Annotated in this window: 54 protein-coding genes (1 of these 54 running past the window's edge); 33 read left to right on the top strand and 21 right to left on the bottom strand. The window is 63.3% G+C overall.

Going from position 1 to position 55,844, the window contains the following annotated elements; genetic code table 11:
- Nucleotides 1-556: the 5' portion of a D-glycero-alpha-D-manno-heptose-1,7-bisphosphate 7-phosphatase gene (locus AC5E6W_RS09690; protein WP_491752087.1), read on the bottom strand. The gene continues 17 nt to the left of window position 1, outside the view; the window shows 556 of its 573 coding nt (coding positions 1-556); the start codon lies at nt 554-556; its stop codon lies off the left edge, out of view.
- 28 nt (nt 557-584) lie between these two features.
- Nucleotides 585-2,717, bottom strand: a complete 2,133-nt coding sequence (locus AC5E6W_RS09685) for an alpha/beta hydrolase family protein (protein WP_491752086.1) — start codon at nt 2,715-2,717, stop codon at nt 585-587.
- A 108-nt stretch (nt 2,718-2,825) separates the two neighbouring features.
- On the opposite strand from AC5E6W_RS09685, the gene AC5E6W_RS09680 reads away from it, so the two are divergent.
- A complete protein-coding gene (locus AC5E6W_RS09680) occupies nt 2,826-3,410 on the top strand; it encodes a thioredoxin family protein (RefSeq protein ID WP_491752085.1) in 585 nt (194 codons plus the stop codon).
- An 11-nt stretch (nt 3,411-3,421) separates the two neighbouring features.
- Nucleotides 3,422-4,078, top strand: a complete 657-nt coding sequence (locus AC5E6W_RS09675; protein ID WP_491752084.1) for a carbonic anhydrase — start codon at nt 3,422-3,424, stop codon at nt 4,076-4,078.
- Between the two features lie 57 nt (nt 4,079-4,135).
- On the opposite strand, the gene AC5E6W_RS09670 is transcribed toward AC5E6W_RS09675, so the two are convergent.
- A complete protein-coding gene (locus AC5E6W_RS09670; RefSeq protein WP_491752083.1) occupies nt 4,136-4,399 on the bottom strand; it encodes a hypothetical protein in 264 nt (87 codons plus the stop codon).
- Nucleotides 4,400-4,972: 573 nt separating this feature from the next.
- Between AC5E6W_RS09670 and hisI the strand changes: the two genes are divergently transcribed.
- The 13 genes from hisI (at nt 4,973) to AC5E6W_RS09605 (ending at nt 14,151) form a co-directional block, all read left to right on the top strand.
- A complete protein-coding gene (gene hisI, locus AC5E6W_RS09665; protein ID WP_491752082.1) occupies nt 4,973-5,344 on the top strand; it encodes a phosphoribosyl-AMP cyclohydrolase in 372 nt (123 codons plus the stop codon).
- Between the two features lie 170 nt (nt 5,345-5,514).
- The gene (gene hisG, locus AC5E6W_RS09660; protein WP_491752081.1) at nt 5,515-6,390 is read left to right on the top strand and encodes an ATP phosphoribosyltransferase; all 876 of its coding nucleotides are present in this window, start codon (nt 5,515-5,517) and stop codon (nt 6,388-6,390) included.
- Between the two features lie 39 nt (nt 6,391-6,429).
- The gene (locus AC5E6W_RS09655; RefSeq protein ID WP_491752080.1) at nt 6,430-6,903 is read left to right on the top strand and encodes a hypothetical protein; all 474 of its coding nucleotides are present in this window, start codon (nt 6,430-6,432) and stop codon (nt 6,901-6,903) included.
- A 19-nt stretch (nt 6,904-6,922) separates the two neighbouring features.
- Nucleotides 6,923-8,182, top strand: coding sequence for a histidinol dehydrogenase (gene hisD, locus AC5E6W_RS09650; RefSeq protein WP_491752079.1), 1,260 nt, complete (start codon nt 6,923-6,925; stop codon nt 8,180-8,182).
- Nucleotides 8,183-8,248: 66 nt separating this feature from the next.
- On the top strand, nt 8,249-9,391 hold the full coding sequence (locus AC5E6W_RS09645) for a pyridoxal phosphate-dependent aminotransferase (protein WP_491752078.1): 1,143 nt from the start codon (nt 8,249-8,251) through the stop codon (nt 9,389-9,391).
- The gene (locus tag AC5E6W_RS09640; RefSeq protein WP_491752077.1) at nt 9,384-9,641 is read left to right on the top strand and encodes a hypothetical protein; all 258 of its coding nucleotides are present in this window, start codon (nt 9,384-9,386) and stop codon (nt 9,639-9,641) included. The genes AC5E6W_RS09645 and AC5E6W_RS09640 overlap by 8 nt, the downstream gene beginning before the upstream one ends.
- Nucleotides 9,638-10,288 carry an imidazoleglycerol-phosphate dehydratase HisB gene (hisB, locus tag AC5E6W_RS09635; RefSeq protein ID WP_491752076.1) on the top strand — a complete coding sequence of 217 codons (651 nt, stop codon included), beginning with the start codon at nt 9,638-9,640 and terminating at the stop codon, nt 10,286-10,288. Before AC5E6W_RS09640 ends, hisB begins: the two co-directional genes overlap by 4 nt.
- 63 nt (nt 10,289-10,351) lie before the next feature.
- Nucleotides 10,352-10,612 carry a DUF2164 domain-containing protein gene (locus AC5E6W_RS09630; protein WP_491752075.1) on the top strand — a complete coding sequence of 87 codons (261 nt, stop codon included), beginning with the start codon at nt 10,352-10,354 and terminating at the stop codon, nt 10,610-10,612.
- Nucleotides 10,613-10,630: 18 nt separating this feature from the next.
- Nucleotides 10,631-11,242 (top strand): imidazole glycerol phosphate synthase subunit HisH, encoded by a 612-nt coding sequence (gene hisH, locus AC5E6W_RS09625; RefSeq protein ID WP_491752074.1) that lies wholly within the window; start codon nt 10,631-10,633, stop codon nt 11,240-11,242.
- Between the two features lie 18 nt (nt 11,243-11,260).
- Entirely contained in the window at nt 11,261-11,800 is a 540-nt protein-coding gene (locus tag AC5E6W_RS09620) for a YcxB family protein (RefSeq protein WP_491752073.1), read from the top strand.
- Nucleotides 11,790-12,569 (top strand): imidazole glycerol phosphate synthase subunit HisF, encoded by a 780-nt coding sequence (hisF, locus tag AC5E6W_RS09615; RefSeq protein ID WP_491752072.1) that lies wholly within the window; start codon nt 11,790-11,792, stop codon nt 12,567-12,569. The genes AC5E6W_RS09620 and hisF overlap by 11 nt, the downstream gene beginning before the upstream one ends.
- Before the next feature lie 579 nt (nt 12,570-13,148).
- On the top strand, nt 13,149-13,850 hold the full coding sequence (locus AC5E6W_RS09610; RefSeq protein WP_491752071.1) for a 1-(5-phosphoribosyl)-5-[(5-phosphoribosylamino)methylideneamino]imidazole-4-carboxamide isomerase: 702 nt from the start codon (nt 13,149-13,151) through the stop codon (nt 13,848-13,850).
- 136 nt (nt 13,851-13,986) lie between these two features.
- A complete protein-coding gene (locus AC5E6W_RS09605; protein ID WP_491752070.1) occupies nt 13,987-14,151 on the top strand; it encodes a hypothetical protein in 165 nt (54 codons plus the stop codon).
- 78 nt (nt 14,152-14,229) lie between these two features.
- Here the strand turns inward: AC5E6W_RS09605 and AC5E6W_RS09600 are convergent, their stop codons facing one another.
- Nucleotides 14,230-15,324 carry a VWA domain-containing protein gene (locus AC5E6W_RS09600; protein ID WP_491752069.1) on the bottom strand — a complete coding sequence of 365 codons (1,095 nt, stop codon included), beginning with the start codon at nt 15,322-15,324 and terminating at the stop codon, nt 14,230-14,232.
- 307 nt (nt 15,325-15,631) lie between these two features.
- On the opposite strand from AC5E6W_RS09600, the gene AC5E6W_RS09595 reads away from it, so the two are divergent.
- Together AC5E6W_RS09595 and AC5E6W_RS09590 are read left to right on the top strand one after the other, a co-directional pair.
- Entirely contained in the window at nt 15,632-16,984 is a 1,353-nt protein-coding gene (locus AC5E6W_RS09595; protein WP_491752068.1) for a VWA domain-containing protein, read from the top strand.
- Nucleotides 16,985-16,988: 4 nt separating this feature from the next.
- Nucleotides 16,989-17,915, top strand: coding sequence for a DMT family transporter (locus AC5E6W_RS09590; RefSeq protein ID WP_491752067.1), 927 nt, complete (start codon nt 16,989-16,991; stop codon nt 17,913-17,915).
- Nucleotides 17,916-17,926: 11 nt separating this feature from the next.
- Here the strand turns inward: AC5E6W_RS09590 and AC5E6W_RS09585 are convergent, their stop codons facing one another.
- From AC5E6W_RS09585 to AC5E6W_RS09570, 4 genes are all read right to left on the bottom strand, one after another.
- A complete protein-coding gene (locus AC5E6W_RS09585; protein ID WP_491752066.1) occupies nt 17,927-18,136 on the bottom strand; it encodes a hypothetical protein in 210 nt (69 codons plus the stop codon).
- A gap of 73 nt (nt 18,137-18,209) precedes the next feature.
- On the bottom strand, nt 18,210-18,923 hold the full coding sequence (locus AC5E6W_RS09580) for a YoaK family protein (RefSeq protein ID WP_491752065.1): 714 nt from the start codon (nt 18,921-18,923) through the stop codon (nt 18,210-18,212).
- Between the two features lie 102 nt (nt 18,924-19,025).
- Nucleotides 19,026-19,892, bottom strand: a complete 867-nt coding sequence (locus AC5E6W_RS09575) for a polyphosphate kinase 2 family protein (RefSeq protein WP_491752064.1) — start codon at nt 19,890-19,892, stop codon at nt 19,026-19,028.
- 263 nt (nt 19,893-20,155) lie between these two features.
- A complete protein-coding gene (locus tag AC5E6W_RS09570; protein WP_491752063.1) occupies nt 20,156-20,380 on the bottom strand; it encodes a Sec-independent protein translocase subunit TatA/TatB in 225 nt (74 codons plus the stop codon).
- A 282-nt stretch (nt 20,381-20,662) separates the two neighbouring features.
- On the opposite strand from AC5E6W_RS09570, the gene AC5E6W_RS09565 reads away from it, so the two are divergent.
- Complete coding sequence (locus tag AC5E6W_RS09565; RefSeq protein WP_491752062.1) at nt 20,663-21,481, top strand: hypothetical protein; 819 nt, start codon at nt 20,663-20,665, stop codon at nt 21,479-21,481.
- 99 nt (nt 21,482-21,580) lie between these two features.
- Here the strand turns inward: AC5E6W_RS09565 and AC5E6W_RS09560 are convergent, their stop codons facing one another.
- The 5 genes from AC5E6W_RS09560 to AC5E6W_RS09540 form a co-directional block, all read right to left on the bottom strand.
- Nucleotides 21,581-22,573 (bottom strand): GNAT family N-acetyltransferase, encoded by a 993-nt coding sequence (locus AC5E6W_RS09560; protein ID WP_491752061.1) that lies wholly within the window; start codon nt 22,571-22,573, stop codon nt 21,581-21,583.
- 68 nt (nt 22,574-22,641) lie between these two features.
- Entirely contained in the window at nt 22,642-24,381 is a 1,740-nt protein-coding gene (locus tag AC5E6W_RS09555; protein WP_491752060.1) for an ArnT family glycosyltransferase, read from the bottom strand.
- 185 nt (nt 24,382-24,566) lie between these two features.
- On the bottom strand, nt 24,567-25,571 hold the full coding sequence (locus AC5E6W_RS09550) for a DHH family phosphoesterase (protein ID WP_491752059.1): 1,005 nt from the start codon (nt 25,569-25,571) through the stop codon (nt 24,567-24,569).
- A gap of 22 nt (nt 25,572-25,593) precedes the next feature.
- The gene (rbfA, locus tag AC5E6W_RS09545; RefSeq protein ID WP_491752058.1) at nt 25,594-26,001 is read right to left on the bottom strand and encodes a 30S ribosome-binding factor RbfA; all 408 of its coding nucleotides are present in this window, start codon (nt 25,999-26,001) and stop codon (nt 25,594-25,596) included.
- Between the two features lie 195 nt (nt 26,002-26,196).
- Nucleotides 26,197-26,505 carry a DUF503 domain-containing protein gene (locus AC5E6W_RS09540; protein WP_491752057.1) on the bottom strand — a complete coding sequence of 103 codons (309 nt, stop codon included), beginning with the start codon at nt 26,503-26,505 and terminating at the stop codon, nt 26,197-26,199.
- Between the two features lie 64 nt (nt 26,506-26,569).
- Between AC5E6W_RS09540 and AC5E6W_RS09535 the strand changes: the two genes are divergently transcribed.
- From AC5E6W_RS09535 to AC5E6W_RS09525, 3 genes are all read left to right on the top strand, one after another.
- Entirely contained in the window at nt 26,570-28,432 is a 1,863-nt protein-coding gene (locus tag AC5E6W_RS09535; RefSeq protein WP_491752056.1) for a TonB-dependent receptor plug domain-containing protein, read from the top strand.
- Between the two features lie 60 nt (nt 28,433-28,492).
- On the top strand, nt 28,493-30,298 hold the full coding sequence (locus AC5E6W_RS09530) for an amidase (RefSeq protein WP_491752055.1): 1,806 nt from the start codon (nt 28,493-28,495) through the stop codon (nt 30,296-30,298).
- Nucleotides 30,299-30,391: 93 nt separating this feature from the next.
- A complete protein-coding gene (locus tag AC5E6W_RS09525; RefSeq protein WP_491752054.1) occupies nt 30,392-31,648 on the top strand; it encodes a glycoside hydrolase family 28 protein in 1,257 nt (418 codons plus the stop codon).
- Nucleotides 31,649-31,722: 74 nt separating this feature from the next.
- Here the strand turns inward: AC5E6W_RS09525 and AC5E6W_RS09520 are convergent, their stop codons facing one another.
- Entirely contained in the window at nt 31,723-33,018 is a 1,296-nt protein-coding gene (locus AC5E6W_RS09520) for an NAD(P)-binding domain-containing protein (RefSeq protein WP_491752053.1), read from the bottom strand.
- A gap of 229 nt (nt 33,019-33,247) precedes the next feature.
- On the opposite strand from AC5E6W_RS09520, the gene AC5E6W_RS09515 reads away from it, so the two are divergent.
- The gene (locus AC5E6W_RS09515) at nt 33,248-34,495 is read left to right on the top strand and encodes an ATP-binding protein (protein ID WP_491752052.1); all 1,248 of its coding nucleotides are present in this window, start codon (nt 33,248-33,250) and stop codon (nt 34,493-34,495) included.
- On the opposite strand, the gene AC5E6W_RS09510 is transcribed toward AC5E6W_RS09515, so the two are convergent.
- On the bottom strand, nt 34,492-36,042 hold the full coding sequence (locus AC5E6W_RS09510) for a sugar transferase (RefSeq protein WP_491752051.1): 1,551 nt from the start codon (nt 36,040-36,042) through the stop codon (nt 34,492-34,494). The genes AC5E6W_RS09515 and AC5E6W_RS09510 overlap by 4 nt on opposite strands.
- 354 nt (nt 36,043-36,396) lie before the next feature.
- Here AC5E6W_RS09510 and AC5E6W_RS09505 point away from each other — a divergent pair, with 354 nt between their 5' ends.
- From AC5E6W_RS09505 to AC5E6W_RS09470, 8 genes are all read left to right on the top strand, one after another.
- Nucleotides 36,397-38,601 (top strand): GumC family protein, encoded by a 2,205-nt coding sequence (locus AC5E6W_RS09505; protein WP_491752050.1) that lies wholly within the window; start codon nt 36,397-36,399, stop codon nt 38,599-38,601.
- Nucleotides 38,602-38,718: 117 nt separating this feature from the next.
- A complete protein-coding gene (locus AC5E6W_RS09500; RefSeq protein ID WP_491752049.1) occupies nt 38,719-39,018 on the top strand; it encodes a hypothetical protein in 300 nt (99 codons plus the stop codon).
- A 140-nt stretch (nt 39,019-39,158) separates the two neighbouring features.
- Nucleotides 39,159-39,893 carry a polysaccharide biosynthesis/export family protein gene (locus tag AC5E6W_RS09495; protein WP_491752048.1) on the top strand — a complete coding sequence of 245 codons (735 nt, stop codon included), beginning with the start codon at nt 39,159-39,161 and terminating at the stop codon, nt 39,891-39,893.
- A 27-nt stretch (nt 39,894-39,920) separates the two neighbouring features.
- Nucleotides 39,921-41,327 (top strand): glycosyltransferase family 4 protein, encoded by a 1,407-nt coding sequence (locus tag AC5E6W_RS09490; protein WP_491752047.1) that lies wholly within the window; start codon nt 39,921-39,923, stop codon nt 41,325-41,327.
- A 50-nt stretch (nt 41,328-41,377) separates the two neighbouring features.
- Nucleotides 41,378-42,694, top strand: coding sequence for a lipopolysaccharide biosynthesis protein (locus AC5E6W_RS09485; RefSeq protein ID WP_491752046.1), 1,317 nt, complete (start codon nt 41,378-41,380; stop codon nt 42,692-42,694).
- Nucleotides 42,691-44,151 carry an O-antigen ligase family protein gene (locus tag AC5E6W_RS09480; RefSeq protein ID WP_491752045.1) on the top strand — a complete coding sequence of 487 codons (1,461 nt, stop codon included), beginning with the start codon at nt 42,691-42,693 and terminating at the stop codon, nt 44,149-44,151. The genes AC5E6W_RS09485 and AC5E6W_RS09480 overlap by 4 nt, the downstream gene beginning before the upstream one ends.
- Nucleotides 44,148-45,179: a glycosyltransferase family 2 protein gene (locus AC5E6W_RS09475; RefSeq protein ID WP_491752044.1), complete on the top strand. Its 1,032-nt coding sequence runs from the start codon at nt 44,148-44,150 to the stop codon at nt 45,177-45,179. Before AC5E6W_RS09480 ends, AC5E6W_RS09475 begins: the two co-directional genes overlap by 4 nt.
- On the top strand, nt 45,176-46,309 hold the full coding sequence (locus AC5E6W_RS09470) for a glycoside hydrolase family 26 protein (RefSeq protein WP_491752043.1): 1,134 nt from the start codon (nt 45,176-45,178) through the stop codon (nt 46,307-46,309). Before AC5E6W_RS09475 ends, AC5E6W_RS09470 begins: the two co-directional genes overlap by 4 nt.
- A 15-nt stretch (nt 46,310-46,324) precedes the next feature.
- On the opposite strand, the gene AC5E6W_RS09465 is transcribed toward AC5E6W_RS09470, so the two are convergent.
- The 5 genes from AC5E6W_RS09465 to AC5E6W_RS09445 form a co-directional block, all read right to left on the bottom strand.
- Nucleotides 46,325-47,578 carry a BamA/TamA family outer membrane protein gene (locus tag AC5E6W_RS09465; RefSeq protein ID WP_491752042.1) on the bottom strand — a complete coding sequence of 418 codons (1,254 nt, stop codon included), beginning with the start codon at nt 47,576-47,578 and terminating at the stop codon, nt 46,325-46,327.
- A 105-nt stretch (nt 47,579-47,683) separates the two neighbouring features.
- Nucleotides 47,684-48,673: a tagatose 1,6-diphosphate aldolase gene (locus AC5E6W_RS09460; protein ID WP_491752041.1), complete on the bottom strand. Its 990-nt coding sequence runs from the start codon at nt 48,671-48,673 to the stop codon at nt 47,684-47,686.
- A 165-nt stretch (nt 48,674-48,838) separates the two neighbouring features.
- On the bottom strand, nt 48,839-49,333 hold the full coding sequence (locus AC5E6W_RS09455) for a hypothetical protein (protein ID WP_491752040.1): 495 nt from the start codon (nt 49,331-49,333) through the stop codon (nt 48,839-48,841).
- A gap of 83 nt (nt 49,334-49,416) precedes the next feature.
- A complete protein-coding gene (locus AC5E6W_RS09450) occupies nt 49,417-50,925 on the bottom strand; it encodes a sigma-54-dependent transcriptional regulator (protein ID WP_491752039.1) in 1,509 nt (502 codons plus the stop codon).
- Nucleotides 50,926-50,937: 12 nt separating this feature from the next.
- On the bottom strand, nt 50,938-51,876 hold the full coding sequence (locus AC5E6W_RS09445; protein ID WP_491752038.1) for an ATP-binding protein: 939 nt from the start codon (nt 51,874-51,876) through the stop codon (nt 50,938-50,940).
- Between the two features lie 536 nt (nt 51,877-52,412).
- Here AC5E6W_RS09445 and rph point away from each other — a divergent pair.
- Together rph and AC5E6W_RS09435 are read left to right on the top strand one after the other, a co-directional pair.
- Nucleotides 52,413-53,162 (top strand): ribonuclease PH, encoded by a 750-nt coding sequence (gene rph, locus AC5E6W_RS09440; protein ID WP_491752037.1) that lies wholly within the window; start codon nt 52,413-52,415, stop codon nt 53,160-53,162.
- Nucleotides 53,163-53,250: 88 nt separating this feature from the next.
- A complete protein-coding gene (locus AC5E6W_RS09435; protein WP_491752036.1) occupies nt 53,251-53,526 on the top strand; it encodes a UBP-type zinc finger domain-containing protein in 276 nt (91 codons plus the stop codon).
- A 77-nt stretch (nt 53,527-53,603) separates the two neighbouring features.
- Here the strand turns inward: AC5E6W_RS09435 and AC5E6W_RS09430 are convergent, their stop codons facing one another.
- Nucleotides 53,604-55,289, bottom strand: a complete 1,686-nt coding sequence (locus tag AC5E6W_RS09430; protein ID WP_491752035.1) for a M28 family peptidase — start codon at nt 55,287-55,289, stop codon at nt 53,604-53,606.
- A 275-nt stretch (nt 55,290-55,564) separates the two neighbouring features.
- On the opposite strand from AC5E6W_RS09430, the gene AC5E6W_RS09425 reads away from it, so the two are divergent.
- Nucleotides 55,565-55,810, top strand: a complete 246-nt coding sequence (locus AC5E6W_RS09425) for a CDGSH iron-sulfur domain-containing protein (RefSeq protein ID WP_491752034.1) — start codon at nt 55,565-55,567, stop codon at nt 55,808-55,810.
- Nucleotides 55,811-55,844 lie beyond the last annotated feature (34 nt).

Genomic DNA, 55,844 nt, shown 5'->3' with positions numbered 1-55,844 from the left:
TGGCCAGCAGCCATCGCTCGACTTCAGCGTGCGAGTCCACGGCGATATAGTCGCCTCCGCAGGGAGCGTCTTCGGTTCCGGAGATGAGGAATGCCTGGCGCACGCCTGCCGCGTTGGCTGCGGCGATGTCGGTGCAGCGGTCGCCGACCATCACGGATTGCGAGAGGTCGAGCGAGTGGTCCTGAGCGGCGCGACGCAGCATGCCGGGCGAGGGCTTACGGTCCTCATGCTCGCGGCGGTAGTGGCCGAGGCCGTGTTCGGGGTGGTAGGGCGAGTGATAGACGCCGGTGATCGCGACGCCCTGTGCGAGGAACTGCTCCCGCATCCACTGCATCAGCGTCTGAAACTGCTCTTCAGTGTAGAGGCCGCGGCCGATGCCCGCCTGGTTGGTGACGACGACGAGCTTGTATCCGAGGCGCGCGGCCGTGGCCGCGAGGGTGAAGATGCCGTCGACCCAGAACACATCCTCGATTTTGTGGAGATAGCCCCCTTCCTGGTTGATGACGCCGTCACGATCGAGGAAGAGGGCACGGTGGAGCTGTAATTCCTGGGGCACAGCTCAAGTCTAGCAATCGCCGCTTGTGCTACGGTGCGCTGGTCTTTCCGAGTCGCGCGCCGAGCGCTGTGCGCAGATCGTCGAGGTCGTAGTGCTTGAGCACGCCGGGAAGGATATCCTCCGGCGCGTCCTTGGGCAGAGGATCGTTGACCAACGCTCGATAGCTGCCTAGCTCGTCTGTGACGTGCACGGGATTGAGCCGCGCGTCGAGCACCGCGGCGTGCAGCAGCACCAGACTGTAGTGGCCGGATGCCTCCGCGCTGATGGTGAATTGCGGTCCATGTAGGGGCCTAACGTGCTGGCTCAGCGTGGTGGCGAGGTAGTTGGTGGCGACGATGGTGTCGTCGACGCGCAGGCCGATGATCGTGCGGCCTGTGAGTTCCGCGCGGAGCTCCGTGAGGTAGAAGTCGCCCAGCACGCCGGCCTTGGACTCCTCGACCCCTTGCGGCGAGGGACGCGGTTGCATCGCGAGGACAACGATGCCGTCCCTGCTGCGCTTCAAGATTTCTTCGCGGAGGGATGGCGTGGGCTCACCAGTCTTGTCGAAGTCGTTGGTGAGGAGCAGGAGGCCATTCGGTTCGGGCGATCCGTGATCCGCGAGCAACGCGTGGAAGCTGCTTCCTCCGGGATAGGTGAAGGTGAGTTCGACGAGGTCGGTCTCCGTATCGCCGTGGTCTTCGTAGTGAAGATCCTTCGCTGTCACGTGCAAGGTATTTCCATCACTGACCGCACACGTCGCGTCAAAGGTCTTCATCATGCACCGGCCAGGGATCGCACTGGCATGCGTTACTGCCCGCACCTCGCCCTGTAGCGCAGCCAGCGCCTTCGGATGCGGCGTGACGATCTTCTCCGCACGAGCTTTGTTCAGCGTGAAGACGGTCGCGGCGTCCGGGTAGGAGGTTGCGACCTGGCCGGTCGGCGTCACCTGCGTCAGCTTCGGATCGGGTGGCGTGAACTTCATCGCGGGAAGCTGCGTGGTGAAGGGATCGGTAATGGGCGGAAGATTCTTCGCATAGGCTGAATCGGGATGCAGGTGCGCGGTGAAGAATGCGAGGATCTGCGGAAGGATGGGCCGCAGGTTGCCATGATGGCCGGGGCCTTTGATCCAAGTCAGGTTTTTGTCGGCGCCGAAGCGGGCGTAGAACTTTCGCGCCTCGGCCTCGCTCGTCGTCGCTCCAGCGAACGGGAACATGTCTTCGGTGGTCGAGATGATGGCGTAAGGCCGCGGCGCGGCGAGTTCGACCCAGTCGGGTAGATCGAGGCCGCTGGCGATGAAGTTGGGGATGGACTGCTCGGCATCCTGCGGGCCGATGGAAGGCAGCAGGGCGTCGAAGCTGGTGATGTAGCAGGCTACGCCGATGGTGGCCACGCGCGTGTCGAGAGCGCCGAGCAGCGCTGTGTCCGTACCGCCGCCCGAGCATCCGAAGGCTCCGATGCGTTTCGCATCGACCTCGGGCAGGGAGGTGAGGTAGTCGACGGCGCGCATGCCGTCCCACAGCATGTACTGCGCGATGGCGTTGCCGATCAGCGTCGGTTGCAGTCCTGCTTCGCCGTGTTCGCCGGTCGGCGCCTTGGCCAGCGTCTTGCCCTCGTGCTCTGGGTCGGGATACTGCAAGCGCTCGCCCTGGCCGAACGGATCCCAGCTGAGCACCACGAAGCCTGCACGCGCAAAGGCCTCAGCGAACGCGACATCTCCGGCCTTGCCTGCGGGCGAGTGCCCGGGAGCCATGACCACTGCCGGAAACTTTGTCGCTGTATTGGCGCCGTTAGGGCGGTCCGGAACGTAGAGCAGCGCAGTCACGTAAAACTTCGGCTGCGACTCGTAGAGCACGCGATCGACGCGGAAGCCTTCGAGTTGCGTGGATCCTGTGACCCGGGCGTTGAGCGGCGTGCGTGCTGGCAGCGGGCCGAGCAGGCGGAGCATGCTCGCGCGTACCTGGAGTTGCCTGGCCTGCGCCGCAGTCCGGGTGGAAATGGCGCTGACCTTCGCGCGACGCGCGGCGGTCTCCTTCGCGGCGAGCGCGTTCAGGTCCTTGTTCAGCGACTCGCGGCCTGGGCTCGGCTCTGGCTTTGGGGCCTGCGCGCGGAGCGCAGGAACCAGCAGTAATGGCATCAGGAAAAGAGTGGCGATCCGGGCGTGCGGCGTAAACCTGTCTGACATGGCCCAGCCTTCATACATCCACGCGCGCACGGAATGCAAGGGCGTTCATGCAAACTCCACACTGACAGGAAGCGTGAACGCTATCATGACAAACGGAGGTCCGCCAGAATGTCGAGAACCGAATCCACCATGGTCGAACTGGGCACCGTTGCGCCACCGTTTGAGCTGCCCGATGTGGTCAGCGGCAAGGCGCTGAGCCGCGATGACATCTTCGCTGGCAAGAAGGGGCTTCTGCTCATGTTCGTGTGCGTGCACTGCCCGTACGTCAAGCATGTGGAGGAGGAGCTGGCGCGCATCGGCAAGGACTACTTCCAGGGGGGTGATGGCCCGATCGCGATGGCTGCGATCTCCTCGAACGACATCGTGCTGTATCCCGAGGATGGGCCAGACCATATGCGAGTGCAAGCTTCGCAGCTGGGTTGGGAGTTTCCGTATCTCTTTGACGAGACGCAGGAGGTTGCGCGTGAGTACAACGCCGCCTGCACGCCGGACTTCTTCCTCTTCGACGCCAACCTGCAGCTCGTCTATCGCGGCCAGCTGGACGACTCGCGCCCGCGCCGCAAGGACTTCGGCAACGACATTCCCGTGACTGGCAAGGATCTGCGCACGGCGCTTGACGCCGTGGTTGCAGGCAAGCGTCCGGACCCAAACCAGATCAGCAGCATCGGCTGCAACATCAAGTGGAAAGAGTAGGCACGCTGGCGATGGACGAGACGCTCGAGCAACTGAAGCAAGGCGTGCGCCGATTCCGCACGGAGATCTATCCCGAACGCGCCGAGCAGTTTGCGCAGGCGGCGAGTGTGCCGCAGCAGCCCCATACGCTGTTCATCACCTGCGCGGACTCGCGCATCGACCCGAACCTGATCACCAGCACGACAACCGGCGAGGTCTTCGTTACGCGCAACATCGGCAACATGGTTCCGGCCTATGGCGAGATGCTTGGCGGCGTAAGCGCCGTAGTAGAGTTTGCCGTCACCGGCCTGGGCGTGCACCACATCGTTATCTGCGGGCATTCGGACTGTGGCGCGATGAAGGCGCTGTTGGCGCCGGACGCCTCGGACAAGCTTCCTGCGGTAACAAACTGGCTCAAGAATGCTCATGCGGCGCTTAGTGTCGCCGAAACGCTGCACCATCGCGACGTGGAACAGGGGATCGACAAGCCGTTGATCGCGGAGCTAACGGAGCAGAACGTGCTGCTGCAGATGCAGCACCTGAAGACGCATCCCTCCGTCGCAGGCGCGATGGCGTTGGGCGAGCTGACGGTCAGCGGCTGGATCTACAACATCGGCACGGGCGAAGTGAGGGTGGTGGAAGACGGCGAGCGTGCCTTCCATGCCATTGGGACGGCTGAAGAGCAATAGGGGTCGTGTGCGGAAACTGGGGCGGCCCGGAAGATCCAGGCCGCCCCAATTCGTTCCCTAGCGCGCTTTCGCGTCGGAGCCATGCTGCTTGACCATCTTGTTGTAGATCCCAAGAAGCAGAAAGGGCGCGACCCATTGGCCGACGAAGAGGGCGGAGTTGGCCTTTTCTTTCTGGACGATCTGCAGGGTCACCGAGGCTGCGATCGAGGCGATCGCCAGGCCAAGATACGCGCTCGAAGGGACCTGCGAGGTGTACTTCTCAATGGCTGCGGTGACCTGGTCTTCCGAAGCTTCACCGGCTTGCACGCGATAGTCGCTCATTCTCAATCTCCTTGGCTCGAGGCATCGAGCACAGGTTGAAGAGATGCGTTGGGCGAGGTCCTCGCGGGAGTCCAGGCGATTCGGCCTTCACGAGGCCGAATCGCGAGCTTGAAATTGCAGTGGTGCCACTCGGCGTCCTATTTATGCACCGTTTCCAGGTCGGGCTGCCCTCTGCAAGCTTTGGCGGATAGGGATGAGAAGGCGCCCTCTGCACACACCGGCGCCCTCTGCTGCAGAAAATCAGCCCCGTTGCCGATTGACTTCCGGCCCGGCGGGCATCTACCCTTACAACAGATGATCGTTCGGCTGCACCATCACGGGCACCACCATCACCATGCGACGCGCGTGGCGGCGGTACTGTCCGGTCAAGAGAAGTAGTCGAAGCTCACCGGAAATGGACCAGGCCCGCTGCCGCGACACCGCGAGCGGGCTTTTTGCTGCGCGGTGACAGGGCCTCCCCGCAGCAGAAGCGAAACGACGGACAGGGCAGCGAGCAGCCCGGGACCGGAACACAGGACGATAGAACCAAGGATCGGCACCAGGATTTCCCGCAGGATACCCAGCAAGGACACCATGGCAGACCAGCAGACCCAGCCCACTCTCTCCACCGCCCCGAGCCCCGTCATCGATTTTGCCAAGACCGGCGGCCTCGTCGCCGGCATCGTCCAGGACGCCGCCACCGGCCAGGTGCTCATGCTCGGCTTTCTCAATGAGGAGAGTTACCAGCACACCCTGCGTGGCGGCTTTGTCACCTTCTGGTCACGCAGCCGGAACAAGCTTTGGATGAAGGGCGAGACCAGCGGCAACCGCCTGCGGGTGGTGGAGATGGCCACCGACTGCGACAACGATGCCCTGCTCTTCAGGGTCGTCGTCGAAGGCGACGGCCTGGTGTGCCACGAAGGCACGGTGAGCTGCTTCACCAAGCCGATCGAATTCAGAAGCTAGAGACGAGATTCGAGACGCGAGATGCGAAGGGTTCCTACAACCTCCATCTTGCCAGCCAGAAACGAAGGACGACACGGAGGGCATGGGGAAGCGATGAGCTTGATGACTTCGAGATGCGACCGCCTCTCGAATCTCGTACCTCGCATCTCCTGCCGGACGAAAGGATCAGAGTGGCGAACAAACTGAAGCTTGGAATTCCGAAGGGCAGTCTGCAGGACGCGACGTTGGCGCTATTTGCGCGCGCAGGCTGGAACATCTATGCGAGCGGCCGCAGCTACTTTCCGACGATCGACGACGCGGAGATTGAGTGCATGCTGGTGCGCGCGCAGGAGATGGCGCGCTACGTCGAACATGGCGCTCTCGATGCTGGATTGACCGGTAACGACTGGGTGCTCGAGAACCTGGCGGATGTGGAGCGCGTCACGTCGCTCACGTACTCCAAGCAGAGCAACACCCGCGTCAAGTGGGTGCTCGCGGTGCCTGAGGATTCGCCGTTCCAGAAGCCCGAAGACCTCGAAGGCAAGACCATCGCGACCGAGCTGGTGGAGTACACCAAGCGCTACTTCGCCGAGAAGAAGATCAACGTAAAGGTGGAGTTCAGCTGGGGCGCCACGGAAGTGAAGCCGCCGACGCTGGCTGACGCGATCGTCGAGGTCACCGAGACCGGAAGCTCGTTGCGCGCGAATCGCCTGCGCATCATCGAGACGTTGATGGAGTCCGAGACGCAGCTCATCGCGAACAAGAAAGCGTGGGCGGATGACTGGAAGCGCAAGAAGATTGAGACACTGAGCCTGATGCTGAACGGCGCGATGGCCGCGCAGAGCCAGGTAGGTCTGATGCTCAACGTGAAGAAGGCCGATCTCGAGGCTGTGCTCGCGGTGCTGCCCGCGCTGAACTCGCCGACGGTGAATCAACTGCATGACTCGAACTGGGTCGCGGTGAACACCATTCTCGAGCAGTCCACGGTGCGCGATGTGATTCCGCAGCTGAAGGCAGCTGGTGGTACGGGCATCGTGGAGTATCCGCTGTCGAAGGTTGTGCTGTAAGGATTGTGCTGTAGGGATCGATTGTAGGGAGAGATAGGTATGAAGAGTCCTTTGATCATTGCCCTGATCGTGGTGGCCGTGGTGGCTACCTTTGCCGCGGTGCGCTACTTCCTGGAGCGCGCGCGGCAGAAGAAGATCGACGCGACCGGTACGGTGGTCTATGCCACGCTGGTCTCGTCGGAGCCCGTCAAGGTCTTTGGCAAGCTGCAGGCTGACTTCGTGAAGATCAACATGCGCGTGCAGGAGCCCGGCACCACGGAGTCGCGCGATGTCTCGATGAGCACGCGGGTGCCTGCCAGCCAGCGGCTCGAGGTCGGGATGCGCATTCCGGTCGTACTCGATCCTAAGAACCCCAAGCGTGTGTATCCGGCGAGCGAGGCCTCGGCCAAGCGCGTCGTCATGACGGGCTCGCGTGACGAGCGCCGCATGATGCAGCAGCAACTGCGCACGCCAGGCCGTGCACCGCGCCAGCAACAGACCGGCTACATTCCGCCCAACATGCGCCGCCGCTAATGAGGACAATAACCACGCGATGAAGATCCTGAAGACTTACGGTGAGAGCGCAGGCGCTGCCGAGAATGCAATCCGGCAGGTGGAGCGCCGCGGCGCCACCAACACGGCGAAGATCGACGCTGTAGTGCGCGAGATCCTTGAAGCAGTGCGAACGCGTGGTGACAGCGCTCTGCGCGAGTACGCCGAGCGCTTCGACAGCCTCGCACCGGGACAGGCGTTGCGCGTCTCGCGCGAAGAGATGCAGTGCGCGTGGGAGTCAATGGGCGAGGAGCTCAAGGCTGCCATGCGGCTCGCGCAGGCTAACATCCGCATCTTCGCGGAGAAGCAGCTGCCGCGTGGCTTCAGCTTCCGCCCTAGTGAAGGCATGGAGGTTGGGCAGATCGTTCGACCGCTGAGCAGCGTTGGCTGTTACGTCCCCGGTGGGCGCTATCCGCTGCCTTCCACGTTGCTGATGACGGCAACCCCAGCGCAGGTGGCAGGAGTGGAGCGGATCGTTGTCTGCTCGCCGAAGCCCGCGCAGGAGACGCTTGCTGCAGCGCACCTTGCCGGCGTGACAGAGTTCTACCGCATCGGCGGGGCTCAGGCGATCGCAGCACTCGCTTACGGCACCGAGTCCGTTGAGTCCGTCGACAAGATTGTTGGCCCGGGCAACATCTACGTCACCGCGGCAAAGACGATCGTGAGCGCGTACTGTGGCATCGACATGCCGGCCGGTCCGACGGAGATCGTCGTCACCAGCGAGAGTGGTGATCCCGATGGCATTGCTGCGGATCTCGTCGCGCAGGCCGAGCATGATCCCGAAGCGCTGGCGATCCTCATCACGCCGAAGCTGGAGCTTGCGGAGGCCGTGGTGCTTGAAGTGAAGCGCCAGGCACAGGGCAATGAGATTGCGGAGCAGTCGATCGCCGCGCAGGGCTATGCGTTCGTCACGCAGAGCCCCGACGAAGCGCGTGAGCTGACCAACCGCCTCGCGCCCGAGCACCTTACGGTTGACACCGGCGCAGACCTGCGCTGGGTGAAGAATGCCGGCTCCGTCTTCGTGGGTCATCACACGCCGCAGTCGATGGGGGATTACATCAGCGGGCCGAACCATGTGCTGCCCACGGGCCGCAATGGCCGTGTGCGTGGAGGCCTCAGCGTGCTGGACTTCATCAAGGTCATCACGGTGCAGCAGTACACGCTTGACGCTCTGCGCGTCGTTGGGCCACATGCCATCACACTCGCCGAAGCGGAAGGCCTGAAGGGCCACGCGGAGAGCGTTCGCGTACGCATGCGGTAGCTGTTGTTGTTCTGGTTGTTATCCCCGCAGGGGATCTGCTGTTCGCACTCCGCTGGAAGGAACCTCATGGCTGCTGCCGCCGAAGACGTAACGCTCATCCAGCCGCGGGCCCGCGTGCTCGCCATGCCGGAGTATCACCCGCCGCTCGCGGGCCGCGACGCACTGCGGCTGGACTTCAACGAGAACACCTCAGCGCCCAGCCCGCGCGTCTTTGCGAAGCTGCAGCAGCTGACTGCGGAAGGCCTCACGATCTATCCCGAGCGCCATCCGGCAGAGCGCATCGTCGCCGCACACTTTGGGCTCGCGAACGAGCAGGTGCTGTTGACCAACGGGGTCGATGAGGCAATCCATCTCATCGCGTGCACGTTCCTTGAAGATGGCGACGAGGCCTTGGTGTGGGTGCCGAGCTTCTTCATGTACGACGTGTCGATCGGCCTAATGACGTCCGGCATCAAGCGCGTGCAGAGCGATGACTCGCTAGTCTTCCCGCGCGAGCGCTTCCTCGCCGGCATCACGCCGAAGACTAAGCTGATCGTCGTGGCTTCGCCGAACAATCCCACGGGAGCTACGGTCGCGCGCGAGGATCTGCTGGCGATTGCTGCAGCGGCACCGCACGCCGTATTGCTGGTGGATGAAGCCTACTTCCACTTCTTTGGCGAGACCATGCTCGAGGATGTGAAGAGCATTCCGAACCTGCTCGTCGCGCGCACGTTCTCCAAGGCATATGGCCTGGCGAACCTGCGCATTGGTATGGTTGTCGGTAACGAGCGCCTGATGGGCTACCTCCGAAAGGTAGCCTCACCGTACAACGTCAATGGCGTTGCTCTGGCGTTGCTCCCCGAGGCGCTCGGGGATGAGGACTATCTCAACTGGTACGTCGCGCAGATGCGCACGGGCCGAGACCGCGCGTTCTCTGAGCTTGCAAAGCTAGGCGTGCCGACGTGGCCTTCGGCGGCTAACTTCGTGCTGATGGACATAGGTCCGAAGCATAAACAGTTGATCGAAGCGATGCGTGAACGGGGTGTGCTGCTGCGCGATCGTTCGTCGGATCCCGGTTGCGATGGCTATGTGCGGCTCACGATCGGACTTGAAGACCAGATGACGCAGGGACTCGCCGCGTTGCGCGCATCGCTCGAAGCTATTGCCTGGACGCCTGCGGAGTCGCGCCACGCCCGTGGCACTTCGTCCGAGGAGCGCGAGTATGAGTAACGCTCCAACTAGCAAGGCAGGCTCCACGGGCAGCGCCAGAAGTGAAGAGCGCCGCAGGATCGTCATGATCAGTGGCCTTGTCGCCGCCGTGAGTTTCACCGCACTCTCCATCGGGCCCCGGCATGCGTTTGTCATCTGGATCTACGGAGCATTTCTTCTGGCGGCGATTTCGTACGTGGTCCTGCAGATGGTGAAGACCAAGCGTGCGGAGAAGCTTCGCAAGCAAGCGCGCAAGGAAGGAAGAGCATGAGCGATATCGTGAGTGAGCTGGGCGTTGCGCCCGCGACAACCTCCGCAGCGACGGAGCCCGTGCGCATAGGCACCATTGCTCGCAAGACGCTGGAGACCGACATCACGCTGCGGCTGAATGTGGATGGCTTGGGCACGTACAAGGTCTCCACCGGCATCCGCTTCTTCGATCACATGCTGGAGAGCTTCGCCAAGCACGGCGGCTTCGACCTCGAGCTCAAGTGCATTGGCGACCTCGACGTGGACCAGCACCACACCGTCGAGGACGTGGGCATCGCGCTAGGTGAGGCTTTCGCGGAGGCTCTCGGCGACAAGCGTGGCATCCTGCGTGCCGGCTACTTCGTGATGACGATGGACGAGACGCTGGCTGTAGCTGCCGTCGATCTCTCCGGCCGCGTGGCCTGCGTCGTTGACGACCAGCTCACCGCACCCGTTGTCGGCGACCTCGTGACCGAGCTTGTGCCAGACTTCTTCGATGGGTTCGCACGCGGAGCCAAGTGCAACGTCCACGTGAAGACGATGTACGGCCGCAACAACCATCACAAGATTGAGGCGATCTTCAAGGCCTTCGCGCGCGCGATGCGCGGAGCCTGCTCGCGCGATGAGCGCATGCGGGAGCTGCTGCCGAGCACGAAGGGATTGTTGTAAGGCTAGCTTCTAGCCGTTAGCTTCTAGCTCCTAGCAAGGACGGTACGGGGACGTGCGATGAGCATGGAATTGTCGAAAGAAAATCGCGCGGAGGCCATCGCCTCCATGCGGCAGTACGCGGATCGGAACCTGCCTGAGCCGATGGGAGAGCTGGCTGCGGGACTACTGCTTGACTACTTCCTCACAGAGATTGGGCCGCTGCTCTACAACCAGGGCGTTCGCGATGCCGCAACGCGCATGCATCAACGCATCGAAGATCTTGAGGGCGAGCTGAACGAAGATGCTTTCACGTACTGGGCGAAGCAAAAAATCAAGCGGCGGTAGCCGAGGCTCAAGGGTTCCATGATCGCGGTCATCGACTACAAAGCGGGCAATCTTACCAGCGTCGTGAAGGCGTTGCGATTCCTTGGTGCGGACGACATCGTCGTCACGCAGACGCCGGAGGATGTGCTGCGCGCGGACAAGGTGGTGCTCCCGGGAGTCGGGCACTTCCAGGCGACGCAGCTGCTGCAGGACCTCGCGCTGACCGGTGCGGTGCGTGAGATCGCTGCCAAGGGCACGCCGTTCCTCGGCATCTGCGTCGGACTGCAGTGGCTGTATGAAGGCTCGACCGAGGCTCCGAATACGTTAGGACTTGGCCACTTTGATGGTCAATGCGAGCATTTTCCTCCGGTGTACGAAGGTTCCGAGTTGAAAGCGCCGCATGTGGGCTGGAACTCGCTGGAGAACATTCGTCCGGACTCACGGCTGCTCAAGGGCGTTACTCCGGGCAGCTTTGTCTACTACACGCACTCGTGGCGCGCGCCGCTGAGCGTGGACACTGCCGCCGAGACGATGTACGGCGGCGCCTTTACCGGCGCAGTCGAACGCGACAACGTGATGGGCGTGCAGTTCCATCCGGAGAAGTCTGCGGAGGCCGGGCTGAAGGTGCTGAAGAACTTCCTGGAGCTATAACTGCACAAGCGAGGGTCTGTGAACGGGGAATATATCTCTACATTCGAGGACTTCAAGGCGGCTCAGAAGCTTCATTTGAAGCACAATCGTGCGGCGCGCGTGAGGTTCTGGACGTGGATGATCGGCGCTCCTGTCTTCACGTTGCTTTGCGCGATCGGCATGCTCCATGAGAGCTACGCAGCGCGCTCGGATGGTTTCGGACTTGCGGCGTGGCTAACATTCTGCGGGTTCGTCATGACGATCTCGGTTGTGGTTCTCCGCCCTTGGAATCTGCGCCGATGCTTCCGCCGGATGAGAATCCGAAGCGGGTTGGCCGAGCAGATAAGGGTCCGCATTACGTTCGATGAAGAGTCTGTCACCTCCGCAATTCCAGAGCGCTCCGAAGGTCGCTTCCTTTGGACAGCGTTACGCGGCTTTGTCGAGAACTCCCATCTGACGCTTCTTTATATCTCTCCGAAGCAGTTCTTATTTATTCCGAAGCGTGCAATGGATGACCAATCATGGGATGCGATGCGTGCAGCAGCCAGGGGGAAGGGGCTCGAACCGCATGCTTACTAAACGAATCATCGCCTGCCTAGACGTGCGCGGAGGCCGCGTCGTCAAGGGCATCCAATTCGTCGACATCATCGATGCCGGCGATCCCGCTGAGCTTGCCCATCGTCATGCGGCTGCTGGCGCGGATGAGATCGTGCTGCTGGACATCACAGCCACGCACGAAGGCCGTGGCACGTTGCTGGAGACGGTAAAGCGTACGGCGTCGCAGCTCTTTGTGCCGTTCACCGTGGGTGGCGGCATTCGCTCGGCCGAGGATGCGGCGGCGGTGTTCGATGCAGGTGCGGATAAGGTCTCGATCAACTCGTCTGCGGTCTCGCGGCCGGAGCTCATCGGTGAGATCGGCGCAAGTTTTGGAGCGCAGGCGGTGATCGTGGCCATTGACGCCCGGCGCGCAGTGGGCAGCTCCGATCCGGTGCGCGATGCGGAGGTCTACGTCAGTGGCGGTCGCAAGCCGACGGGCCTGCGTGTGGTGGACTGGGCAAGAGAGGCCGAGGCGCGCGGTGCGGGCGAGATTCTGCTTACGTCGATGGATTCCGATGGCACCCGCAACGGCTTCGACTGCGAGCTGACGCGCGCGGTGAGCGAGGCCGTGCAGATCCCTGTCATCGCTTCGGGTGGTGCAGGTTCGGCGGCCCACTTTGCGGAGGTCTTCAAGGCCGGCAGGGCCGACGCCGCGCTGGCTGCGAGCATCTTTCACTTCGGCGTGACGGACTCGCGTGCGCTGAAGGCTGAGGTCGCTCGAGCGGGTGTGCCCATGCGACTTCCTTGCTAGATGCCGTGATCTGCGACGCTCGCTGCACCATGCTGCAACCCCTGTCGCCCCAAGGCACAGAGCACAACGTACGTTGGTCTGCGTCGATAGACACCCCCGGTTAGTCATCAGGAGGTAAGGTGCGTTCGAAGTCGTTGATGTGGATTGCAGTCGTTCAGGTTCTTGCAAAGCTTGGAGCAATTATTCCGGAAGGATCGTCAGGGCAGCTTCCTCCGGCGCTTCATACTCTCTGCGTGCGTCTGCTGGAGCCCTCCGCCACGGCGCTTCGGCTGCTCGTTGAGCAGGCGCATTTGCATACGTCTATGCCTGCCGTGCCCTGGCTCATGTTCGTGGCATTGCTCACCGCGCCGCTAAACGTCGCTCTGTGGCAGGCATTTTGGAGCATCGCTACGGCGGATCACCAGAGCTTTGGACGACGACCGGGCTGGAGCTCGCGCTTGCTCAAGCGGCAGGGGCGCACGGAGCGCGCTGCCAATGACACGAGAGGGTGGGGCCTTTCCTCTTCGATGACGGCATCCCGCCGATAGGGCGCCTTCAATCCGCGGGCTGTATGGTGCTCCCTGCTGCGACAATAAGCTCATGCTCATTCCTTCCATTGATCTGATGGGCGGGCGCATTGTGCAGCTCGTCCAGGGCGAGACCCTGAAGCTGGCGTTCGATGACTTCGAGTATTGGATCGAACGCTTCTCGAAGTATTCGCTGGTACAGTTGATCGACCTTGATGCTGCTATGCGGCAGGGCTCGAATGCCGAGCTTGTTGCGATGATCTGCAAGCGCCTTCCATGCCAGGTTGGGGGAGGCTTGCGTTCCGCGGAAGACGGTAAGCACCTGCTCGATCTTGGAGCCAAGCGCGTCATCTATGGGTCTTCTTTGTTTGGTGCGTCAGATGCCGGCGAAGCACGCCGCCACAAGCTCATCAGGCTGGAGTTTGCCGAGGGCCTGAAGAAGGATCTCGGCGAGGACGCGTTGTGTTTCTCCGTGGACACCAAGAAGGGCCAGGTTGCGGTGAGGGGTTGGAAGGACTCGGTCGCGCTGACGCCTGAAGAGGCGGTCACGTGGCTGGAGGACTCCTGCTCAGCCTTCCTCTACACGCACGTAGACACGGAGGGCACGATGAGCGGCTTCCCGATCGACGTCGCCGCGATTCTTCGCTCGACCACGGCAAAGCAGCTGATTGTTGCTGGGGGGATCAAGGAGCGCCGCGAGATCGACGAGTTGGACGCGATGGGTGTGGATGCCGTCGCGGGCATGGCGGTGTACTCGGGGGCGATGGAAGCCTAGGGCTGGGGGTTGGAGAAGAAAATCGGCGTCGCACTGAATCAATTTGGGTCACTGGTCGATAAGGGCCCGTGGGCGGCTCTGCATCGGAGAGTCCCCGGACCGCGCCCGTAGCGCGTGAAAGCGAGGATGGATTCCAGTGCGAGCGGGTAACGAATACGGTCTGATCGAAGAGCCGCGAGGCCCGGTGGAGCAATTCCTGTTGGGCGATGGCATGCTGTGGACACAGGCGGCGATCGGCGTGATCGCATCGGGATGCGTGCTGATCGTCGTCATCATCGTACAGACGATCTTTTTCAGCTAATTCGGCGAGCGAGCGCCATGCACAGATACGAAAGGCCCAGCCGAAGTGGCTGGGCCTTTCCCGATTGGCGTCGGATGATTACTGGTTGTCGCCGGGGCCGAGATCATCTCCGCCCGGCAGGGCATAGTAGCCCTTGCGGGCCTGGATCTTCAGGCCTTTGCCGCAGTCCATCTCGATCTTGCGGAACTTCCCGTCCGCAACCTTGTTTACCGGCGTGTAGCTGGCAATGTATTGCGAGCGCAGCTCATCCTGGATCTGGTCGAAGGCGTCCTCGAGCTTGCGGCCGTTGTTGCCGACGTTGATAACGCGGCCCCCGGTCTCTTCGGCGAGGCGGCTCATATCTCCGGAGCCGGTGTAGATCATCCCTGCCTGGGCGTAGGCATTCTGGTCGGCGATGAGGATGGGATAGACGATGACGTTGGCCTTCTGTGCGGCCTCGATCGCGTCCTTAATCTTGTACTGCGAGCCCTGGTCCTGGCCGTCGGTGAGCACGACGATCACCTTGCGCCCAGCCTGGGACTGCAGCTTGTCGTGGGAGGCGAGGTAGACGGCGTCATAAAGCAGCGTCCCGCGCGGGTTCGAGGTAGGGAACGGACCTCCGCCGATGCCCGGAACGCCGGCCGAGCTGGATGCCTCGTTGATGGATGCCTTGTTGATGGCGCGGGTCAGCTCGCGGGGCGAGTTGGTAAAGTCGGCGAGCTCGTCCACATTGACGTCGAAGGAGATCAGGAAGGCTTCGTCCTTGGGGGTGATGACCTCGCGCAGGAAGCGTGAGCCTGCGTCCTGCTCCAGCGGCAGAACGTTAGTCTGGGATCCCGAGGTGTCCAGCAGGATCCCGATGGTCAGGGGAAGGTTCTTCTCCAGCGTGAGCCGCTTGATGGTCTGCGGCTGCTTATCCTCGGCGATCTGGCAGGAATCCTTGCTCAGGCTGGTGACGTAGCCGGTCTTGTCGCGGACGGAGAAGTACACGTCCACCAGGTTCACGTTCACCTTCAGGGTCTGATTGTCATGGATGATCGGGCCGTCATCGGCCGCGGCGGGCGCTTTCGAGGGCGGCGGCGGGGCATCCACCGAGGGGGCGCACTGCGCCTGCACGCAGGCAGGCGCGAGCAGCAGACCGAGCGCAAGACTCAGCGGCGAGAGGAGAAATCTGGGGGTGTGTTGAAGCGACATGGGGTCTCTCGCCCTATTAGACGGGTTGGCGGGCAGTTTTGGCGACAGAATCGGCTGCTGTGTTGCAAGATGAGTCGTCTTCGCATGGCTCTGCGAAGAACCCGCGCAACGTTGCGGTGGGGTCGTGCGTCAGAGCAGAGAGACCTGCTCGCGGCGAGAGACCCAGACCCAGCTGCGGCTGGGGATTTCTATCCCCTTGAGTGGGTGGGTTGCACGGTTTTTGTTGATACTCTCAAAGGGTATGAGAACCTGGGCAGAATCTGGCCCCGGATGGCTGAAAAGAGGACGTATGGTGTTGGGCAGCAGGATGAAGACGACGGGCACGCTAATGGCGGGCATGCTCGCACTGGCGATGGCGGGAGTTCCCGCCACGGCGCAGGGCGGCCAGCAGAACATTCCGGACGCTCCGCGGCCACAAACGCTGCCGAACCTGAACACGGTGACCCCCGTGGGCCAGGCGCTTCCGGCCGCTCCGCCGCAGGCTGCCACTCCCGCCGAGAACAAGGCTGCCGAAGCGCAGGCCATCAAGGACAACGGTGGCGTCGCGCCAACCAGCACGCTTCCAGCGGCGGCGGCCAAGGAACAGGTCGAGGATGATGACAGCGGACCGGTTCCAACTCCGACTGCAGCGGACTCGTCCTCCATCATCCGGGTACATGTCAACTTTGTGCAGATTCCCGTCACGGTGAAGGACTCGAAGGGCAAACTTTATCCTGGCCTCACCTGGCGCGACTTCCGGATCTATGAGAACGGCGTACGCAAGAACATCTCCTACTGGTCTTCGGATCCGTTCCCGCTCTCGGTGGCGCTGGTCGTCGACCAGAGCGTGGACTTCCAGACGATGGAGAAGGTGAACACCTCGCTGCACGCGCTCCAGGGAGCGTTCACGCCTTACGACGAAATGTCGGTCTTCACCTACAACAACGGCGTGACTGAGCAGACCGCCTTCACCGCGGCACAGAGCCAGCGGCTGGCCGTGGTGCTGGACCGCTCCAAGACCACCGGCCGTGACCAGGTCTGGTACGGTGGTGGTCCGCTGGCCCAGACGACTTACAAGAACGGCTTCGACGTCGATCCCAACACCAGCCCGACCCACTCGGCTGCAGGGAACTCGACGCTCTATCCGGAGAAGGAATTCCACACCCTCAACGACGCGATCCTGACGGCTGCTGCGGAGCTGGCTAAGACTCCGAACAACCGCCGCCGCATCGTCTACATCATCTCCGACGGCAAGGAGTACGGTTCCAAGTCCAAGGAGAAGGACGTCATCAAGTTCCTGCAGGCGCACAACATCGCCGTCTACGCGACGCTCGTTGGCTCGTCCAGCGAACCCGGCATGGGCTTCCTGGATCGCATTCACCTTCCGCTGACCATGCGCGATAACGCGCTACCGCGCTACGCTGCCGCGACCGGCGGACAGTGCGATCCGGAGTTCCGCGCCAAGGGTATCGAGGAGAGCTTCGCGAAGATCAGCGAAGAGGTCCGAGCGCAGTACACGCTTGGCTACTACTCGAACGAGAGCGTGCTGGATGGCAAGTACCGCCCCATAGAGGTGCGTGTGCTGCGGCCCAATGTCGAGATCATCTCCAAGAAGGGCTACTACCCTACGGCGAGCGCCAGCTCGATCACCACGCCTTCGGCCAGGATGCCCACGCCCTAGCCGGATGCCGTTTCCTTCCAACGCTATTGTGGCTCTCGTCGCCGCCGCCTCCTGGGGCGGCGGTGATTTTTCCGGTGGCATGGGCGCCAAATATGCCGCTGACGACGCGAGCGACGCCACACGTGGAGCGCTTCGGCTGATCATCGCGGCCCATGCCGTTAGCCTTGCGGTGCTGCTGCTGGTGCTGATCGTCGAGCGCGCCTCCTGGCCTGCCGGCGCTCCCATGTATTGGGCGCTGGGTGCCGGGGTAGCCGCCGGGGTTTCGCTGACAGCTTTCTATATCGCGCTCTCGCGTGGCGAGATGGGCGCTTCGGCGGCACTCAGCGGTCTGCTGGCTGCGGCGATTCCTGCGCTCACCTCAGCGTTCGTCGAAGGGCGTCCTGGGCCGCTGACTATTGCCGGATTCGTGATGGCCGGGGCGGCCATCTGGGTCATCGCGGCAGGGCCTTCGCCCGAGAATGCCGCTGGAGTCGAAGCCAAGGGCACGATGGCTCTCGCGCTGATCGGTGGCGTTGGGTTCGGGGTCTACTTTACGGCACTCAAGTTCGCGAATCCGCTGGGTGTGGCGGAGCCGATCGCGCTCGCCCGCTCCGGAAGCCTGGTCACCTGCGCTGTGCTGTTGGCGATCCTGTCGCTCGTAAGCAAGCACGGGCCGAAGAACGTGGACGTGGCGCGGCCTAAATCGCGGCCCTGGCTTAGCCGAAAGGCCCTCTTCTGGGCGATGGGCATTGCTTTGCTGGATACCGGCGGCAATCTTCTCTACATCGCCTCGACGCGGATGGGCCGGCTGGATGTGGCCTCTGTGCTCGCGAGCCTCTATCCGGCGGGGACGATCCTGCTCGCGGCCTGGCACCTGCACGAGCGCCCCACGCGACGACAGCTGGGCGGCATGCTGCTGGCGCTGGTCGCGGTGGTGATGATTACGGTCTGAGCCTGAGATCGCTATGCCGCGGGCGTGGATCTCCAGCGGGAGAACGCCAGCACATAGAGCGCAATGATGTTTGCCATGGGGACGAGCATCAGGAGAGACAAGGCCGCTGGGAAGCCGGCCTTCTTGAAGATCACCCAGAAGGGCAGAACGACAAGAACCGAGAACGGCAGACCGAAGAACATCAGAATCAGCAGATGCGTCGGCTGAAACAACTCTCCCATAGCAGCGACCTCTTTGGGTGGATTGTTTCAGTGATAACGAATCCCGGGATTCGAGTCCAGAAAAATCGATCGGCTAAGCAGTTTCCGCACCCCGAGTATCGAGGCTTGCACGGCCTCTTTGCAGGCGATAGGCGACGTAGACCAACAGCAGAGCGGCGAACCAGAGGGCGTAATTTCCAAAGCGCGCGAAGGCCAGCCCCCCGAGAACGGTTCCAATGAGAAAGACGGCGCAGATCTGCGCGAAGGTTCGCATGGCCATGGAGGTTTGCGCATCGCGCTCCTCGAAGAGCCAGGAGAAGGTCGCTTCGCAAAGCGTGCGCAGGTTGCCGGTGGTAAAGGTGGAGAAGTACCCCTTGCCTCGCACCTCGCGGAAGGTCTGAACCTGTGCCGAAGAGGCGAAGGCGATCGCAATGATCAGGGCTGTATCGTGCCACTGGCGCGGATAAAAGCCGAAGGCCAGAAGAACGCCCACCTCCAGGAGAAGAATGCGGCTGTAAGGATCCAGGCGCCGATGCCGACGTCTGTCTTGCAGATGGATGAGCTGTGAGAACCAGATGCCGCAGGAGAACGCTACGAGCAGCAGCACGCGATGCCAGGCGCCGGGCCAGTCGTAGGTGATAACCGAGTGCCCCAGCATGATCACGTTGCCGGTCATGGCATTGGCGAAGACCCGCCCGTGTCCGAAGAAGGTGAAGCCATCCAAGAAGCCTCCGGCGGCCGTCAGCGCGGAGTTGACCGAAAGGGAGGAGGCTAACAGACGCCTCTCCGCGGCTGCGGAAATTTCCACGAGGCTCCTTAGTGTGGCGGAACGTGCGTGCCGTGCTGGTGGCCCACGCCTATTGATCGTCGCCGGCGCTCCAGGCCCGTTCGACGGATACGTCCGCAGCTCTCAGGATACATTCGCCGCCGCGCGAGCTTTCACCTGCTTCGCCGCGGCTTTCGGGCTCTCGCTGCTCAGCTTGATGCCGGAGGGGTCAAACGCAGGCTTCGGGTACTCAAGCTTCAGTCCGCTGAGCGCATCCACAAGGACCTTCGAGATCGCCAGGTTCCTGTACCACTTGTGGTCGGCGGGGATGACGAACCAGGGCGCGTGCTTGAGGCTGGTGTGGCGCAGGATCTGCTCGTAGGCTTCCTGATACTTGGGCCAGAAGGGACGCTCCTCGAAGTCCGCGGGGGAGAGCTTCCAGCGCTTGTTCGGCATGTCGATGCGCTCCTGCAAGCGCTTGGTCTGCTCCGCGTGCGAGATGTGCAGGAAGAACTTGAGGATCACGACGCCGCTGTCGATCAACGTCTGCTCCCATTCGTTGATGTTCTGGAGGCGGCGGCGGAAGAGCTTGTCGCTCAGCGTGCCGTGCACCCAGGGCGAGAGTACATCCTCATAGTGCGAGCGGTTGAAGATGCCGATCATGCCGCGCGCCGGCACCTGCATATGGCAGCGCCAGAGGAAGTCGTGCTTCGCCTCGATCGGCGTGGGCACCTTGAAGCTGGAGACATCGCAGCCCTGTGGGTTCACGCCGGAGAAGATGTGCTTGATGGTGCCGTCCTTGCCGGCGGTATCCATGCCTTGGAGGACGATCAGCACGGCATGCGACTGGGCGGCATAGAGCCGATCCTGCAGATCCTCGAGCTTGCCGCGCTGCTCGACGAAGACGGCCTGCGCCGCGCCTTCGTTCATGCCGCCGTCGGCGTGGGTGGAGTGGGAGGGCAGGCGGACCTTGTCGTGCGGCTTGATCAGGTACGGACTCTTCAGCTTCATCTTTGGAAAGATGCGAGATTCGAGATCCGAGATGCGGAGGAAGCAGTTGTTGGGTCTTAGGTATTAGATGTTGGGTGAGCGGCGGGTCTTTCTATGGCGACGCGGCCCAGTCCCTACGTAGAGGTATGCGTCGGGCTTTGCACGCAACACCCAAAAGCGAATATCCAACAACCAACTTCATCCCCAGACACACCAAAGCCCGGCATCTGCCGGGCTCCTGGAAAAGCCTGATGTCTGGCCGCTGTGCGCGGCAGATCTCTCGCTTACGCTGTGGGGGGCTTCGGGGCTTCGTCGGCCTTGGGGGTGACGACGTGGGCAGACTCGCCCGGCTTCGTCTGGTCGTCAGTGACGCCCTTCATGCCTTCTTTGAAGCCGCGCAGGCCTTCGCCGAGACCCTTGCCGAGCTCCGGCAGCTTCTTGCCGCCGAACAGTACAAGCAGGATCACGCCGATCACGAGCAGATGTGTTGGCTGGAAAAGTTCACCCATCGTAGGTCTCCGGGCCGCGCAGTCGCGGACTGCGAATATTGTCGCACGTTTGAGGTAGGACGGGCATGTGCGCTGACGCACAGCCGTTTGCTTCGTCCAACGGGCAAGAGATCGCCAGATGGTTGACCGGGGAATCGGGCCCAACTCGCCCTCGCCGGTATATCCTTGAGGCACGGACACCAAAGCTGGGCCGCCCGTCGGGGTGGCTTGCGGTACAGGCAGGTTCGAAGCGCCTCGGCGCTATTTTCACGGCGCATACGACGAGGGCGCGGTTTGAGGACGATGCTGCACAAGACATTCATGCGTTCAGGCACGGCGATGCGCAACACCAAGCGCTCGCTGGCAAACAAGATGACGTCGCGTAAGACCGCGACCCTGCTGCTGGCTCTGGCCGGTGCGATTGGCGGTGCGGCGGGTGCACAGGTGGTGGCCGCTCCGGGCACCGCGCCCATGCAGACTGCGCCGGTGCAGCAGCTCAGCGCCTATACCGGCCCCAAGTACAACAACCGCTACGAGCTCTTCGGTGGCTTCAGCTTCATGAACGGCCAGGCCGGTCAGAACCTGCAATCACGCTATAACATGGGCGGCGGCGAAGGTCAGTTCACCTACTTCCTTGGTCATGGGCCTGTGAGCCGGCTCGGCGTTCTGGCGGATTACCGTTTCGAGGCCGGCACCACGCCGACGATCCCGAACCCGGGCAATGCCCAGAACGTCCACCTCAACCGCGTGCTGGTGATGCAGCACATCTTCTCCGGCGGCGTGGTCTATCGCGGCTTCAAGAACCGCTACTTCGCGGTCGACTACCACGCGCAGGCGGGAGCATCGCACGGCATCTTCGACCATGCGACGCAGAACTACCCCGGTGGCAGCCCCGTCTCGGCCTGCCCGGCGCAGCAGACGGCTGGCCAGACAGGCAATCTCGGTCTCTATTGCAACAGCACGGCTCCGTGGGGCGCGGTGGGTGGATCGGTCGACTTCAACCAGAGCGCCAAGTTTGCGGTGCGCCTCTCGCCGGACATGATCTTCGAGCACTTCGGCACGGAGACGCGCGAGTACTTCTCGGTCGGCGGCGGTATCCTCTGGCGGTTTGGGATGCGGTAGGGCAGACGTTTTACGTTGTGCGTTCTACGTTGTGCGTTAGGCCCTCCGATGGAGGGTCTAACGCTTTTCGTGCAACGTAGAACGGAGAACGCACAACGTTTACGTTCCCGGCTTCTCCCACACCATGGCCTCGAAGCGGTGCCAGGGTTGAAAGCCGAGAGTTTCGTACAGCCGGCGCGCGGGTTCATTGGACTCGGTCACCGTCAGCGAGAGCGCGGTGTAGCGGCGTCGCAGCAGCACGCTGGCGACATGCTGCAGCAGGAAGCCTCCCAGGCCCTTGTGCCGGGCTTCCGGGGCCACGCAGAGCTGCGTGATGTGTCCGGCGTCATGATCGACGCGCGAGCTCAGCACCATCGCCTCGATACGCGGAACGCCGGTGGCTGAGGCAGCGTCGAGCAGCAGCCAGGAGTTGTCCGCATCGAAGACCCCGCAGCCAGGGAAGCGGATGATGTTGTGCAGGAAGCGCTCGGCGCCGTGGAGCGTGCGGTACTGGTCGTTGATGCTGGCGTCCGTGTGGCCGGCGTAGCAGCGGTGGATCAGCTGCGCAGCCTGCGTCATGAAGCTGGCGCGCCACGGCTCGAGGTACAGCCCGGTGGGCACTGGCGGCGGTACGAACTGCTTGCCCAGCGGCGACTGCGCGAGATCGCACAGCATGAACAGCCGCGGATATGCCCGGAAGCCGCGCGAGAGAAACGGCACATGCAGCGACCCGGCGGGGAACATCAGCAACTGGGCCTCGATGCGATCGACCGCAGGGGTGTTCTCCAGTATTTCCACCAGGTGCGTCAGCATGGCGTCGCAGATGGGGTTTGCCTGGGAGCCTGTCTCGGTGAAGGCGTAGACGTCGCCGATGACGGCCTTGGCTGCCTCATATACTGCGAACGCATAGCCGATCACCTGCCGTGAAGCGTAGGCCACCACGCCGGGCAGGATGCGGTTGTCCAGGTAGTCCAGCAGCAGGTCCGTGGACTGGGAATAGTTCCAGTGCAGACGGCGCTGCCAGCGCGTCGCTTCGTCGCGCAGCAGGGGACGGAGCTGCGCCGCTGAGAAGTGGCGCAGGTCCAGGATCTCCATTTGCGAGCCAGACGACATCGTCCCATCGACTCTACAGGTTACGGAGGAGATTGGCGAAATGGGGCGGGTGTGAGGCAAGTATCGGGCTACTGCGGGGGCATCGTTCCGGGGGCTGGGCCGGCGGCGCTGACCTTGTAGACATTCAGTCCCTGGGGCGCATACGTAAACAGTTTTTCGTAAGGGCGGGCCTGGACAAACTTGTCGATCTCGGCGGCCTGACGCATCGGCACCACGAGAATATGTTCGCCCGCGGGAACGCCGCCGCTGTAGTTCAGGATGCTCTGGTTGCGGTAGAAGGCGAGCCCGTAGACCATGTCCCGCCGCACGTCGAGCACAGCCAGGGTTTGTTCGTGGGGCTGGGTCGAGGCGATCTCTTCGGCCAGCGGGCGCGCGGAGTAGTTCTCGTCGATGGTGCGGCCGTTGAAGCCGAGAAGAAACCACAGCAGACCGCAGAGGGGAACCAGCGTGGCGAGCCTCAGCTTGGCCGGGCCGCCGCGCCGTACCATCCAGATGACCAGCAGCGCCGCGAGCACACCGCACACGGCGGCGCGAATGAAGAACCTCGGTGCGGGCACGATCTTCTCGTACATCATGTACTGCGGACACAGCAGGAGCACGAAGGTCAGCACGCCGGTGAGGACCGCATGCGTGTTCAGCAGCCAGGTTGGGAGCCCCGTCCGGCGGATGCGATACAGATAGTCGCCGGTGAGGATGGCCAGCGGCGGGATCGACGGAAGGATGTAGCCGGGCAGTTTTGACCCGGCGAAGGAGAAGAAGAAGACGGGGAAGAGCGCCCACAGCACCAGGAACTCGGGAAAGGCATCTCCGGCGCGGATGTGGCCGAGATAGCGCTGCGGCTTGTGGCGCGAACGCCACTCGGCCAGGGAGATCTCCAGGCCGTCCACCAGCGCGCGCATGGCGATGGCGGTCCACGGCATCAGCCCCAGCACCAGCACGATCGCGTAGTAGTACCACGGCTGGTGGTGCTGGTAGAGATTGGTGGTGTAGCGTTCGATGTTGTGTTCCCAGAAGAACTCACGGACGAAGCTGGGGTTGCGGTACTGCACCGCGATGTACCAGGGAAGCACCATGACCAGGTACAGGATGATGCCTGGAATCCAGATGGTGCGCTTGAGCGCGCTCCATTCCTTGCGCAGGCCCAGAAATAGGCAGAGAACGCTCAGGATCATGAACGGGGCTACCGGCCCCTTGGCCAGGGTCGCCGCTGCGCCGAAGAAGTAGAGATCGAAGAGCCAGAACTTCCTGCCCGTCTCATACCACGCGTACCAGCCCAGCATGCCGGCACACAGGGGTGCGGCGAGCTGCATGTCCGTGGATGCGCCCCGCGCGAAGGCCACCATCCCTACGCTGCTGACCATGATCAGCGCGGCGTCCAGGTGCCCGCCTGGCCGGAACCTTCGGAGATGCAGAAACGCCAGCAGGATGAGCACTGCCGTTGCCGTCGTGGAGGGCAGTCGTGCCGACCAGTCCGAGACACCGAACTCCTTGAAGAAGCCCATCGCCCGCCAGTAGTACAGGGCTGGCTTCTCCAGCCAGGGCTTGCCGTAGAGGATGGGTGTGATGGTGCCACCCACCAGGCACTCGTAGGAGGCATGGATGGCGCTTGGCGACAGGTTGTGCGGCGTGATCTTGGCGTGGACCTCGTGGCAGTCGATGGAGTGCTGCTCGAGCATTTCGCGAGCGATCTGCGCATAGCGGGGTTCGTCCGCGCCCACCAGCCCCACCTGATCCCCGCCGAACCAAGGCACCATCCCGAAGAGCAGGAAGTAGCCACCCACCACCACCAGAACGGCCAATTCCCACACCGAGCTTCCGAGCTCTGTCTCCAACAGGGCGCGAAGCCGTGCTAAAGGACGCACTCGCGCTGGAGTGACGTCGGCGGGTTGGGGAGTGGCGTTCAAATGGGCCGGGAGGGTTCGGGTCAAGGCACATACGCTGACCCACGAGCTTCCGCGTCGTGGGTCAGCGCAGCCGGAAACAGAATCGAGCCTTAGGCTAACAGAGTCGAGCGCACCGAGGGGCAGGCAGCCTGCAGGGCCGACACGATGCGGGAGGTAGCCGTATCTGCCGGGCCCTCCAGCGTGCAGCCGCTGGCGTTGCGATGTCCGCCGCCGCCCAACTCTTCCGCCACGCGGGCTACATCCACCTCACCCTTACTACGCAAGCTCAGGCGATATTGGCTATCGTCTCCCGCTCGCGTGACCTCGCGGAGGAAGGCCGCAGCGCGTACGCCGGCGATACCGATGAGGTAGTTCACCACGCCCTCGCAGTCTTCCACCTGGGCGCCAGCCTCACGCATCTCGTCCTCGGTGACCAATGTCCAGGCCACCTCGCCGTCGATCTGCATGTTGGAGAGAGCCGAGCCCAGCAACCGGATCTTGCCCACCGAGTTCGAGTGATAGACCTGCTGCGCGATGCCGTTGGGATCTGCGCCGCTCTGGATCAGGTGCTCAGCGAGCGAGAAGGTGGACGCCATGGTGCCTGCGTGCGTAAACGCTGCCGTGTCGGTTAGCACGGCGGTGTACAGGCAGGTGGCCATGGCGCTGGAGATGGGAATGCCCATGGCCAGCGTCAGGTCGTAGATCATCGCCGCCACGGCGCAGGCGTTGCTGTCGATCCAGTTGAAGTCGCCGTAGTTGCGGCCACTCTGGTGGTGGTCGATGTTGACGAGCAGGCCCGCTCCCATCGAGGCGAACTCATCGGCATCGAAGCCGGTGCGCGCCACGGAGTCGCACTCCAGGATGACCGCGACCTCGGGCGGCTCGCTGGGAAACGTATGCACGATCCGCTCGACGCCGGGAAGCATCTGGTAGGTTGTGGGAATAGCATCGGCAAAGGCGATCACCGTATGCTTTCCAAGAGCGTCCAGCAGATGCATCAACGCCAGCGAGGTTCCGATGGCATCGCCATCGGGCCGGGCGTGGGACGTAATGAAGAAGCTCTGGTGGCGCGCAATGATCCTCTGTAGCTCGAGAATGGCGGATTCATTGGTCATGGTTGGTCTTCGCAACAGGGCGTTACTTGGCCTTTGGAGTTTTGCTGCTGGTTGGCGTGGGGTCGCCTGGGGAGCTTTCGGCCGGGCCGGACTTCCTGGCGATCTTCTTGCGGCGCTTCTCGATGTTCCCGAAGACCTGGTCCAGACGGGCCCCAATCTTCTCGGAACGATCGATAGCAAAGGTGATCTCGGGAACGTGGCGAACGCCCATGCGGTCGCGGATCTCCGAGCGGATATAGTTGCGCGCGGCCATCAGGCCCTCGAGCGTCGATTCCTCTTGCTTCTCATCGCCATGAACGGCCACCAGCACCCGGCAGCTCTTGCCTCCGGGTGCGAGGATGACCTCCGTGACGTGGCTTGATGCGATTCGAGGGTCTGTCAGCTCGCCTTCGAGCATGGCGGTGATCTCTTCGCCGAAGGTGCTGGCCACTCGGCCGCGGTGATAATCTCTGGCACGTTGTACTGGCATATTGACAGTGCAGGATAGCACCTGCCAGACCGCAACGGACTTGCCGCTTTTGGGTCAGGTAGCGGTGTCGCTGGGTACTGGAAGGTACCGGCGGGGCACTTTTGTCCCCAATTTGCACAGGTTCTCCTCGTCAAGACTCCTCTTGAGCCAGGATACCTACCCCTCCGGCAGCTCCACATCCGACTCCACGAAGCTGTCCACGATCTCGCAGCCCAGGCCGTTCGCAATGCGACGCGCGGCCGCTTCGACCTCCCGCAACTGGCCGGCAAGATAGGCTCCTGAGCTGGAGATGGCCGCGACACCCAGCGTGGCTCGGTTCCAGATCATGGCGTCATCCAGCTCGGCTACGGAGATGTTGAAGCCGTGACGCAGCTTGTCCTTGAGCGACCGCACCACCTGGCGGCGGTCCTTTAGCGATTGAGCGTGCTCGATGGCGAGTTCGAGTGTAAGAGTTGCAACGGGCATGCGACATATTGCCCCGGTGGAAGTATCCTGGGGGGCGGGTACGAAACCATTGTTCTACGAAAGTATGCTTGACCGTCTGTCTGCGGCGCGGCGCACCAGCTCAGCCGCCCGCCTCGCCTTTGCTTCCTTCGCCGCCGCTTCCTCCTTTCGGGCTTTCCACGCACAGACTTCCGCCACTCCTGCGCCTCAGCAACCGCCTTCCGTTCGCGAGACCGTCATCGTCCTCGGCGAAATCGAGCCGGTGACGGTGGGTGAGTCCGCGCGCCCCGTCGTCACGCTTGAGCTCCTGCCACTGATCCAGCCCGACGTCGAGGACGTGCTGCGCACAGATGCTTCCGTAGACATCCAGCAGCGAGCTCCCGGCTGGGTGATGAACGACGTCTCCATCCGCGGCGCGAGCTTCGAGCAGACGCTGGTGCTGCTCAACGGCCTGCGCCTGGACGATGTCGAGACCTCCCACTTCAACCTCGACGCTCCTGTGCCCATGTCTGTGCTCGCCGGGGCGGACGTGCTGCACGGCTCAGGCTCCACACTCTACGGCTCCGACGCCATCGGCGGTGTCATCGACCTGCGCACCCGAAAGCCCGAAGCCGACTCGCTACGCCTGCGCGCCGGCGGCGGCAGTTTCGCGAGCGATGAGGAAGGCTTCGTCGGCTCATTGGCCCGAGCACGCTGGAGCGAAGAACTTGCCGCAGATCGTGCCCGCTCCGAAGGCTTCCAGTTCGACCGCGACTACCGCACCCAGGACGTGAGTTCGGAATCGTGGCTCAAGTCCCCGCTGGGCACTAGCGACCTGTTGCTCGCTGGCGACGAGCGGGTCTTCGGAGCCAATCAGTTCTTCGGCGCCTACCCCTCGTGGGAGCACACCAAGGGCTGGTTCGGCGCGCTCACGCAGCAGCTCGGGGAGCACACCACGGCCGCCGCGGCGTATCGCCGCCATACCGACGAGTTCGTCCTCTTTCGCTACCAGCCTTCGCTTTACGAGAACAACCACATCGACCAGAGCTATGAAGGTTCGGTGCGTGACAACCGTTCGCTGCATCACGGCCTCACGCTGCTGACAGGGCTTGAGGAGACCACCGACCAGATCGACAGCACCAACCTTGGCGACCACGGACGCAACCGCGGCGCGGGGTATGGCGAGCTCCAGTGGCGCGGCACGCGCGGCTCTCTGACCGGCGGACTGCGCGAGGAGGTCTTCTCCGGTGGCCGCGTGGTCAGCTCGCCCATGGCCGAGGGCACACTGCGCCTCGGCCAGGACTGGAAGCTGCGCGGGGCAGTGAGCTATGGATTCCGGCTGCCCACCTTTCTCGACCTCTACTACAGCGACCCCACGACCATTGGCAACGCGAACCTCGCGCCGGAGTCGGCCTGGAGCTATGAGGGTGGCGCCGACTGGTACCCCAGCGCGAAGCTCGCCGTCAGCGCCACGGTCTTTACGGCACGACAGAAGAACACCATCGACTACACACGGGCCGACGCTACGCAGCTGTGGCAAGCGACCAACCTGGGCGCATTGGCTCTCAGCGGTGTCGAGTCGCAGGTGGAATGGCGCGCCACCAGCTCGCAACAGCTGCGCTTCAGCTGGACCTATCTGCACGGCTCGCAGAGCGCGCTCGGCAGCCTGCAGTCGGAGTATGTCTTCAACTACCCGGTGAACAATGGCCGCGCGACCTGGCTGTGGCACGCGCGTCAGGGGCTGCTGGTCAGCTCGCAGCTCGGGGTGCTGGAGCGGACGAAGCTCGCGCCTGTGCCCTCCGCGCCCTATGCGGTATGTGATCTCTCGATAGCTCGCGACAAGGGCCGCTGGCAGCCGTATGTGCGCGCGACGAACCTCTCCAGCACCGGCTACCAGGAGATCCAGGGCGTACCGATGCCTCCGAGAGCCGTAATCGCAGGTGTGGAGATCGTACTCTCGCGCAAATAGCGATTGCCCGTGGTGATATACCCGTTCTTGTTCCCCGCAGCGAAGCAGGAGGCAAAGACGATGGCAGGTTCACGGCGAGAATTTCTAGCGAAGGGAAGTCTTGGGCTGCTGGCGGCTGCTGTTGCAGCCAAGGGCGCGGATGAGCTGGCTGCGCAGACCCCGCAAGCAATTCCACCTCCCGGTCAGCCGCCAGCCTTCGGCACGTCTGCGCCGGTGGGTCCTGCAGTCAGCGCGGCCACCTTCGCCGAGGCCGAGAAGCTGCAGCAGGTCAGCTTCCCGCAGGCTCAGCTGGAACAGGCTGCCTCCAACTGGCGCGAGTCCATGGCTGGCATGTTCGAGCGCCGCGTGGGTCCACGTAAGGTTGCGCTGGGTGAGGCCGATACTCCCGCCAGCGTATGGCGACCTCTGACGGTCAGCGCTGCTGCCCCATCGCAGGGTGCCGTCATCGCGGGTCTGAGCCTCGCAGTCGAGAAGATACCAGCGTCGGACGGCGACATCGCGTTCGCCCCGGTCTGGCAGCTTTCGGGTTGGATCCGCACGAAGCAGATCACGTCAGAGCGCCTCACGAAGATCTATCTCGAGCGCCTCAAGCGCTTCGACCCGCAGCTGAAGTGCGTCATCACGCTGTGCGAGGAACATGCGCTCGCGCAGGCGCGCACGGCAGACACGGAGATTGCTGCAGGGCACTATCGCGGACCGCTGCACGGCATTCCGTGGGGCGCGAAGGACCTGCTCGATACGGCTGGCATTCGTACAACCTGGGGCGCGGAGTTCCTGCGCGATCGCGTCCCGGCTGAAGATGCCGCCGTGACGAAGCTGCTCAACGAGGGCGGCGCGGTGCTCGTCGCGAAGCTCTCGCTCGGCGCGCTGGCGCTCAACGATATCTGGTTTGGTGGACAGACGAAGAATCCCTGGAACCTCGACGAAGGAGCGTCGGGCTCGAGCGCGGGCCCGGGCGCTGCCGTGGCTGCGGGACTCGTCGGCTTCGCCATTGGCTCGGAGACGCAGGGCTCCATCATCTCGCCCAGCATGCGCTGCGGCGTCACGGGCCTGCGGCCCACCTTCGGCCGAGTTCCACGCACCGGCGCCATGACGTTGAGCTGGACCTGCGACAAGCTGGGCGTAATGGCGCGGTCGGTTGAGGACACCTACACCGTTGTGCAGCACATCACCAGCTTCGATTCGCGCGATACCGGCAGTGTTTCCATGCCGCTCCATGCTCCGCAAGGGAAGCCGCTGCACACCCTCCGCGTGGGCTATGTGGAGAAGTGGATGGCCGAGGCGACCGATGTCGATCGCCACGCGCTGGAGATCATGAAGAAGCTTGGCATGCAGGCTGCACCCGTCACCTTGCCTGACCTGCCCTACGACTCGCTCAATGTGATTTTGATGGCCGAGGCGGGCGCGGCCTTCGAGGCGGAGACCCTGGATGGCCGTGTCGATCAGCTGAGGATGCAGACGCCCGATGCCTGGCCGAATACCTTCCGCCAGGCGCGGTTCCTGAGCGCGGTCGACCTGGTGCAGGCCGACCGTCTGCGCCGCCGCGTCGCCGTGGAGATGGGGAAGATCTTCGAGCAGATCGACGTCCTGCTCGTACCGAGCCTGCGTGATGAGCCTATGGTGATCTTCAACTTCACGGGCCATCCGAGCCTCACGCTGCGAGCAGGCTTTGTGGAGGTGAGCGAAGAGCGCAGCGACTGGGCGCCTGATCCTGCACACCCACTGAAGAAGTTCGCGCCGCCTCGCCGCGTGCCTCACGGCGTCACTTTTGTGGGGCAGCTCTTTGGCGAGGCCGTACTGAGCGAAGTTGGCACCGAGATGGAGCACGAGCTTAGTGTCGCCGCAGAAAGGCCGAAGGGCTTCTAGGGGAGTGTTCCGCGCCTCGGATCGTGGCGAGCGGGGCGTCTGAAAACGTTGTCTAATGACCACTGAAGTCTCCCAAACGAAGTGAGGTTGTCGATGCGTGCAGTCGTAGTTCTTGGTCTTGGGTTGGGTGTGGCAGCAGCGGGTGCCCAGATGGCTCCTCCGACGGCTCCAGGGCAGCGCACCTGCCCCGTGGAGAAGTATGCGAAGACCGTCGGCGACGGCGTGCACAACGACACGGTCGCCATCCAGAAGGCCATCGACGACTGCGCTGCCAAGGGAGGCGGCACAGTGGAACTGCATGGTGCTCCGATGTTCGTCAGCGGGCCGTTGGAGATGAAGAGCCACATCACTCTGGACATCGCCGAAGGCACCACGCTGGCCGGCAGTGAGAATCACGAGGACTATCCCGCGGTGGAGGTTCTGCATGAGCCCGGCCTGCGGGGCCTGCTGTGGGCCAAGGATGCGCAGGACATCGCGATCCGCGGTGGCGGCACGATCGACGGGCGCGGTCAGAGCTGGTGGCCCAAGCCACAGCAGCCGCGTCCGCGAATGATCTTCTTCGACCACGTGAAGGGCCTCACCATGGAGAACATCACGGTCCAGAACTCTCCGATGTGGCAGATCACGGCGTACGAGAGCGAGAACCTGACCTTTCGCAACATGAAGATCCTCGCGCCCACGCCCGCGGGCCACAACACGGACGGCATCGATCCCTTCAGCTCCAAGCACATCCTCATCGACCACGTGTTCATCGACACCGGCGATGACAACATCGCGATCAAGAGCGGCCAGCCGGGCTCGGCAGGACCGAACGATCCCACGGTCGATGTCACCATCCGCGACTGCACGTTCTTGCACGGACACGGGCTTTCGATCGGCAGCGAGATCGCTGGCGGGGTACAGCATGTGCGTGCGGAGCGCATCACCTTCAGCGGTACCACGCAGGGCATCCGCATCAAGAGCGGTCGCGACCGTGGCAACGATATCGGCGACTTCATCTATAGCGACATCACGATGGAGAACGTGGGCACAGCCGTGCAGGTCACCGACTACTATGGCGGCCCGAAGGGCGGAGCTGCTGCCGTGGAGACCGCGCCCGTGACGCGTCTCACGCCCCACATCCACGATGTGACGATCCAGAATCTGAAGGTGACCTCGGCGAAGAACGGCCTCGAGGTCGAAGGTCTTCCCGAAGCGCCCATCAAGGGCCTGGTCTTCGACAACGTCACGATCACCGCTCAGAAAGCAGGCCGCGTCGCCTACGCGGACATCACTGCGAAGAACCTGTCCGTAACCGGCGCAGATGGTGAGCCACTGACCATCGGCAAGGATGTCTCAGGGATCAAGTAGGCCGCGAGATACGAGATACGAGATACGAATCAGCAAGTTCGCCTCTCGTATCTTGCCTCTCGTATCTGTCGTTCTTACTTCACCGGTCGCACGCGCTGCGCCTGCATATCTAGCGAGGGCCGCGCCAGGCCGCGGAGGCGGGCGAAGTCGACCGCAAGGTGGTTGGTGACCTGCGTGGCCGCATAGCCCGCTCCGGCGGCAAAGCGGAGCAGCGGGCCGAAGCTCGCGGCAGCCGCCGGGCCGACAAGATAGAGCCCTTGCACCGAGGTTTCGAAGTTGCGGCTCAGGACAGGCGCGCCCAACTTCTGGCGATGGATCGAAGCGCGAAGGTTCGCCGCCAGGAAGCGGTAACGGTCCAGATCCGTGCGATAGCCCGTGCCCGCAATGACGTGAGAGGTAATGATCTCGCGCTTCTCACCAGTCTCGTGGGCGAGAGTGACGCGGACCATCTCGCCTTCGCCATCTGCGCCGGGCACAGCCTCGGCGCTCACCACCGACCAGCTGCGAAGGATGGGAAATTTGCCCTCCAGGCGACCCTGGAGCGCGGATCCGCCAGCTGGCCCGAGGTGCTTGTACACCAGCACTCTGCGCAGAGGTGCAGGCAGCGCACGGAACAGGCCCGGGAAGCTGGACGCCAGCCACGAGCGCAGGCTCTCGCCCAGAGGCGACGCGGGATGGCGCAGACGGTACCAGAGCGGCGGCTTGTTGCCGAAGGCCGCACGATGTACGTGGATCTTCTGCGCCCGGGTCACCACGGTGGGGTGCGCGCCGATCTCGTTCAGGATGACGGCGGCGTTCAGGGAACTCGCGCCGCGGCCCAGCACCAGCACCTCGCGACCCCGAAACTGGTCAAAGATGCGATGGTCCGAGGTGTGCGACACCAGCCCTGCGGGGAGATGGCGCAGCATGGGGGGCATCCACGGGAAGAGGCTCACGCCGGTAGCCAGGATAACGTGGCGGGCCAGGAAGCTTTCGCCCGTCTCCAGCGTCAGCCGGAAGGCATGGCCCTCGGACTCGACGTGCGTGACGTCGACCTCTTCGAGTTCAGGGACGAAGCGGCGTGCGAACTCCTGTCCGTAGGCGATGAAGTCCTCGATCGCGACCGGAATCCGGGTCGCGTGGTAGGGTCTTCCGGTAAGGCGCGCGAAATCCTCAAGCGTGAACGGGACAGACCCTGCCGAGAGGTTGGAGGCGAAGCCATCGGATTTCAGCTTCATCCCCACCGGCATCTGGGTGGCCCAGGAATGCATCGGGCGTCCGAAGATGCGGTGCGGCACACCGGCCTCGCGCAGGTGCGCGGCAAGCGAGAGACCATACGGTCCCGCGCCCACGATGGCGGTATGCAAAAAAGACCCGGAAGTGCGATTCACGTTCAAGTTCAGTCCTTTCGCGGCTCTGCGGACGCTCCAAACGATGAGAAATCCGCCGCTGCAGGGTCGCTATCCCCTGAACGAGTCATCCCCGTTACGAAGGGGTGCGGAGCGGCGGTTTGGTTGTTACGACGTGACGCGTTGAAGGTCCGGATACGCCACCTTTGCGTGAGAGGGAGATCGAAGGGTAGTGCGATAGACTCGACTACACTTCTCAGGGGACGACAGTTTGCGCAGTGATTCGGGAGATCCGAAGGGTGCGGTGGCGGCGAAGGTGCTGTTGCTGGCCAGCGCGCGCTGGGTGTCGACCGCGCGGTTGAGCCTGGCTCTGACGTCGTTCGGCTGCGAGGTCGAACTGATGGCGCAACGCAATCATCCTGCGCTGCAGGCCGGCGTCGTCGCACGCAGCTATCGGTATGACGTATTGCGACCTGTTGAGAGTATCCTGCGGGCCATACGAGATTCGCAACCCGACATTGTCATTCCTGTTGATGAGCTCACCGTGATGCACGTCGAGGAGCTGCGGATCGCGGCCGAGTCCAGCTCAGGCGAGGACCAGGAGACCGTCCTGGCGCTACTGGCGACCAGCGGGGACCGTGCCGAGACCATGGCGCTGGGCCGCTCGCGACGCGCCCTCCTGAAGATGGCCGCAGACCTGGGAGTTCCCATCCCCGACACCATTCCTGTAAACAGCGAGCAGGAACTTGCCGTAGCCGTGCGTGAGCTGGGGTTGCCGCTGGCATTGAAAGCGGACGCGACCTTTGGAGGCCGTGGTGTGAGGCTGGTCTCTTCCTCCGAGGAGGCCGTCCGCGCCTGGAAAAAGCTGCACAGATCCTCGAGCTTCCTCGCGGCGCTTCGCCGCGGCCTGGTGTGGCGCGAATGGAGCTATGTCCGGGAGTGGGCCCATGGGATGACGCGCGATGTCGCGGCCCAGCGGTTGGTCCGCGGCAAGGAGCGCACGGCGCTCGCGGTCGCCATCAATGGCGAGGTGGAGGCCGCCGTCTGCCTGGAGGTCATTCAGACCGCCGAACACCTCGGGCCGTCCAGTGTGCTGCGGGTGGTCGAGGACGAGACCATGATGGAATCGATCCGTCGGGTAGCGAAGGGAGCAGGAGTTAGCGGCTTCTGCGGCTTTGATTTTATGGTCGACCCCACTACCGGCACGCCTCTGCTGATCGAGATGAACCTGCGGCCAACGCAGCTGGTGCACCTCCCGCTGGGGCCTGGGCGTGATCTCATCGCTGCGTACCTCAGAGGAATGCTCGGCCTGCAGGTCGAAGACAGGCCGGCCGCTACCGATCAGGAGTTCATCGCACTCTTCCCACAGGAGCTGGTGCGCGATCCCAACAGCGGATGGGTCCAAAAGGCGTTCCTCGACGTTCCGTGGAGCGCCCCAGACCTAGTGCGCGTTGCGCTGAAGGGAAAAGTGCCTGAGGTGATTTCGGGGGATGCGCGGTATAGGGCCGCAGCGTCCTAGTACGCCCCGCGCCGTCGTACCACCGCGGAGAACGTCCGCAACAGGATCTTGATATCCAGCAGCAGGCTCCAGCGGTCGATGTAGCGCAGGTCGAGCTTGATGAGGTTGTCGAAGTCCGACAGCGAGCGGCCAGAGACCTGCCACAACCCAGTGATACCGGGCTTGACCGAGAAACGGCGCATCAGCCATGCCTCGGAGAAGCGAAGGACATCGCGCTCGGGCAGCGGTCGCGGTCCCACCAGCGACATCTCACCCTTCACCACGTTGATCAACTGCGGCAGTTCATCGAGCGAGGTCTTGCGCAGAAAGGCTCCGACCTTCGTCACGCGCGGATCGTTCTTGATCTTGAACGTCGGCCCATCGAGCTCGTTAAGGTGCTCGAGTGCAGCCTGGCGCGCTTCCGCATCCACCACCATCGAGCGGAACTTGATCATCCCGAACATCCGCTTGCCAAGGCCATAGCGCTGCTGGATGAAGAAGATCGGACCAGGGCTGGAAAGTTTGACCGCAAGGGCAATGAGCAGCAATAGGGGCGAAAGCAGCACCAGGCCGACGGTAGCCAGCACGCGGTCGAAGACGTTCTTCAGCAGCAGGCGCTGGTCGCGGTGCACCATCTCCAGCACCACGCGGTTGCCGTCCATCGAGCCAATGCTGTGATGCTTGGTGGCTGCCGCGGTGAAGAGATCGAGCGAGTATTGCACCTCGATGCCGCCGCGCCCGCAGACGTTGATGATCTGTTCAATCTCGTTGAAGTGGCTCTTGATCGGCAGGGCGATCAGGACCTCGTCGACGGGCAGCCGCATCAGGAGCATCTCGAGATCCGAGACGTTGCCAAGATAGGGAGCCAGACCCTCGCACTCTGGCTGGGCTGTGGAGTCCACATAGCCTTCGAGGTGGTAGCGGAACTCGCGGTCGTCCGGCAGCTCCAGCGTGGCGTTGCGGGCCCGCAGCCCGGTGCCGCAGATAAGCACCGTGCGCGGCTTGCGGAAGGCTGGGCGGATGTTCTCCTCGTAGGTGTACACGCAGACGCGGGTAGCCAGCATCAGCGAGCAGGCAAGGAACCAGAACAGGCAGGCAGAGGTTAGCGGGTCGAGATGCTGTGCGCCCTCGTGGAGCGGGAAGACCGCCACCAGGGTGCAGAGCGCGGCGCTCAGCGGAACCTTCACCATCACGGAGGTCAGCGTGCGTGTCAGCCGTGGATGATAGAGCCCCGTCGTCCAGAAGAGAACGCGCCAGGTGAAGAGAAGCGCGAGCACGATCAGAAGATTATGGACGGAGATGCGGAGCTGCAGGAAGCTGCTGAAGCTGCCGTCGCGGTGGATGGCGAAGCTGTAGACGGTGGCGAAGAGCGCGGCACAGAGCGCGGCCTGGTCGAAGAGCCGCACCATGGGGGAAGCCAGCTGTCGCGCCAGAGGAGGCACGGCGGGCGCGCCGCCATCGAAGTCTCCAGGCAGCACGGGCGCAAGCGGTGCGACGCGAGGCGTCGTGCGCATCCGGCTCGTGCCCGACGATGCCTGATGGATCGCCTCGAAGGTTTCTTCCGCCATAAGAGCAGAGCTTTCCTCGGCGCCGTGGCCGAGAAGTTCGTGGATGATAGAGGGGCCCGGTCTGAGCTCTCTGAATGGGGTTATTACCAATCTACCCCTTCAACAGCCGAAGCGTAAGGCCGCCCGGCAAACAGCGGAATTCGCCTTTGGTGTTACAGAACGATGTACGGAGACGTATGGGTACGCCGACCCGGTACGTTCCCGCTCTGCATTGATCGAAACGGGTTTGTCCCCGGTTTTCCTCCACAGTCGCCGGTTTTGTTCCGGTATTTCCGGGCAAAGAGGTTGGTACACTGGTGCGGGCAGCGCAAAGAAACAGTTCAAAAGGCAGCCTGTTCGCATAAGTAGCGCAAAATGAACAGTTACGCTCCGCCGAAGATGCGACAGATTGTCACCGAAGCCGTGTTCCGGCGGCGGCGTATCTTCCTGTTTACGATCTACCTCGTCGTCGGGGCGGTTCTGCTTCTGACGCTGCTGATGCACAAGAAGTACCAGGCGGAAGCAAAGTTGATGGTCCAAAACCTGCGTGCGCAGGCCCCTTTGACCACCAGCCCCGCCGAACATCTCGTTCAGGCGAACGACGTATCCACCACCGAAATTAACAACGAGGTCGACCTGTTGACCAGCACCGGCGTCGCCCGCCGTGCGCTGGGACTTGATCCTCAGGGTACCAGCACCAAGGACGAAGAGAAGGCCATTTCCACCCTGGAGCGCCATCTCAAGGTCGAACCGGTACACCAGAGCAGCGTCATCGACGTCTCGATCATCGACAACTCGCCGGAAGAATCGCGCGACCTGCTGCAGAAGGTGATTGACGCCTATTTTGCCGATCGTGCGGATGCGGCCCGCTCTGGCGGTGCAGTGGAGTTCTTCGATCAGCAGGTGAAGGAGAAGGCGCGCCAGCTGGACGAGGATCAGGAGGAGCTGACGCAATTTGGCGTCGACCACCAGATCTCCGACCTCGACGACCAGATCAAACTGCAGACGCAGCGTGTGGGCGCGCTGCAGGACCAGCTGGCGGTCACCGACGCCCAACTTGCCAGGCAGCAGAGTTCACGAGCGGCCCAGCAGCGCGAGCTCGAAAAGACCCCGCAGCGCTCCAGGACGACCATTCGCACCATCACCAATCAGTACTCGCAGGAGCGCCTGAACACTGAGCTGGTGGACCTGCAGAACCGCCGCACCGAGCTCCTCAAGCGCTATCCGCCCAGCGATCGCCAGGTGGTCGAGATCGACGAAAAGATCGCCACGACCCGGGGTGCCATTGCGATCGCATCGCAGAATCCAGCCGGTGAAACGTCAACCGACGTCAACCCTGTGTACCAGCAGCTCAGCTCGGCGGTGGCAGCCTCCGCCGCGGACGTGAGTGGCACGTCAGCGGCCCGCGCACAGCTGGCGGAGCAGGTGAGGAGCGCCAAGACCCGTCTCGACGAGCTGGAGCAGGCTACTACCGGGTACAACGGCCTGAAACGCAAGCTATCGCAGGCCCAGGACGACTACAAGGTCTACGCGCAGAAGCGCGATGAGGCCCGCATCTCCGACGCGCTCGACAAGGCGAAGATGTTTGATGTCGCCCTGGTGCAGGCCCCCATCGCCTCGCCCGAGCCGGTGCGGCCCAAGCCGGTGTTGTATCTCGCGGCGGGGCTAGCCTTTGCGATCCTCCTCGGCACACTGCTCGCGGTCTACGCGGACACCTCGACCGAGCAGGTGTACTCGCCGGCCAAGCTCGATGAGCTGACGGGCATGCGCACCATCGCTACCTTCGCCGACGAGGACGACCACGACAGCGCAGGCGACGGCAACAGCGTGGAGTATCGCCGTGTTCTTGTCGCGATCCGCAGCGGGCTTGGTGCGAACCTGGACGGTTCCGGAGCGAGTGCGCACTTTGCGCCGGTGACAGGCGCCGATGGTGCCGAGGGCGCATCCGGCTGGGCTGCGGCGATGTCTACTCCCGGACGCCGTACGTCCGCGACGTCAGGCAGCGGCCACGACGAGGCGGTGGCACTGGGGCAGGGCAAGCCAGCGGGGTACGCCGTGGCGTTTCTCTCGGCGCTCACCGGTGAGGGCACCACCTACATCGTGAACAACCTCGCCACCGAGGCCTCGCGTCAGGCTTCCAGCCGCGTGGCCATTATGGATATGGCGAAGCTGCTCAAGCACTTCGAAGCGGACGAGGACGTCAGCTTCGGGCTCAAGTACGACCCCTCGAAACTCTGCTGGGTGCTGGCGACCAACGGCGAGCTGGGGCCGCGCCCGCGCCAGCGTGGCGCAACGCAGGGCCAGTTCTCCGCGCGCCTCCGCCCGCTGATGATCGAGGCTCGCCGCGAGTTCGACTTCATCTTCCTGGACTGCCCGAGCCTGCAGGCCTCGACCCTCGCCAGCGAGCTAGCCCTTTGTGTCGATGGCTATGTCGGCGTGGTTGCCGCCGGGCAGTCGCGCAAACAGAATCTCGAGCAGCTTCAGGCCATGTTTGGGGCCACGCGTGTTCCGCTGCTTGGCTACGTGTTGAATCGCCGCCGTTATGCGGTGCCGGGCTGGCTGCATAAGCTGTTGTTCTAGCGTCGTCGTCTGTCTTTGGAGTTGGTCATGTTCAAGGTCTTGACTTGGGCGTCTCTGTTCCTATTCACGGTGTCAAGTTTCGGCCAGGGTGCCGCGCTTCCGAAACGCGCCCTTGCGGTGAAACACAAGATCGAAGCACTTGCCCCAAACGCTCCAATCAGCGTCGTCCCGCTGCAGGCTCCGGAAGAGTACGGCACATTCGTCTCCAGGGACGATGAGAGTTTTACCTTCCACGACGTGGACAGCAAGGCGAACGTGACCATGCGCTATCTCGACGTCAGGAAGGTGAAGGACGGCTATGGTGGATACAACACTGCTACCGGACGCCACACCGACCACACGAAAGCGGTCATCGTCTCGCTCGTCGTTGCCGGGGTTCTTGGGGGACTGATTGGTGCAGTCGCAGCAGCGAAATGAGTCGCTCGACCAGAGCGGACCGAAATGGGCCTTGTGATGGTCTTGAAGAGGCGCACCAAGATAGGCTCTTGGCGGGAGTCCGGGGCAGATACATGCTGGGGGAGATGATGCGGAAGTTGTCTGTGATATCGAGTCTTGGCTTGGCCCTGGCCGTACTGTCCGCTGCCGCCGGTGCGCAGAGCCCGCAGCTGGCTGGCGCTGTCACCCCGGCCGCGCGGGCTGGCTCGGTGACGGTCAACGGCGCCGGGCGAGCCGAGACCGGCCCGCAGCATAAGGGCAACGGAGACGCGGTTGGCCCCCAGGGCTACTACGAGCTCGAGGCCGGCGACACGGTGACAGTCAGCTTTCGCTTTACGCCCGAGTTCAACGACGAGGTCGTCATCGGACCGGATGGCCGCGCCACGCTGAAGTCCACTGGCGCCGTGAAGCTCGCCGGTATGACGCTGCCTGAGGTTGAGCGCATGATCGTCCGCGACAGCTCGACCCGGCTGGTGAACCCCGAGGTTACCGTCAGCCTCAAGGACTACCAGCGGCCGCAGGTCGTCGTTGCGGGCGAAGTCATTACGCCCGGGCACTTCGAGCTGCGCCGAACCATGACTGCAACCCAGGCGCTGCTGATGGCCGGCGGTCCCAAGGACGACGCCGACCTTGGCAAGGTGATCCTCTTCCGCAAGATCAACTCCGAGTACGCCGAGGTGCATGTGCTGCAGCTGGGCCGCTATGATGCCCACACGCGCGCCAAGAACGACATGGTGCTGCAGCCCGATGACATGCTGCTGGTCCGCCACGACCTGGTCTCGAAGATCGACCGCTACGTGAAGCTGATCAACCTCGGCGTCTATCTCAACCCGATCGGCAACAACGGCCTCTTCTAGCCGCGAGCAGCACAGTAAGCTGGAATCATGGAGCGACGTGTGAAGGTGCTGCTGATGGCCTACGAGTGCAGCCCCTACCGCGGCTCAGAGTGGGCCGTTGGCTGGGGCCGGCTGCTGGAGGCCGCGCGCGCGGTTGAGGTCCACGTCATCACCAGCGAGTCGAACTTCGCCGCGCTGCAACGGGCGGAGCACGAAGGTCTGCTTCCTGCTGGCGTTCGGTATTACACTCCTGAGCCTGATGCCGCACTCCGCAAGATGGAGCAGAAGCCCGCTCTCTTCGCCTACAACTACACGGCGTACCACCACTGGCAGAAGCTTGCCTTCGAGCTCGCGAAGAACCTGCACGCGACGGAGACGTTCGACCTCGTGCATCAGGTCAACGTCTGCACGTTCCGCGAACCGGGTTACACCTGGCAGCTCGACATCCCGTATCTCTGGGGCCCGGTGGGCGGGACGCAGAACTTCCCAGTCACCTTCCTCTCGATGCTGCATCCCGTCGAGGCCGTCAAGGAGTTCCTCCGCGCGGTCAGCAACGAGTGCTCGCTGCGCTTCAAGGGGCGTGTCCGCGCCGCGGCCCGCCATGCCGCGAAGATTATCGGGGCCAACTCCACCAACCAGCGCGACTACGAGCGTGTCTTCCAGCGGCCTGTCGAGCTGCTGCTCGAAACCGGTCTGCGAGAGGTGAACGATCCCGACCGCTCGCGCTTCCACGCCCGCGTGGAAGACAAGCAGGCAGGCCGGTCGGCGAAGCCCCTGAAGCTTCTGTGGAGCGGAGAGTTCCAGACCCGCAAGGCGCTGCCACTGCTGCTCAAGGCGCTGGCGAAGCTCGAGGACGTGCGTTGGGAGCTGGACATTCTCGGCGATGGCCCGATGTGGACCTCGTGGATCGCTGAAGCGAAGCGACTTGGGCTGGAGGTGGCCATGCGTGCCCCCGAGGGTGACCAGCAGCACACCCTCTCCAGTGCTGCCAACAATAGCACGGGCCCTCGCGACGTCGATCAAGGGAACATCGTCCGCTTCTTCGGCCGGTTGCCGTTCCCCCTGGCCGTAGCGAAGATGAACGAGGCTGAGGTCTTCTGCTTCACCAGCCTGCGCGACACAAGCGGGAACGTGGTGCTCGAAGCGTTGGCTGCGGGTGTCCCCGTCGTCTGCTTCGACCACCAGGGCGCAGCGGACATGGTGACCGACGAGAGCGGTGTGCTGTTGCCGGTGATCTCTCCCAAGGCTGCCGTCACCGACTGGGCAGCGACGCTGCGCGAACTCGCTGGAGACCCGGAGTACCTGCTCGAGCTCAGCGAGGGCACCACCGCCCAGGCGCGGAAGTTCCTCTGGAGCTCCAACGGCGACCGCATCAATGGGATCTACGACGAGCTCGTCAACGGTGTCGAGGTTGTCCACCCTTCCGGTTCCGGCGCGGGAGCCAGTGCGCGCTAGTCCGCGAAAGGGGCATCGTGCAGCGCTTGCGCGAATGAGACGATGAGGGTATGACGCGGCTTCCTGAGGCGAGCATCGGAGACGAGATCGAGGTCATCCCCGCGCCGCCAGGGCTGCTTACCCGCGCTCGCTCGATGATGAGCGAACGGTTCGGCTATGCGCTGGGCGACCAGGTCGTCTTTTCCATCGGCAACATGGCGGTGGCCGCGTTCATCTCGCGCTACTGCACGCCATGGGAGTTCGGCATCTACATCCTCACGCAGCGCTCGCTGGATCTCATCCAGCAGCTCTGCAGCGTCATCCTGTGGGCGCCGTTCATGTACAACCTGCCGTCGCTCGCGAAGGAGAAGCAGCGCTCCTACTTCGGCAGCATCTTCGTGCTGCAGCTGTGCGCTCTGGTCGTTGCGACGCTGGCGCTGAAGTGCGTCACCCTGTGGGCCTCCACACCGTCCCGCGGTATGTATTACGGCGTCTTTGCGCCCTTGATCATCACGACCTTTGGTATCAACTTCCGCGAGTTCACGCGGCGCATGTACTTCGCCGAGATCCGCATGAAGGAAGCCTTCTGGACGGACGCCGTCACCAATGGCCTGCAGATCGTTGCTGTCGCTTGGCTGTGGCGGGCGCATCGGCTGAATGTAGGCTCCGCGCTGTCCGCCATGTCGGTCTGCGCGATCTTTGTCTCTTTCTGGTGGCTGCTGAACGAGTGGAAGACCTTCGACATCGAGCTAGGCGAGCTCGCTTCGGATTTATGGAAGAACCTGCGACTCGGCAAGTGGTTCCTCGGCAGCAACCTCGTCTTTACCGTCAGCGCGCAAGCCAATCCATGGATGCTGGGTGCGCTCATGGGCGGCGCTGGGGTTGGAGCGTACTCCATCTGCGAACAGGTGGTGAACATTCCGCGGGTCGCACTGGTCTCGATCCAGAACATCATGGCGCCGATGATGGCGCGGGCCTATGCTGATGGCGGCCGTCCGGCGCTGGTGAAGATGGTGCGCCGGCTGAACGCGATCCTCTTCGGCGGAGCGGCGCTGTTCGCTGGCGGCGTGCTGCTCATCGGGCCTGAGTTTGCCCAGGTCGTCTACAAGCACTTCCCGGCGAACGGCAGGATGGTGCTGGTGGTTCTTGCGATCAATCTCGTGGTCTATGCGGCGACGATGGCGCAGGGGTACGCTCTGACCGCGATCGACCACGCGGACTATACGTTCTACGCGCAGGTGCTGGGCCTGGTCGCGCAACTGGCGGTTACGGTCTGGCTGGTGCACGCCTTTGCGTTGCAGGGAGCGGCCGCGGCGCTGCTGCTGGGAAGCACCGTGGTTCTGGTGGTGCGGCAGTTCTTCTACACGCGGGAGCTCAAGGCGATATGAGCCTCCTCCTCAGCGCGCAGGTGGCCAGGGCCGAGCTGCAGAAGTCTGCGCTCGAGCACGGCCGCGCCGACTACCGGCTGAAGCTGGTGAAGGTTGTCTGCGCAATCCTGCTGGGGCTCTGCTTCTGGTACTCGGTACCCTACTACCTTCCGCTCAAGGTCGATCCGAACCCGTTGAAGGCTGCTGCCGATGAAGCCCAGGCGTATGAGGGCAACTTCAGCCGCCAGGTCGCTATGCCCATCATCTTCGCGATCGCGGCGTTCATGCTGTGGCGTCTGCCTAAGCGCGGCCGCTTCGGCGGCAAGCTGATGATGGTGACGCTCGCCTACGTCGCCTGGTCGCTTGCAAGCTTTACCTGGAGCGAGGATCCCGCCATCAGCGGCAAGCGTCTCGTGGTCTTTGCCATCGATGCGTTCTTTGCGTACACCATCGCGCGCGTGTACTCCAGCCTGGAGATTGCGCTGTGGGGCTTCGTCGCAACGGGGACTGTCGCCGTGATCTCGTTCTATGTCGACTGGCTGCAAGAAAAAATCTTCGACCCCCTCAACTTCGACTACCGCTTCACCGGGGTGATGACGGCGAACTATCAGGCGATGAACCTGCTGGTATGCACCGTCTGCGGACTGATTCTCTGCATGCGAAGGCCGGAGTGGCGCACGAGGATCTTTCCCTTTCTCGCCTTCATCCTTGCGCTGCTGTTCTTCACCCGCGCGCGCATGGGCTCGTTCATCTGCCTTGGCCTGCTGGCGATCATCTTCACCCGCATGACCAAACGGCAGATGCGCCCAGCTCAGCGCGCGATGCTGGTGCTCGCTGCGCTGGTGTTCGCGTTGCCCGGGCTCATCCTGCTTCTTGGACGCAACGCCAGCGGTGCAGCGACGGACATCTTCATGATGGGCCGAAGCGACACGCAGAACACCTCGAGCCTCTCCAACCGCGCTCCGCTGTGGGCTGAGCTGATGGAGAGCGTCGAAGAGAGGCCCTGGCTGGGCTTTGGCTATGAGGCCTTCTGGGCTCCGCAGCGCGTGGAGAAGATCTCCGCCGACCAGGGCTGGATGGTGCCACATGCGCACAATACCTTCCTCGACCAGACGCTGTCGCTTGGCATCATCGGTGCGGCGCTGTACATCGGCATGATGATAGGCGCGCTGATCACCGCATGGAAGCGCTACTTCCGCACGCGCTCGGAGAGTGACATGCTGCCGGCGTTGCTGCTCACCTGGCTGGTGCTCACCAGCCTCGCCGAGTCCGCGCCTCTCGACCCCTATCTGCCCTCGATGCTGGTCTACATCTCCGTGGTGAAGATGTGCATGCGCGAGGGATCGGAGGCTGAGAACGATCGCGGCCTGGGCCCGAAGGAGATCATCGGAGGAATTCCACAGGCCCCGCTTCAGCTTTCCGTGGGGAGCGATCCTCGCTATCCGAACCTCGCATCACCGGCAGGAGGCCGCTCTTGATTTCCGTCGGCCCACACTGCGTGGGGCCAATCCAGCTCACGCCGCGCCGGGTCACCGATCTCGGCGCGGGCACTCCAGGTCTCGTCAGCATCATCATCCCCACATACCACCGCGTCACGGAGATGCGCGCCGCGGCCCAGAGCGCCCTGGCGCAGACGTACCCCAACATCGAGGTCATTGTTGTGGCCGATGGACCCGATGCCGAAGCGCGAGCTGCGGTGGAGGGACTCGATCCTAGGCTTCGGTTCTTCGAGCTGGAAACGAACTGTGGTCCGGCCGAGGCCCGCAACCGCGGCGTTCGCATGAGCCGCGGCGAATGGCTTACCTTCCTCGATGACGACGACCTGGTGCTGCCCGAGCGCGTAGAGCGCACCCTCGCGCAAGCCGACGCCGACCGCCCCAACGTGATGATCGCCTGCCGCACCATCTATCGCAGGGACGGCAAGCAGGACGACGTGTGGCCTAACCGGCCCATCGGTCCGGAGGAGGATGTCTCGGACTACATCCTCGTGCGGCCTTCGCTCATGGGCCGCCCCGGGGTCATCCCGGTGCAGTCGCTGATGGTCCACCGCAGCATCTTCGAGATCGTCCCGTTCACGACGCATCGCGATCACGAGGACTGGGCGTGGTTGCTTGAGGCCTGGCACATTGCCGGTGCGCGCGTCGAGTTCGTGTGGGAGCCGCTGGTGATCTACAACATCGTGACCGAGAGCATCTCGCGCAGCCGCCGTATGAACTGGCGCGACTCGTTGCAGTGGGCCGACCGGTACCGCAACTGGCTCTCGCCGCGCGCCTACAACTCGTTCCTCGCCACCAAGGTCGCGCTCAAGGCCAAGCGTGCGGGAGACCTGAAGGGCCTCGCGCAGATCCTGATGACGGTAGGAAACAACCACCCGCGCGTGCTGGATATGCTCTTCCTCGTGGGAGTCTTTCTCCTGCCCAACGCCTTGCTGCAGGCGGCGTGGCGTCGGTCGCTCTCTTCGGGCGAAGGGACCTCCACCGCAGCGGAAGATGGAGGGAAGCAATGAAGCCCTCGCGCCCCGCACACGCGATGATCTTCGTGGTAGCGGTCCTCTCCCTGCTGCTGCTTGGGCCTCGCATGGCGCATCGCCTCTCCCGCGGTGTGCTTCGCAACGTGCACGCGCAGCAGAGTACCAGCTTCACCACGCCGCAGGCCCTCGCTGCCGCTCCCATGACGCCCCGCGCCTACTACGGGCGCCGGCTCGAGCCGCGGGAGCCCGTGGTCCTGCACGGTGCAGGGCAAAGCGACGGCGCCAGTTTCGCCGCCTATACCCGTGTGCTCGATCCGGCGCGCCCCATGCTCTCGATGAGCTATGTCGACCTGCATGACAACCTGGGCGCGTTCTTTGCCCGGCTGCATGACGAGCTGGCGAAGTATCCCGACCTCATCGTGCCGCAGATTGGGCTCGCCATGAACGATGGTGACGCGAAGAAGCACTACGAGCAGGAGGTCGCCGATGGCGTCGACGACTCGCGGTTGCGCGCGCTGTGCGCGGGCCTCAAGTCGCTCGACCGGCCGGTCTTCCTGCGCGTGGGCTATGAGTTCAACGGCTCGTGGAACGGCTACCAGCCGCGCAGCTATGTCGATGCCTTTCGCCATGTTTCGGAGAGTGTTCGCGCGTGCGGGCTGGAGAACGTCGCGATGGTGTGGGATATGTCGGCCGAGGCTGAACTCGATACCGAGAACGGCGGAGCAGCGGTGACCGACGCCTCGAAGCGTTGGGGAGCCTACTATCCCGGCGATGCGTGGGTCGACTGGTGGGCGATCAATCTCTTCCGCAGCGAAGCCATCACCGCCGAGGCAACGCATGCGTTCCTCGCCGAGGCTGATCGCCGTCGCTTCCCGGTGATGATTGCCGAGTCCACGCCGTTTCATCACAGCGTCGAGGAGGGCCAGAAGTCGATCGATGCCTGGTTCGCTCCATACTTCGGTCTCATGCGCAGCCAGCCCGGCATCAAGGCTTTCTGCTACATCGATTGGGACTGGAGCGCCTTCCCACAATGGAAGGACTGGGGCGATGGCCGCATCGAGCGCGACGCTACCGTCCTCGCTTTCTATCGCCGCCAGATCGCTGCGCCCCTCTTCGCAGATGCCCGCTCTCGGGTTGCGACGTTGAAGCTGCTCAACACACGCTAGAGCGAGTCCCCAAGACTAGCCGCGCGGCTTGGCTGTAGGGATCTGCACCACGATCGTGACCGTGTGCTCCAACCGGTTTGCCCGCAACTCCATTCTCGGCCGCTGGTGAGGATAGAACTTCGCGAGATCTTCCTCAATGGCTGCGAAGATGGAAGAATCCGCCACGACCCCAGGGGCCAGCCGCTTGTCCTTCGCCAGCTCAGCCTGAGCTTCCACGGGCAGAGAGCCCGCAACGATTCCCGCAAGGTGATAGAGCGCACGCGCCGTCAGCGTCAGCGTGTACGAGGCGGTGTGGCCCACGTTATCCAGCGAGGTCGACTGTGCTGCATCGGCATCGAGGTAGCCCTTCGCTGCGTAGAGCCGTTGCATCTTCTGGCCGCTGATCAGCAGACCCATCGGCGAAGCCGGATCGCCCTTCTTCAGTTCCGCCGCCGGGCGCAGATCGGCTTCCTGCAGTGGGGCGTCGGGAACGATGGTCAGCTGCACCACACGGTAGCGTTCCCCGGGGTGTACCTCCGCCTTGATGTCCACCGCATAGCCACCGGGCACGGCCCGAGGAGTAGAGAAGACCGGAGCCTCCACCGTGGCGTCGAGATACCCGGTATTGCGAAAGACCTCACCCGTATCGTGGACGACGGTGTCCGCAGTCGAGACGAGATCCACGTCCTGTCCGCGCAGGCCGGAGGCCAGGTCCGCACTCGTCGGCCCAAAAGCAGGCTTCGCCTCCGGAAGGGTAACCTCCCCGACGAGGATGCGCGGCTGATCGATGCTCAGCACAACATTGCTCCCTCCGCGCATCGCGGAAACCTTGATGTCCAGGCCCTTCTGCTTCGCCAGCTTCACCAGCGCTGCCTCTACCTCGGTGGTCAGCGAGCCGGTGAGCGAGAGCTGGCCGTGGTAGATCGGGACCTGAGCCTCCAGCAGGTGCTCGAGCTCTTCGGGGGTCCACCACAGGAAGTTCGCATAGCGCACCGGCAGCAGGCCTGCGTTGTCCGAGCTCCCGAGCTTGATGACCAGCGACTGGCTGTTGACCGTATAGCTGAGGTCGGTGAAGGAGCCGGTGTCTGCCAGCTTGCCGAGCCCGGCTTCGATCTGCTCCTTGGTCATCTTCGCGCCAGGCGCGAGGCCGGTGATCGCGAGTAGCCTCGCCTGATCCTCGGCGGGCGCGCCTTCGAAGCGAATAGCTTTGGGCTGGTACTCCTGCGCGAGGAGCGGAAGCGCGCAGGCGAGAAGACCGACGACAGCCAGGAACCTCAGGAGCGGGAGCATGGGTGCAGTGTACTTCGGCAACAAACGGTTTAGCGTGACGCGTCTACAAAAGCAAACCGGGCCCGCGAACGGACCCGGCCCTGGTGCTGCAGGCGAAAGCAAACGCTACGCGTTCTCGATCTTGCTCGTCCAGGGAGTTGCGCCCTCGAGAGCCTTGTTCACGTTTTGGATATTTTCTGTTCCTACCGTGTCTAGCCATTCGCGGAAGGCCGCCTCTCCCTGCTTGGCGTAGACAGGAATACCTTCCTTCCACGTCGCGCGACCGCAGAGCACGCCGTTGTAGGCCACGCCCGACTCGTTCGCGAGCTCCAGCGTCTCAATGAACACCGGGTTTGAAACTCCAGCCGAAAGGAAGATGAAGGGCAGCTTTGTTGTGTCCGCGACGTTCCGGAACAACTGCATCGCTTCTTCCCGTGTGTAAGCCGCTTCGCCCTTGTACGCCTTCGTGCCGGAGACGAACTCCATCTGGATGGGCACCTCCACCTTCAGCACATCCACGCCGTAGTTGGGCTTGGTATATTCCTCCATCCCCCCCAGAACGACCGACGGCTTCTTGCGGGCATACTCGACGCTCTTCTCATTGCCGCCGTCCGCGTCATAACCCACCAACTCGAGGAAGAACGGGATGTCGTTGGCGCGGCACTCGTCGCCGATCCGTTCGATCCATGCATGCTTCAGGTCGTTGACAGCCGGCTTCTCGAAAGGCGTGTAGTAGAGCAGGATCTTCAAGCAGTCCGCTCCGGCAGCCTTCAGGCGCTGCACGCTCCACAAGTCCAGCAGGTCGGGCAGGCGACCTGGCGTGGCGGCGTCGTAGCCAGTCTTTTCATAAGCCAGCAACAGACCCTTGCCGTTGATGTGGTGCGAAGCCGGCAGGCCAAACTCTGGATCGAGCAAAATCGCCGAGGCATACTTCGTCAGCGTCTCGGCGACGCAGGTCTTGAAGATCTCAAGGTCGTGGCCACTGACGGCGGCGCCGCGTTCCTTGGCAAGCGACTTTTGCAGCGACCCGCGCTGGTCCATGGCCGCCGCGGCGATCACGCCACGAGGGTCAGAGACGGCTTTGAGGCCCGCAAGTTTTCCAGGGGTAAGTTTCATCGGTTGATCTCCCAGGCAAAGTCCAGACGCAGTTTTCAGATGCGCGCGGCAAGGCCGGCGGTTCGCCGATTCTACACAGCCCGGTATACAGGACGCAGGCAGGAGGACCGGTAATCGGCGGCGGTTGGCACTGCGCGTTCAGCCCTGCTGGGAGACGCCAGCCGGCTATAACACCTGCTCGCGAAGACGGTTGCGGAGATCGCCGGCCAGCTCGACCAGATGCCGCAGCTTGGGGGCCTGATCGGGCTGCGCGCTGCGCAGGGCCAGCTGGGACTCCAGCAGAATGCCGGCCAGCGAGGCGTTCAGCTCCGACTGCAGCGATGCCGTCACGGAGGCTCGAGCCTGCGCCCGCTCGTGCGCTGCCCGGGCAATGGCCGCACGGGACTGGCGCAGGACGCGCGGAGCCGTGGCGAGCTGGAAGTTCATCTCCAGCACCGGGGCTGAGACCGCATTCTGATAGATGATGTCAGCGGTGTCGGGATCGGCCGCAGCCAGTGCCTCGTCCAGCAGCACGAGCGCATACTCGCCGCGACGCAAGGCAGCCAAGCCGGCGCGCCGGTTCGGTGCAACCTCCACCGAAGAGTCCAGCTCCCGGCGGAGCAAGTCCGCAATCTGGCCCGCGGAGGATTCCGGGGCTATCAACAGAATGGTGTGTAGCATCTAGGGCCTCCATCAACTCGCAACGATTTCCAGGCCGCAACAGGAGTGGATCGCCCCCGGCCTGGGGACTTCAGTGATCCGGTTCACATCATGGCGCTGTCGCTTCCGAGCCCATACTCCTTGAGCTTGCGATAGAGCGTGGTCTTGCCAATGCCGAGCAGCTTCGCCGCCATCAGCTTGTCTCCCTTGAGCTGGCGGATGGTGTTGAGGATCGCCTGCTTCTCGAGCTCGGCAATGGACAGCACGGCCTGCGGCCCCGTGCCAACACCGGGGATGTCGTCCGGTGCTGACGCCAGCACCGCCGTATCGCTGGTCCCGGTGGCATGGGTGTTGTGGTACTGCACCTGAGTCGGAAAGTCGCTCAGGTGAAGGAGGGGTCCGCTCGAGAGTGCGCACGCGCGCTCGATAGCATTCTCGAGCTCCCTCACATTGCCCGGCCAGTCGTACTCCACAATCATCCGCAGCGCATCGTCGGAGAAGGTGAACGCCCTTCCCGACTGGCGGTGCAGGTTCTCCAGGATGTGCGCCGCCAAGAGGGGAATGTCCTGCCGCCGCTCCCGCAGAGGAGGAATACGCAGTGTCACGACGTTGAGTCGGAAGTACAAATCCTTGCGAAAACGCCCCGTCTCCACCATGGCAAGCAGGTCTCGGTTGGTGGCCGCGAGGATGCGAGCGTGAATGGGCACGGACTGTGTGGCGCCCACCGGCCGCACCTCTTTCTCCTGCAGCGCGCGCAACAGCTTGGCTTGCAGGTCCAGGGGCAGCTCGCCGATCTCATCGAGGAAGACCGTGCCACCCTCGGCTGCGGCCAGCAACCCAGTCTTGGATCGGTTGGCGCCGGTGAAGGCTCCCTTCACATAGCCAAAGAGCTCGCTCTCGATCAGCGTCGGAACCAGGGATCCGCAGTCCACCGGGATGAACGGTTTGGAAGCATTGGGGCCGCCCTGGTGGATCGACCTCGCAATGAGCTCCTTGCCTACCCCGCTCTCGCCCAGGATCAATACCGGGTGGGAGGTGACGGAGACCTTGGACAGGATGCGATACAGCTTCTCCATGGCCGGCGAATGCCCCACGATGTCGCCCATGCCGGCGTCAGTACGCAACTGCTCACGGAGGTTGCGGCTCTCCACATCGAAGACCCGCCGCTGGCTGGCGCGCTCGAGCACGGTCGAGACCTCTTCGAGGGTGAAGGGCTTCGTGAGGTAGTCGGTGGCCCCGGTACGCATCGCCTCCACCGCGGAGCTGACCGTGGCGAACGCTGTCATCACGATGACGATGGTGTCGGGTTGCTTGGTCCGGACCTCTTCCAACAGCGTGAGCCCACTGCCGCCGGGGAGCTTCAGGTCCAGTAGGATAATGTCGATCGGGCCTCGGGCCAGTACCGCACGGCCCGACTGCACCGAGTCGGCGGTGTGGATGATGAACCCCAGGTTGCCGGCGATCTCCGCGCATGCATTTCGCACGGGCGGATCGTCGTCCACGATGAGTACCTGAACCCGGGGCTGGCCTTCGCTTGGTGTGCGTGCTGCCGCGGCGTCTGCGCCTGGAACAGTCGAAAGTGTGCTGCTATGTGATGTCGACTTGGTCTGCATGAAGGAATCTCCTCAATTGCCCGACTGCTGTTCGTGCTGTGCAACCGGCGCTGTGCCGATGGCCGAGGGCGCTGTGCCATGTTGGCCCGGCCAGCTCAAAGAGAAGGTAGTCCCACGTCGCGGACGAGAGCGTACAGCGAGCCTCGCTCCTGTCTCCGCGGCAAGTTCATGCACCATGCAGTGGCCCAGACTACTCTCGGGACCCGATCTCGGGTCCGAAGGTAGAAGGAACGCCGCAGCCGTCTCCGCAGCGATGCCGGGGCCGTTATCGGCAACCTCCAGTAAGATGCGGTTTCCAGAGCGTCGCAGAGTGACGGAGATCCGGCCCACCGGTGTCTCCAGCTCGTGCCCACCATCGGGGGCAGCTACAGGGACAACGCAGGAGATCCCGCGCGGGGCAAGACCCTGCGCCGCATTACATACCAGGTTGACCACAATACGCTCCAGCGACTTCGCGGATGGTACCGTCCAGTCCGGAAGCCGGTCGGCGACGAATATCTCCAGCGTGGCATAAGGGAAAGCCATGGAACGCAGCAGCGGCACCATCTCGTGCAGCTTGGCTGCGGCTTGGTACGGGGCTCCGGCGGCAGGAGGGCGATGGCTTCCGGCCGAAGGCTCGGACCGAGCCCGCACGGGAGCTGGCGGATGGTGCTCGTGCGAGAGCTTCTCGAGCAAGCGCTCCACCAGACCGGAATTACGGCGGGCGATGTCATTAAGCTCGCTGGCATAGTGCTGGTGCCGAGGTCGAAGTACCCCTGGCTGCTGCAGCAGATCGCAGTAGAGCAGAAGCGCGCTTAGAATATTCGCGGCATCGTGAGCCAGAGCAGCGGACTCGCTAAGCGCGGAGAGATCGCGGGAAAGGAGGACAGGCCCCACCGTGCCGCCCGAATGCGGTCGCGGTGGAGAGAAGGAGAGTCTGGAGGCTGTACAACTCTGCGAGAGAGCCTGCATGGAGATCTCTGTTCCCAAACGAATTTTTGGAACGCGAACGTCGTCGGCCATAGCGCCAACGCCACTTATCCAAAACCCGGTTGAAACCAAGGCTACACAGGAGCCCCAATCATGTGGCGTGCCAAACTGGGACTCAGCTGCGGAACGGTTGCATTTGTTGGCGTTAACCGCGCACTTTTTTGCTTCGATAGTGCGCTGCTTCTTGACGTTTACGTTCCAAAATGGGACCGAGGATAGGACCTAGCGGTGTAAGTCACAGAAAACGATTTAGTTACTCAATTCCGGAATCGGTTTCACCTCTTTTGGAAATTGCTCCAAAGTGTACGCCAAAAAGACGCTCGGGATTTCCCTAGGTGTGATATTTGCAAGAACATGGGTGGTAATATCTGCTGCTCCTGCAAACAGTCGGGACACCCGCATATGCGGTCCCACGATGCTGTTGCATTTTGAATCGTTGTCTCGCGAATCGGAAGACTACCGATCATCCAGAGATGGCCCGGAGCGCGATTCCAGCAGGCCGTTTCTATAATGGCCAAATGGTTGAAGCAATCACGCGTGAGGTATTCCGCTCCGGCGGACGAGGGGCGGGCGATGCACGCCCGTTGACGATGACTCCAGGATGGGCCGCGACGGCTGAGGGTTCGGTGCTTATTGAGGTTGGGCATACGAAGGTGCTGTGTAATGCAACGGTGGACCAGGGAGTACCAGGATGGCTGCGCAACTCCGGGCGCGGCTGGGTCACAGCGGAGTATGGCATGCTGCCCAGGGCGACGCTGACCAGAACAGCTCGTGAGGCGGAGAAAGGCAAGATCGGCGGACGCACGCATGAGATCCAGCGGCTGATCGGCCGCAGCCTGCGCAGCGTCGTCGACATGCATGCGCTAGGAGAGCGGACGGTCATCCTGGATTGCGACGTATTGCAGGCCGACGGCGGTACGCGCACGGCTGCGATCACCGGCGCCTATGTGGCCCTGGCGATCGCGCTGGAGAAGCTGGTGGCTGCGGGGACGTTGAAGGCCTCACCGATTCGCGAGATGGTGGCGGCGACCAGTGTTGGCATCGTCGACGGCAACGTGCTGCTGGACCTGGCGTATGAGGAAGACTCGCGCGCGGAGGTGGACATGAATGTGGTGATGACGGCCTCCGGAGGACTGGTCGAAACCCAGGCGACTGCCGAACGTGATGTCTATACGCGCCAGCAGCTGGACCAGATGCTCGACGTTGCGGAGAAGGGCATCCGCGAGCTCCTGGTGGCGCAGATGGAGTGCCTGAAGATGGCACGATAGAGTCGGCACTCCTTCGATGCGCGACGCTTTGCGGCTTCGCGCATCGAAGGAGTGGAACGTACCCTCAGCGAGCGAAGGAGAATCCGTCATGGCCTGTCATCACTTCGAACATCTCAAGCCCGTGCCACCGGCCTCGGAGAGCTACAAGAAGGGCTGCGAGGAGTGCAACAAGATTGGCGGATGGTGGGTACACCTGCGCGAGTGCCTGGTGTGCGGCCACGTGGGCTGCTGCGACTCCTCGCCGGGTAAGCACGCGACGAAACACTTCCACGAGACCAAGCATCCTGTGATGCGCTCGGTCGAGCCCGGAGAGACATGGGGTTATTGCTATGTCGATGGGGCGATGGTGGAATTGGGGAAGTGAGTAGTGGACAGTGAGTAGTGAGTAGAGGATAGATAGCCTTCTACTCACTACTCACTGATCTCTACTCACTCAACCCTTCACTGCTTTTCAAACCTGTAGAAGAAGCTCGATGGCAGGTAGTGCGGCGTGGCCGGGTTGTTGGCTACTTCGGTCGCTAGGTCCGCGTAGAAGCTGTTGAACTGGGCGGCGGCGACGAGGTCGACGGGCTGGTTCAGGTCGTCGGTGGTCGAGTGATATCTCTGCGCCAGCCATGCGCGCCAGGCCTTGTATTCGGGCGTGCCGAACTCCCAGCCGAACTTCATCGCCAGCGCTGGAATGCCGGCCTGCACGAAGCTGTACTGGTCGGTGCGGGTGAAGCTGTTGCGGTCGGGTTCTGGGTCGTTGGCGATGACGATGTGGTGTTCGGCACCGACCTTGCGGGCGTCATCGCCCAGCGTGGACTCCGCGAGGCCCTGAACGTGCAGCTTCTTCAGCGCGAAGAGCGGCATGAACATGTCGAGGTTCAGATCCGCCTTCAACTCGTTCGGTGAAACAGTCGGGTGGCTGGCGAAGTAGCGTGAGCCGAGCAGGCCTTTCTCTTCTGCGGTGAAGCAGAGGAAGAGGATGCTGCGCCTCGGGCGCTCGCCCCTGGCGGCACGCGCGCTCATCAGCTTGGCCGTCTCGAGAACGGTGGCCACGCCGCTCGCGTCGTCCATGGCGCCGTTGTAGATGCGCTTGTTGGGGTCGGCGGGGGGAGTGGTGACGGGTTCGCCGACGCCGAGGTGATCGAGATGAGCGGAGACGAGGACGTACTCGGCCTTCAGCCTGGGGTCTGAGCCTTCCAGCTTGGCTGCGATGTTGGGCGAGACTACCGTCGAGTGTTCGACGGAGACGTGCGCCTTGACGGACTTGTGCAGGTCGAAGCGGGGCAGCGGCTTTTGCGCATCGGCGAGGGACAGGAGCTCGGCGAAGGTGTGGCCGGTGCCGGTGAAGAGCTTCTCGGCCTCGGCGGGATTCATCTGGACGCTGAGGGTGTGGTTGTGGAAGTTGGCCAGCGCGGGATGGCCGGCGGCGACGGTGGCGTCCTGAGGGGTCTGGGCGAGGCTCATCGCGGGCTGTGAGGCACCGGTGGCGATGCGCTCGAAGCCGAAGTCCATGGACTTCGGGGTGGGAATGCTGATGACGCCGGCGATGCCGAGCTCGGCGAGCTCGCGGGCATGCGGCGAGGTGCGGGCGTAGCTCTTGAGCGGGCCGGGGAGATCCGCCGGACCGCCGTTGATCTCGACGACGATCTTGCCCTTGAGGGACGAGGCTGGCAGCTCCGCGGAGTTGAAGTCGTCGTAGCCGCTCTCGGGCAGGTGCAGGCCGTAGCCGATGAAGACGATGGGTGCGTCGACGTCGCCGGGAGGGTTGGAGCGGGCTCCTAGGATGGCGTCCTTGCCGAGAATCAGGGGCGACGTCTTGCCGTCGAAGGTCAGGGACAGCGAGGACCTGGACTGATCGACGCGGGTGACGTCGAAGTGGACCGGCTGGTACCAGCCGCCGTGTTCACCAGCTGGGGTGAGGCCGTCGGCCTTGAACTGGCTGACGACGTACTCGGCGGCTTGGAGGTACTCAGGGGAGCCGGTGAGGCGGCCCTTCATCTCGTCGCTGGCGAGGTACTGCACGTGGGCCCACCATTGCTTGCCGCGGGCCTCATCGGTGTCGGCGGGCAGGGCGGAGAAGGCCAGCGTGGCTGGGATCAGTGAGGCAGCGGTGGCGAGACGAAGGACGCGAGGGTTCATTCGGGCTCCAGCAGCTTCGGGTGGCGGTGAGGCTGAGGGTAGCATAGGCGATGGTTTGGTCCCCAGCGGCTGAAGCCGCGTGCTGGCGCGATGCCGAAATGTCACGGCTGAAGCCGTGACCTGCCGTTTGTGCGAGTCCTCTCCGTGATGGGTCCCTCCGTTCTTGCGATCGTGTCGGAATACTGCGAACCCACGTCTCAAGGTCGAGACGTGGGGCACCCGGCACCTGATCTGCGGCATGTGGCTGGTATCCTGAGGGCTCCGGAGGAACCACCATGTCTGATACGCCCCTGCCGCTTCCCGCTGCTCCTGTGACCATTACCGTTCGTCCCAACGGCCCGCTGCGCGTGGAAGGCCACGTCATCCTGAAGGACGCGGACGGCAAGGAGTGGGATCTCACTGGCAAGCCGGCGATCAGCCTGTGCCGCTGCGGGTTGAGCGAGAAGCGTCCGTTCTGCGATGGATCGCATTCCCGGCAGGGCTGGCAGTGCAATGCTTCGCCGGCTGGAAACCTTACCTAGAGGGTCGGGGGGGGGGGGGGGGGGGGGGGCGCCC

The organism is Bryocella sp. (assembly GCF_058498515.1).
This window is presented reverse-complemented; position numbering and strand designations above follow the sequence as displayed.

Coding starts and splice junctions, on each gene's coding strand:
- hisF (WP_491752072.1), top strand. CDS start 11,790: ATGCTTACTAAACGAATCATCGCCTGCCTAGACGTGCGCGGAGGCCGC.
- AC5E6W_RS09590 (WP_491752067.1), top strand. CDS start 16,989: ATGCCGTTTCCTTCCAACGCTATTGTGGCTCTCGTCGCCGCCGCCTCC.
- AC5E6W_RS09560 (WP_491752061.1), bottom strand. CDS start 22,573: ATGTCGTCTGGCTCGCAAATGGAGATCCTGGACCTGCGCCACTTCTCA.
- hisB (WP_491752076.1), top strand. CDS start 9,638: ATGAGCGATATCGTGAGTGAGCTGGGCGTTGCGCCCGCGACAACCTCC.
- AC5E6W_RS09630 (WP_491752075.1), top strand. CDS start 10,352: ATGGAATTGTCGAAAGAAAATCGCGCGGAGGCCATCGCCTCCATGCGG.
- AC5E6W_RS09570 (WP_491752063.1), bottom strand. CDS start 20,380: ATGGGTGAACTTTTCCAGCCAACACATCTGCTCGTGATCGGCGTGATC.
- AC5E6W_RS09465 (WP_491752042.1), bottom strand. CDS start 47,578: ATGCTCCCGCTCCTGAGGTTCCTGGCTGTCGTCGGTCTTCTCGCCTGC.
- AC5E6W_RS09425 (WP_491752034.1), top strand. CDS start 55,565: ATGTCTGATACGCCCCTGCCGCTTCCCGCTGCTCCTGTGACCATTACC.
- AC5E6W_RS09550 (WP_491752059.1), bottom strand. CDS start 25,571: ATGACCAATGAATCCGCCATTCTCGAGCTACAGAGGATCATTGCGCGC.
- AC5E6W_RS09575 (WP_491752064.1), bottom strand. CDS start 19,892: ATGAAGCTGAAGAGTCCGTACCTGATCAAGCCGCACGACAAGGTCCGC.
- AC5E6W_RS09670 (WP_491752083.1), bottom strand. CDS start 4,399: ATGAGCGACTATCGCGTGCAAGCCGGTGAAGCTTCGGAAGACCAGGTC.
- AC5E6W_RS09595 (WP_491752068.1), top strand. CDS start 15,632: ATGAAGACGACGGGCACGCTAATGGCGGGCATGCTCGCACTGGCGATG.
- AC5E6W_RS09485 (WP_491752046.1), top strand. CDS start 41,378: ATGACGCGGCTTCCTGAGGCGAGCATCGGAGACGAGATCGAGGTCATC.
- AC5E6W_RS09680 (WP_491752085.1), top strand. CDS start 2,826: ATGTCGAGAACCGAATCCACCATGGTCGAACTGGGCACCGTTGCGCCA.
- rph (WP_491752037.1), top strand. CDS start 52,413: ATGGTTGAAGCAATCACGCGTGAGGTATTCCGCTCCGGCGGACGAGGG.
- hisD (WP_491752079.1), top strand. CDS start 6,923: ATGAAGATCCTGAAGACTTACGGTGAGAGCGCAGGCGCTGCCGAGAAT.
- AC5E6W_RS09610 (WP_491752071.1), top strand. CDS start 13,149: ATGCTCATTCCTTCCATTGATCTGATGGGCGGGCGCATTGTGCAGCTC.
- AC5E6W_RS09600 (WP_491752069.1), bottom strand. CDS start 15,324: ATGTCGCTTCAACACACCCCCAGATTTCTCCTCTCGCCGCTGAGTCTT.
- AC5E6W_RS09645 (WP_491752078.1), top strand. CDS start 8,249: ATGGCTGCTGCCGCCGAAGACGTAACGCTCATCCAGCCGCGGGCCCGC.
- AC5E6W_RS09685 (WP_491752086.1), bottom strand. CDS start 2,717: ATGTCAGACAGGTTTACGCCGCACGCCCGGATCGCCACTCTTTTCCTG.
- AC5E6W_RS09640 (WP_491752077.1), top strand. CDS start 9,384: ATGAGTAACGCTCCAACTAGCAAGGCAGGCTCCACGGGCAGCGCCAGA.
- AC5E6W_RS09450 (WP_491752039.1), bottom strand. CDS start 50,925: ATGCAGACCAAGTCGACATCACATAGCAGCACACTTTCGACTGTTCCA.
- AC5E6W_RS09470 (WP_491752043.1), top strand. CDS start 45,176: ATGAAGCCCTCGCGCCCCGCACACGCGATGATCTTCGTGGTAGCGGTC.
- AC5E6W_RS09655 (WP_491752080.1), top strand. CDS start 6,430: ATGAAGAGTCCTTTGATCATTGCCCTGATCGTGGTGGCCGTGGTGGCT.
- AC5E6W_RS09430 (WP_491752035.1), bottom strand. CDS start 55,289: ATGAACCCTCGCGTCCTTCGTCTCGCCACCGCTGCCTCACTGATCCCA.
- AC5E6W_RS09585 (WP_491752066.1), bottom strand. CDS start 18,136: ATGGGAGAGTTGTTTCAGCCGACGCATCTGCTGATTCTGATGTTCTTC.
- AC5E6W_RS09540 (WP_491752057.1), bottom strand. CDS start 26,505: ATGCCCGTTGCAACTCTTACACTCGAACTCGCCATCGAGCACGCTCAA.
- AC5E6W_RS09675 (WP_491752084.1), top strand. CDS start 3,422: ATGGACGAGACGCTCGAGCAACTGAAGCAAGGCGTGCGCCGATTCCGC.
- AC5E6W_RS09435 (WP_491752036.1), top strand. CDS start 53,251: ATGGCCTGTCATCACTTCGAACATCTCAAGCCCGTGCCACCGGCCTCG.
- AC5E6W_RS09480 (WP_491752045.1), top strand. CDS start 42,691: ATGAGCCTCCTCCTCAGCGCGCAGGTGGCCAGGGCCGAGCTGCAGAAG.
- AC5E6W_RS09505 (WP_491752050.1), top strand. CDS start 36,397: ATGAACAGTTACGCTCCGCCGAAGATGCGACAGATTGTCACCGAAGCC.
- hisI (WP_491752082.1), top strand. CDS start 4,973: ATGGCAGACCAGCAGACCCAGCCCACTCTCTCCACCGCCCCGAGCCCC.
- hisH (WP_491752074.1), top strand. CDS start 10,631: ATGATCGCGGTCATCGACTACAAAGCGGGCAATCTTACCAGCGTCGTG.
- AC5E6W_RS09510 (WP_491752051.1), bottom strand. CDS start 36,042: ATGGCGGAAGAAACCTTCGAGGCGATCCATCAGGCATCGTCGGGCACG.
- AC5E6W_RS09460 (WP_491752041.1), bottom strand. CDS start 48,673: ATGAAACTTACCCCTGGAAAACTTGCGGGCCTCAAAGCCGTCTCTGAC.
- AC5E6W_RS09535 (WP_491752056.1), top strand. CDS start 26,570: ATGCTTGACCGTCTGTCTGCGGCGCGGCGCACCAGCTCAGCCGCCCGC.
- AC5E6W_RS09565 (WP_491752062.1), top strand. CDS start 20,663: ATGCTGCACAAGACATTCATGCGTTCAGGCACGGCGATGCGCAACACC.
- AC5E6W_RS09445 (WP_491752038.1), bottom strand. CDS start 51,876: ATGCAGGCTCTCTCGCAGAGTTGTACAGCCTCCAGACTCTCCTTCTCT.
- AC5E6W_RS09490 (WP_491752047.1), top strand. CDS start 39,921: ATGGAGCGACGTGTGAAGGTGCTGCTGATGGCCTACGAGTGCAGCCCC.
- AC5E6W_RS09530 (WP_491752055.1), top strand. CDS start 28,493: ATGGCAGGTTCACGGCGAGAATTTCTAGCGAAGGGAAGTCTTGGGCTG.
- AC5E6W_RS09455 (WP_491752040.1), bottom strand. CDS start 49,333: ATGCTACACACCATTCTGTTGATAGCCCCGGAATCCTCCGCGGGCCAG.
- AC5E6W_RS09525 (WP_491752054.1), top strand. CDS start 30,392: ATGCGTGCAGTCGTAGTTCTTGGTCTTGGGTTGGGTGTGGCAGCAGCG.